Origin of the sequence: Imperialibacter sp. EC-SDR9 (assembly GCF_902498805.1) — a bacterium.
Taxonomy (GTDB): domain Bacteria; phylum Bacteroidota; class Bacteroidia; order Cytophagales; family Cyclobacteriaceae; genus Imperialibacter.
Genome location: NZ_LR701588.1, coordinates 1 through 57,671 on the forward strand (window position 1 = coordinate 1; position 57,671 = coordinate 57,671).

The 57,671-nt window shown below is 48.2% G+C and carries 49 protein-coding genes (1 of these 49 running past the window's edge); 24 read left to right on the forward strand and 25 right to left on the reverse strand.

The annotated features are described in order from the left end of the window. Positions 1-646: 646 nt before the first annotated feature. Entirely contained in the window at positions 647-1,912 is a 1,266-nt protein-coding gene (locus GC130_RS15725; RefSeq protein ID WP_151999293.1) for a type II toxin-antitoxin system HipA family toxin, read from the reverse strand. Between the two features lie 2 nt (positions 1,913-1,914). Continuing rightward, a complete protein-coding gene (locus GC130_RS15730) occupies positions 1,915-2,229 on the reverse strand; it encodes a helix-turn-helix domain-containing protein (protein WP_151999294.1) in 315 nt (104 codons plus the stop codon). Positions 2,230-2,295: 66 nt separating this feature from the next. Here GC130_RS15730 and GC130_RS29085 point away from each other — a divergent pair, with 66 nt between their 5' ends. The 3 genes from GC130_RS29085 to GC130_RS15740 all read left to right on the forward strand — a co-directional run bounded on the left by GC130_RS29085 (position 2,296) and on the right by GC130_RS15740 (position 6,994). Continuing rightward, positions 2,296-2,424: a hypothetical protein gene (locus GC130_RS29085; protein ID WP_255471522.1), complete on the forward strand. Its 129-nt coding sequence runs from the start codon at positions 2,296-2,298 to the stop codon at positions 2,422-2,424. Positions 2,425-2,765: 341 nt separating this feature from the next. After that, on the forward strand, positions 2,766-3,545 hold the full coding sequence (locus tag GC130_RS15735; RefSeq protein ID WP_151999295.1) for a hypothetical protein: 780 nt from the start codon (positions 2,766-2,768) through the stop codon (positions 3,543-3,545). Between the two features lie 281 nt (positions 3,546-3,826). Then, positions 3,827-6,994 carry a glycosyl hydrolase gene (locus GC130_RS15740; protein WP_151999296.1) on the forward strand — a complete coding sequence of 1,056 codons (3,168 nt, stop codon included), beginning with the start codon at positions 3,827-3,829 and terminating at the stop codon, positions 6,992-6,994. A gap of 353 nt (positions 6,995-7,347) precedes the next feature. Here the strand turns inward: GC130_RS15740 and GC130_RS15745 are convergent, their stop codons facing one another. Both GC130_RS15745 and GC130_RS15750 read right to left on the reverse strand, forming a co-directional pair. Continuing rightward, entirely contained in the window at positions 7,348-8,319 is a 972-nt protein-coding gene (locus tag GC130_RS15745) for a hypothetical protein (RefSeq protein WP_151999297.1), read from the reverse strand. Positions 8,320-8,817: 498 nt separating this feature from the next. Beyond that, positions 8,818-9,795, reverse strand: a complete 978-nt coding sequence (locus GC130_RS15750) for a hypothetical protein (RefSeq protein ID WP_193217879.1) — start codon at positions 9,793-9,795, stop codon at positions 8,818-8,820. 244 nt (positions 9,796-10,039) lie between these two features. On the opposite strand from GC130_RS15750, the gene GC130_RS15755 reads away from it, so the two are divergent. From GC130_RS15755 to GC130_RS15785, 7 genes are all read left to right on the forward strand, one after another. Then, positions 10,040-11,476: a GntP family permease gene (locus GC130_RS15755; protein ID WP_193217880.1), complete on the forward strand. Its 1,437-nt coding sequence runs from the start codon at positions 10,040-10,042 to the stop codon at positions 11,474-11,476. A 2-nt stretch (positions 11,477-11,478) separates the two neighbouring features. Continuing rightward, positions 11,479-13,008, forward strand: a complete 1,530-nt coding sequence (gene garD / locus GC130_RS15760) for a galactarate dehydratase (protein WP_151999299.1) — start codon at positions 11,479-11,481, stop codon at positions 13,006-13,008. Positions 13,009-13,268: 260 nt separating this feature from the next. Then, a complete protein-coding gene (locus GC130_RS15765; RefSeq protein ID WP_151999300.1) occupies positions 13,269-14,192 on the forward strand; it encodes a 5-dehydro-4-deoxyglucarate dehydratase in 924 nt (307 codons plus the stop codon). Between the two features lie 21 nt (positions 14,193-14,213). After that, complete coding sequence (locus GC130_RS15770; protein WP_151999301.1) at positions 14,214-15,065, forward strand: alpha/beta hydrolase; 852 nt, start codon at positions 14,214-14,216, stop codon at positions 15,063-15,065. Between the two features lie 137 nt (positions 15,066-15,202). Beyond that, positions 15,203-16,441: an endo-1,4-beta-xylanase gene (locus tag GC130_RS15775; RefSeq protein WP_151999302.1), complete on the forward strand. Its 1,239-nt coding sequence runs from the start codon at positions 15,203-15,205 to the stop codon at positions 16,439-16,441. An 85-nt stretch (positions 16,442-16,526) separates the two neighbouring features. Continuing rightward, positions 16,527-17,324, forward strand: coding sequence for a tRNA pseudouridine(38-40) synthase TruA (truA, locus tag GC130_RS15780; RefSeq protein ID WP_151999303.1), 798 nt, complete (start codon positions 16,527-16,529; stop codon positions 17,322-17,324). Between the two features lie 184 nt (positions 17,325-17,508). After that, complete coding sequence (locus GC130_RS15785) at positions 17,509-17,880, forward strand: hypothetical protein (protein WP_151999304.1); 372 nt, start codon at positions 17,509-17,511, stop codon at positions 17,878-17,880. On the opposite strand, the gene GC130_RS15790 is transcribed toward GC130_RS15785, so the two are convergent. Both GC130_RS15790 and cobA read right to left on the reverse strand, forming a co-directional pair. Beyond that, complete coding sequence (locus GC130_RS15790) at positions 17,877-18,476, reverse strand: DUF4202 domain-containing protein (protein ID WP_226940517.1); 600 nt, start codon at positions 18,474-18,476, stop codon at positions 17,877-17,879. The genes GC130_RS15785 and GC130_RS15790 overlap by 4 nt on opposite strands. After that, complete coding sequence (cobA, locus tag GC130_RS15795) at positions 18,473-19,246, reverse strand: uroporphyrinogen-III C-methyltransferase (protein WP_151999409.1); 774 nt, start codon at positions 19,244-19,246, stop codon at positions 18,473-18,475. Before cobA ends, GC130_RS15790 begins: the two co-directional genes overlap by 4 nt. 89 nt (positions 19,247-19,335) lie before the next feature. Between cobA and nirB the strand changes: the two genes are divergently transcribed. The 10 genes from nirB (at position 19,336) to GC130_RS15845 (ending at position 33,657) form a co-directional block, all read left to right on the forward strand. After that, on the forward strand, positions 19,336-21,825 hold the full coding sequence (gene nirB / locus GC130_RS15800) for a nitrite reductase large subunit NirB (RefSeq protein ID WP_151999305.1): 2,490 nt from the start codon (positions 19,336-19,338) through the stop codon (positions 21,823-21,825). A 41-nt stretch (positions 21,826-21,866) separates the two neighbouring features. Further along, complete coding sequence (gene nirD / locus GC130_RS15805; RefSeq protein WP_151999306.1) at positions 21,867-22,235, forward strand: nitrite reductase small subunit NirD; 369 nt, start codon at positions 21,867-21,869, stop codon at positions 22,233-22,235. Between the two features lie 24 nt (positions 22,236-22,259). Further along, positions 22,260-24,077 carry a type IV pili methyl-accepting chemotaxis transducer N-terminal domain-containing protein gene (locus GC130_RS15810; RefSeq protein ID WP_151999307.1) on the forward strand — a complete coding sequence of 606 codons (1,818 nt, stop codon included), beginning with the start codon at positions 22,260-22,262 and terminating at the stop codon, positions 24,075-24,077. Between the two features lie 3 nt (positions 24,078-24,080). Then, the gene (locus GC130_RS15815; RefSeq protein ID WP_151999308.1) at positions 24,081-24,767 is read left to right on the forward strand and encodes a response regulator transcription factor; all 687 of its coding nucleotides are present in this window, start codon (positions 24,081-24,083) and stop codon (positions 24,765-24,767) included. Between the two features lie 126 nt (positions 24,768-24,893). Then, on the forward strand, positions 24,894-25,154 hold the full coding sequence (locus GC130_RS15820; protein WP_151999309.1) for a UPF0175 family protein: 261 nt from the start codon (positions 24,894-24,896) through the stop codon (positions 25,152-25,154). Positions 25,155-25,156: 2 nt separating this feature from the next. Continuing rightward, entirely contained in the window at positions 25,157-25,654 is a 498-nt protein-coding gene (locus GC130_RS15825; protein WP_151999310.1) for a DUF3368 domain-containing protein, read from the forward strand. A 255-nt stretch (positions 25,655-25,909) separates the two neighbouring features. Further along, on the forward strand, positions 25,910-27,178 hold the full coding sequence (locus GC130_RS15830; protein ID WP_151999311.1) for an alginate export family protein: 1,269 nt from the start codon (positions 25,910-25,912) through the stop codon (positions 27,176-27,178). A gap of 51 nt (positions 27,179-27,229) precedes the next feature. Beyond that, positions 27,230-28,588 (forward strand): NarK family nitrate/nitrite MFS transporter, encoded by a 1,359-nt coding sequence (locus GC130_RS15835; protein WP_193217881.1) that lies wholly within the window; start codon positions 27,230-27,232, stop codon positions 28,586-28,588. Between the two features lie 110 nt (positions 28,589-28,698). Further along, positions 28,699-32,217, forward strand: coding sequence for a nitrate reductase (locus GC130_RS15840; protein ID WP_151999313.1), 3,519 nt, complete (start codon positions 28,699-28,701; stop codon positions 32,215-32,217). A gap of 18 nt (positions 32,218-32,235) precedes the next feature. Then, entirely contained in the window at positions 32,236-33,657 is a 1,422-nt protein-coding gene (locus GC130_RS15845; RefSeq protein WP_151999314.1) for a rubredoxin, read from the forward strand. Between the two features lie 186 nt (positions 33,658-33,843). On the opposite strand, the gene GC130_RS28890 is transcribed toward GC130_RS15845, so the two are convergent. From GC130_RS28890 to GC130_RS15935, 18 genes are all read right to left on the reverse strand, one after another. Then, complete coding sequence (locus GC130_RS28890; RefSeq protein ID WP_151999410.1) at positions 33,844-34,062, reverse strand: GDCCVxC domain-containing (seleno)protein; 219 nt, start codon at positions 34,060-34,062, stop codon at positions 33,844-33,846. 138 nt (positions 34,063-34,200) lie between these two features. Then, positions 34,201-34,401: a hypothetical protein gene (locus GC130_RS15855; RefSeq protein WP_151999315.1), complete on the reverse strand. Its 201-nt coding sequence runs from the start codon at positions 34,399-34,401 to the stop codon at positions 34,201-34,203. 8 nt (positions 34,402-34,409) lie between these two features. Continuing rightward, complete coding sequence (gene merTP, locus GC130_RS15860) at positions 34,410-35,033, reverse strand: mercuric transport protein MerTP (RefSeq protein WP_151999316.1); 624 nt, start codon at positions 35,031-35,033, stop codon at positions 34,410-34,412. Then, complete coding sequence (locus tag GC130_RS15865; protein WP_151999317.1) at positions 35,030-35,401, reverse strand: metalloregulator ArsR/SmtB family transcription factor; 372 nt, start codon at positions 35,399-35,401, stop codon at positions 35,030-35,032. The genes merTP and GC130_RS15865 overlap by 4 nt, the downstream gene beginning before the upstream one ends. 248 nt (positions 35,402-35,649) lie before the next feature. Then, on the reverse strand, positions 35,650-37,665 hold the full coding sequence (locus GC130_RS15870) for a copper-translocating P-type ATPase (protein ID WP_151999318.1): 2,016 nt from the start codon (positions 37,663-37,665) through the stop codon (positions 35,650-35,652). Positions 37,666-37,687: 22 nt separating this feature from the next. Further along, positions 37,688-38,269 (reverse strand): DUF2911 domain-containing protein, encoded by a 582-nt coding sequence (locus GC130_RS15875; protein ID WP_151999319.1) that lies wholly within the window; start codon positions 38,267-38,269, stop codon positions 37,688-37,690. Between the two features lie 124 nt (positions 38,270-38,393). Beyond that, complete coding sequence (locus tag GC130_RS15880; protein ID WP_151999320.1) at positions 38,394-39,827, reverse strand: multicopper oxidase family protein; 1,434 nt, start codon at positions 39,825-39,827, stop codon at positions 38,394-38,396. Positions 39,828-40,072: 245 nt separating this feature from the next. Then, entirely contained in the window at positions 40,073-40,576 is a 504-nt protein-coding gene (locus GC130_RS15885) for a DUF3347 domain-containing protein (RefSeq protein WP_226940519.1), read from the reverse strand. Between the two features lie 142 nt (positions 40,577-40,718). Beyond that, positions 40,719-41,078, reverse strand: coding sequence for a hypothetical protein (locus GC130_RS15890; RefSeq protein ID WP_151999321.1), 360 nt, complete (start codon positions 41,076-41,078; stop codon positions 40,719-40,721). A gap of 259 nt (positions 41,079-41,337) precedes the next feature. Then, positions 41,338-42,333 carry a zinc-binding dehydrogenase gene (locus tag GC130_RS15895; protein ID WP_151999322.1) on the reverse strand — a complete coding sequence of 332 codons (996 nt, stop codon included), beginning with the start codon at positions 42,331-42,333 and terminating at the stop codon, positions 41,338-41,340. 67 nt (positions 42,334-42,400) lie between these two features. After that, a complete protein-coding gene (locus GC130_RS15900; protein WP_151999323.1) occupies positions 42,401-43,822 on the reverse strand; it encodes a DUF5689 domain-containing protein in 1,422 nt (473 codons plus the stop codon). A gap of 216 nt (positions 43,823-44,038) precedes the next feature. After that, positions 44,039-46,165 (reverse strand): multicopper oxidase domain-containing protein, encoded by a 2,127-nt coding sequence (locus tag GC130_RS15905; protein ID WP_151999324.1) that lies wholly within the window; start codon positions 46,163-46,165, stop codon positions 44,039-44,041. 4 nt (positions 46,166-46,169) lie between these two features. Beyond that, positions 46,170-46,655 carry a DUF3347 domain-containing protein gene (locus tag GC130_RS15910; protein WP_151999325.1) on the reverse strand — a complete coding sequence of 162 codons (486 nt, stop codon included), beginning with the start codon at positions 46,653-46,655 and terminating at the stop codon, positions 46,170-46,172. 5 nt (positions 46,656-46,660) lie between these two features. Next, on the reverse strand, positions 46,661-46,873 hold the full coding sequence (locus GC130_RS15915) for a heavy-metal-associated domain-containing protein (RefSeq protein ID WP_151999326.1): 213 nt from the start codon (positions 46,871-46,873) through the stop codon (positions 46,661-46,663). A gap of 85 nt (positions 46,874-46,958) precedes the next feature. Then, a complete protein-coding gene (locus GC130_RS15920) occupies positions 46,959-48,014 on the reverse strand; it encodes a flavin reductase family protein (RefSeq protein WP_151999327.1) in 1,056 nt (351 codons plus the stop codon). Positions 48,015-48,108: 94 nt separating this feature from the next. Next, positions 48,109-50,367 carry a heavy metal translocating P-type ATPase gene (locus GC130_RS15925; RefSeq protein WP_151999328.1) on the reverse strand — a complete coding sequence of 753 codons (2,259 nt, stop codon included), beginning with the start codon at positions 50,365-50,367 and terminating at the stop codon, positions 48,109-48,111. A 73-nt stretch (positions 50,368-50,440) separates the two neighbouring features. Next, positions 50,441-51,025, reverse strand: a complete 585-nt coding sequence (locus GC130_RS15930) for an AraC family transcriptional regulator (protein ID WP_151999329.1) — start codon at positions 51,023-51,025, stop codon at positions 50,441-50,443. Between the two features lie 75 nt (positions 51,026-51,100). Then, positions 51,101-51,685: an AraC family transcriptional regulator gene (locus GC130_RS15935; RefSeq protein WP_151999330.1), complete on the reverse strand. Its 585-nt coding sequence runs from the start codon at positions 51,683-51,685 to the stop codon at positions 51,101-51,103. Positions 51,686-51,920: 235 nt separating this feature from the next. Between GC130_RS15935 and GC130_RS15940 the strand changes: the two genes are divergently transcribed. The 4 genes from GC130_RS15940 to GC130_RS15955 all read left to right on the forward strand — a co-directional run bounded on the left by GC130_RS15940 (position 51,921) and on the right by GC130_RS15955 (position 55,983). Continuing rightward, a complete protein-coding gene (locus GC130_RS15940; protein ID WP_151999331.1) occupies positions 51,921-52,595 on the forward strand; it encodes a metalloregulator ArsR/SmtB family transcription factor in 675 nt (224 codons plus the stop codon). Between the two features lie 5 nt (positions 52,596-52,600). Then, positions 52,601-53,710 (forward strand): MBL fold metallo-hydrolase, encoded by a 1,110-nt coding sequence (locus tag GC130_RS15945; protein ID WP_151999332.1) that lies wholly within the window; start codon positions 52,601-52,603, stop codon positions 53,708-53,710. Between the two features lie 9 nt (positions 53,711-53,719). Continuing rightward, complete coding sequence (locus GC130_RS15950; RefSeq protein ID WP_151999333.1) at positions 53,720-54,952, forward strand: MFS transporter; 1,233 nt, start codon at positions 53,720-53,722, stop codon at positions 54,950-54,952. 236 nt (positions 54,953-55,188) lie between these two features. Then, complete coding sequence (locus GC130_RS15955) at positions 55,189-55,983, forward strand: hypothetical protein (RefSeq protein WP_151999334.1); 795 nt, start codon at positions 55,189-55,191, stop codon at positions 55,981-55,983. Between the two features lie 101 nt (positions 55,984-56,084). On the opposite strand, the gene GC130_RS15960 is transcribed toward GC130_RS15955, so the two are convergent. Then, positions 56,085-57,671, reverse strand: the 3' portion of a protein-coding gene (locus GC130_RS15960) for a glycosyl hydrolase (protein WP_151999335.1). It continues 1,557 nt past the right edge of the window; only the last 1,587 of its 3,144 coding nucleotides appear in the window; its start codon lies off the right edge, out of view — the gene reads right to left on this strand; its stop codon occupies positions 56,085-56,087.

The following is a 57,671-nucleotide window of genomic DNA, read 5'->3' on the forward strand; positions in this document are numbered from 1 at the left end:
CTAAAGTGGCACTGGCTCTTATTGAAAGAACACCTCACAAAAAGTCTAAGAGACAGAGAAGGTTTAAAGCAGGATTTGATCCAGTGTTCAGAGAAAAAGTCCTCAATCTTTAAATGCGTTTGCCCTGGGGGATTCCGTTCCACGTCGGCTGCGCTGCGAAGTGATAGCTGCTATGGTGGCTTTGTGCGGGCAGCGGCTGTTTTATGCAAAGCAAAAGCACAGCTTACCTCCCCACTCCAACGTCATGCCGATGGCGAGGCACGAGGGAGCCGACGCCGGAACGGCATCCCCTTGGGAATGCCAATAAGCCCTTCCAAAAACACTGCCAGACCGAGAGCATTAAAGAGGTTACTATCTGCGCTTCATGCAGATAGTAACCTCCTTTCATCGTGTTGGCCCACCTTTGGAGGTGATGGTGGCTATGGAAGCTGGTTATCCGGCAGTTACCTAAGAGGAATCGGAACACCGGTGTTCTATCCTTCCCCTACCTAAAAAATTCCTTGCCGCACCCTTGCAACAGCTTATCCCCTACCAGCAATCAGCCTATGCAGAGCAGCGCACCTTTTCCCTCTTTTAGGGTTGGCTGCCGCATTGATGGCGGAAACATCCCCATTAATAATAAATTCGAACTACAGCCCTCTACCAATCACTCTACCACCTGGAACGCCGCAGCCTTCAATTCCTGGCTCGATTTTGAAATACCATACTTTGCTGCTACCTCCCTCCATTTGCCTACCACACTCCTTACGTGCTTCATGATTTCCAGTGCTCTTGGCGCATCTAGGCGAAAGTAGGTATGAACCTCCATGGCAAGACCGAGCTCCAGTGCATTGTCGTATTCGGAGATATTTAATTTCAACCCAGTTCCACTTTCGTTCGGGTTGATGTCATAGGCGGGTGATAAATGCCAACCATCATTCGACAGCAGGAAACCATGGTTTCTCAGGTGATCGTCGGTATTAGAAACACAAATACTGAAGACGATCCTTCGCCATAGCTGAGGCAGGTCTTCCTCTACATTGGCACCATTGCTCATCAGAAAGTCTACTAATTCAAGATAACTAACGTCACTGGCCGCATCGGCGCCGTCGGTGTAGCCAAGCTGCGTCATCGCCGATGTGAAATGTATTCGCCTGCCATCGTTGGTTCGATCAAATCTTTTTGTGATGAATGTGTGGCAATCGCTGGTAAATTTTCTAGCCTGGCACTCAGCCATATGGACACCGGCTGCAACAGCAAGTTCGTAGGTGACCATTTCCCAGGCCCCCATATCGCCTTTATCGTTCTTGCTGGGGAATTTAGCAATCCACAGGTTGCTGTCAGCGTCCAAAACACTTGCTTTGGGGCGTGCCCCGCCTAACGACGACCCAGGGTTTACCAGCATGTTTAACCACTGCCGGTAGTCGGGGTGGTCGATGGCTCCCTCCTCTTCAAGTCTTAAGCTAATTTGTTCAAGCTCCCGAATGGACGTCCAGGGCGGACTTGCCTGACGTTCATCATTATTTAAAAACGGCCCGTCTGGTTCGATTTTGAACCTCAGTGCCCCCATTCTATGACCATCATAAACACCCAGCAGATAATCTGTTTCAAAAAGTTTGATGGGTTTTCGTTCTTGCCATCTCGCCTCCGCTGCCTCCCTTCGCTGCATGAGCACTCGCCCCCAGCGGTCCGGTGAGGAGTCCAGAAACAACCCAAAATTGAATTTACTATCATCATTCAGGTACTGAGGGCCCGGATAAAGTTGCAGATCGGGGTCAAGTGTTTGTGCGAAGCCTGATGACAACCAGGTCTTATCATACTCAAAGGAGAAAATTTCTTTTCCTCTTAGCATTTCTGACGTCAACATGCCCATTAGAATTGGGCCATTCACCTCTTGCCAGTCTGCAAAAACATATATTTCTCTTTTTGCCATGGCTATTTCTTCTTCGGTGCCCGTTCTTTTGTGGTTAATTGAGCATCCTGCAATTTTCTTCCCAAAAGGTCATCTTTTGCAAGGGTTAAAAAATCGGCTTCCAGTCCCAGTACCTTCAATACATTCAGGTAGTGTCCGATACTCACGGAAGGCCTTCCTTGTTCTATAGAAATCAGTGTATTTCTTCCGATTCCTGCACGCTCTGCCACCATTTCTCCACTGAGCTTGCGTCTCAGTCTGGCCAGCTTTATTTGTTCACCGACGGTTTCAAGAATTCGACGTGTTTTAGGAAGTAAAATAGCGCTCTTCTTATCCATAATGTTTAATATAATGAACAAATATATCTATTTTAGTTTAATAAATTAAACATTAAAATCTGACGAGTGAATACGTGGGTTGACCAGTACTACAACCAGGGCACCGGCCCGAAAGGTAAAGCTCAACGTGGGGGCCAGCCTGCAGCTGTGGCGCAGTCGAACGGCAAGGTGCCGCATGAACAAGAAAGTGAATAATGCTTGTATACGGAAAAGAGGCACTGGGAACGGTGCCTTTTTTTGTGGGGAAAGGGGGTGGTTCCGGCGTGTGAGACACACTCCGGAAACGGGGGTGTGAGACACGCTCCGGAACGACCTGGGAGAAGCACTCCGGAACGGGACGTGAGGATGGCGGCAGAGAAGACTGCAAAAGTTTGCTCCAATAGCCCCATTCATTTTTGCAGAAATTGGAATTAAATTGGCGGATAATGGAGACGGGTATAAGTATACCCTACTATATTGAGACATCGACTCGTAGTGTTGGGCTGATACAATTTTTCAGGGTCGCTTAATTCAGTTACCAGGTAGCCTTTTTGTAAATGAAAATCACAAAAAACAACAGCAGAAGAGACCATCTCTTTTACCCGTCACTTGCCATACTCATAAGTGCAACTGGATTTGCCGGATTCTCTTTCACTTATTTCGGTCCTATTATTGGCGGATCGTACCCACCGTCCGGCATTGTCTTGCATCTGCATGGTTGGTGCTTTTTCCTCTGGTATCTGCTGTTTCCCGTTCAGGCGATATTGATTGCGAGAAGAAAAGGCGCTCTGCACATGAGATTGGGCCGGCTCAGTATTGTTTTAGCCATATTGATGGTACTAACGGGCGTTGTTGTACTTACCGTGCGTGTCGATGACGCCATGCGCAACGGAGCACCACAAATCTGGCTGCTTTATGGGCCACTGATACTTTCCAACCTGGTTCTTTTCGTAGGCTTCTATTCGGCAGGTATATACATGGCTATTAAGCACCGTTTTCAGTCCCACAAGCGGTTGATTATTGTTGCCAGCTCAATCGCCCTCGGCGCTGGTTTCTTTCGCCTTATCCTTTTCCTGAGCGGCTTCCATCCGCTGTCACTGCCGGTTGGTGTGCTGGCCTGTAGTTTGTTCATCATCATCGGGATCATCTATGACTGGGCCACACAAAAGTTTGTGCACCCTGTGTACTGGATAGGTCTCGTTGGGATGCTTGTGGTGGAAGTATCTCTGTTGCCTGAAGTGAATGGAGAGTTTGTTGCCTGGATAAACGAGGGGCTTGCCCCGATAGGCAAATACCTTAGCTTTTTTTATCCCGCTAACCCAACCGTTGGATCTTAAGCCTGGCAAAACCTGGCTACCGTCAGTAAAATGTGCGTTGCTTCGAGTGAGGGATGGTATCCCTTGCCACCAATCGTAGCTATTTCCTTCTACGTCGGCTGCCCTACGAAACGGATTAAAGGGGACACCATCTGCGCCCGAGATTAAAGAGGTTACCATCTGAGCTTCCGCAGAGAGTAACCTCTTTAATTCGAAACCTCTTTAATTCACCGATCACCTAAATCTCCTTTCCACATTCCCGCCAATTGAGTAGACTTATGCTTACAACCTAAGCCAAACAGATGAACTCAATTGTTTCCAAATGCCTGACCGGCGTAGCCGCCTGTCTGCTCCTCCCCCTCCTATCATTTAGCCAGGTCGATTCAAAGGTCTTCGACGACCTGTCGTACCGCTTCATTGGCCCTGAGGGCAACCGGGCCATTGCCATTGTGGGCGAGCCAGGCAATCCCATGGTCAACTACATCGGCGCTGCCTCGGGCGGTATTTGGAAAACGGAAGATGGCGGCGTGTCGTGGGATCCTATCTTCGACGACCAGAACGTTTCCTCCATCGGCTCTCTGGCCCTGGCTCCTTCTGAGCCCTCTACCGTGTGGGCCGGCACCGGCGAAACTTTCCTGATCCGTCCGGCGCACTCCATCGGCAACGGCATCTACAAATCGACCGACGCCGGCAAGTCGTGGACGAACATGGGGCTGGCAAAAACAGCCCGCATTGGCAGGGTGATCGTGCATCCTACCAATCCGGACATTGTATACGCAGCATCATTAGGCCATACCTACGGCCCGCAGCAGGAACGGGGCATTTACCGCACCAAAGACGGTGGCAAGACGTGGTCGAAAGTGCTGTTTGTAGATGAAAACACGGGAGCCGCAGACCTGAGCATGGATCCTACTAACCCCAACGTACTCTATGCAGCCATGTGGTCGATCCATATCAACACCTGGGGCCTCAACAGCGGAGGCGCTGGCGGCGGTATCTACAAATCCACCGACGGTGGAGATACCTGGAAGCCCATGACCGAGAAGGGTTTGCCTGGCGGGAAAAATCATCCGGTTGGCAAGGTAGCTGTTGCTGTAGCGCCCAGCAACCCCAACAAAGTATACGCCGTGTTCGAAGACAAAAGCCCTGCGCTGTACAGCACAGAAAATGCCGGTGAAAGCTGGACGCTGGTGAGCAACCACCACGACATGGCGGAGCGGGCACCCTACTACACCCGCATAGCGGTTTCTCCCGCTAATGAAAATGAAATCTACTTCCTGAGCGTTCGCTTCTCGCAGTCGCTGGATGGAGGCAAAACGCTGGAGAAGCGCCCTCCCCGTGGTGGTGGCGACAACCACGATATGTGGATTGACCCTACCAATGCCGACCGCATGATGGTGGCCCACGATGGTTGTGCCAGCATCAGCCTGAACCATGGCAAGACCTTCCAGCGGGTGGTGCTGCCCATTGCGCAGATGTACCACGTGGCTGTGGACAACAACGCTCCCTATTTCGTTTATGGCAACCGGCAGGACGGCTACTCCTACCGTGGCCCGAGCAACAGCTTGCAAGGCTATATTCCGCTCGGCTTGTGGCAGGGCGTGGGCGGCTGCGAAAGCGGGTTCGCCAAGCCTGATCCGCTCGACAATAATATCATTTGGTCGGGCTGTTACGATGGCGGGCTGCAGCGCTTCGACATGCGCACAGGCCATGCCAGGGAAGTGAGGGTGTGGCCGGAAGCTGGCTATGGCTGGAAGCCCGCCGACCTGAAGTACCGCTGGCACTGGAACTTCCCGCTGAGCTTCTCTCCGCATACGCCGCACCGGGTGTACGTAGGCAGCCAGTATGTGCACCAGTCCGACGACGGCGGCCAAAGCTGGCAGCTCATCAGCCCCGACCTTACGCTGAACGACAAAACCCACCAGCAAAACTCCGGCGGCATTGCCATCGACAACCTGATGACGTTTGATGGCGCTACGCTATTTGCCGTGGAAGAATCACCCCTTCAAAAAGGCCTGATTTGGACAGGCAGCAACGACGGACAAGTGCAGCTGACCCAGGACGGCGGCAAAACCTGGACAAACGTCAGCAAGAACATTCCGGTGGCGCCCTGGGGTACTATCTCGAACATCGAGCCTTCCCGCTACAACGCAGGAACGGCTTACATCACCATCGACCTGCACCAGATGGCCGACTTTGACCCGTACATTTTCAAAACGGCCGACTATGGCAAGACCTGGAAGAAGATCAGCGACGGCATTCCTAAGTCTATCCTGAGTTTTGCGCACGTGGTGAGGGAAGACCCGAAGAAGCAGGGGCTGCTGTTTGCCGGCACCGACAATGGCGTGTACTACTCACCGAACGATGGTGCCACCTGGCTGCCGTTGCAAAACAACCTACCTCCTGCGCCTGTGTACTGGCTGGCCATTCAGGAAAACTTCGACGACCTGGTGGTGGCCACCTACGGCCGTGGGTATTATATCATGGACGACATCTCCCCTATCCGGCAGTTTTCCGAAGAGGTGCAGGCGACAGCCGTGCATGCGTTTGACTTGCGCAATGCCTATCGCTTTCAGGAGAAAGAAGCCATCAAAACCGATGGGCCTAGCTTGAACTCAGGCCAAAACCCTGCCTATGGTGTGGGTGTGAACTACTACCTGAAGGACTCTGTGGAACAGCCAGTAGTGATCGCCATCCTCAACGAGCAGCAGGAGGTGATTCGCACCCTGAAAGGTAAGCAAGCAGCGGGCGTTAACCGTACCATGTGGGACCTGCGCTACGAGCCCACTTTTAAGCCCAAGCTCAGGACGAAGCCAGAAGGCCGCCCCTGGGTGGAAATGAACGGCGAAGGCTGGCGACCGCTGGTGACCTGGGATTTGGACCTCTGGGGTGGTCAGCTTGGCCCACGAGTGGCGCCAGGCCAATACTTTGTGAAGATAAAGGTAGGCGACACGGAAATTACCAAAACCGTCGATGTGCTGAAAGATCCCTCCACGGAAGGCACCCAGCAGGAAATAGAAGAGCAGGTGGCGTTTTCGCTGCAGCTGCGTGACGCTCTGAACACCGTGGTGGAAATGATTGACCGGGTGGAGTGGATCAGGAAGGAGCTGGAGGAGATGATCCCCACGATCAAAAATGCCAAGCTCCAGAAAGAGCTGATGGCGGTGCAGGGCCAGGCCACTGCCATTGCGGGTCAGCTCTACGACATCCACATGACAGGCGCTCGTGAGGACGCCTTCCGCACGCCGATGCAGCTCTACGGCAGACTGTCTGCGCTGGCCAGCGACATCACGGCCAAGGGAGTGGACTTTAAGCCCACCAACCAACAGGCCGAGGTAAAAGGCGTGCTGAACGATCGCATGGTGCGGGTACAAACAGAATTCCAAACCCTGCTAGACAAGCAAGTGACCCAACTCAACGACAAGCTGATGAATGAGAATGCGAAGATTGATATTGAGGGGAAGAAGTGAATTGGAGAATAAGATGGGGGCAGAAGGCCGCATTTGCCCTCGCAACAACCACGGCATAAGCAGATTCGCCCTCGCCAAACCAGCGTCATGCCGATTCCGAGGAACGAGGGAGCCGACGTGGAACGGCATCCCCATGATGATGGCAGTGAGCCGACTAAAAAACACTGCCAGGTCAGGGAGATCTCTCACTTCGTGTCGAGATGACGATGTCTTTGGTGGCTTTAGCTGTTAAGCAGCCTTTTAGAGCAGAAGTGCATGCACATCTGCCCTCTCCACACCAACGTCAAACCGATGGCGACGAAGGAGCGAATGACGGCATGTTATGCAGGCCTTATCTGTGCAGCGACTGCCGGTCAGCCATTAAATTTTGATCGGATCCCTTTCCAGACCTTCTCAATTTTATAGTTTCTGTAGTAACCAAAGTATCCAAAATAGAAAACATTGATCATCCACTGCGGCATGCCTGGCAGCGTGTAGTACCCGGCGGGGTAAGATTTTAATCCCAGCCTTGAGAGGTATTCTTCAATTTTCATTTTTCCGTGGTGCTTGATACGCCCGCTGGTGATGTGGCCAATCAGTCCTGTGTCATTCTCTGGATCGAGAATGACCTCATATTTATTGTTTGGTATTGGAAACACTGACATGTACCCCCGACTCCCCTGCTCCTCTCTCACCTGCTCATACGCCCGAAGGTATTTTTCCTTATCCGAAAAATTTCTCACCCAATGCTGCTTAATTGCCATCATTTGGCTCCAATGCTGAAGCGCTTTTCTGGAAAGAGTCCGATGAGCAATCATAAACCCGGTATGAATGTTTAGTTTTCTTTTGGGATGTTGCTCGTCAGGGAATCGGTTGACCCTGAACTTAACTCCCTCGGCGTCCCAGCCTGAAGCAGCAAAATGCAGCAAGTCAGCCAGCCCCTCCTCTCTCAGAAAGATAGCGTCTGCATCTATGTAGATAAGTATGTCTATTTCCGGCTCATCGATCAGATTGAATACCTCTGCCTTCAGCGACTTCGCCTTCGGTCGCTTCATGGGCGAAATAAACCTTGGCACCCAAACAGGCACTCCTGCTACACTTTGTTTTAAGAAGCCGACTGGAGAATCTATTTTCCTGGAGAAGCTCTCTACGGCTATCAACTCGATATTGTCCGAGCCTGCATTTTTCCTAATGCCATTGATATCGTGGCAGCCAGGCGAATCTGTAATCAAAAACGACGGCCCGGTGTATTTTGCTATTCTGTACAGCGACTCAAGACACGCTTCTGCCTTGCAGGTTCGGGAAAATGGGCCAGTGGCAATGGTTACAAAAGCTATATTATTCATTTGGAGGCCGACAGTGCAAAAAGGTTATGACTTCAAATATGTCAAAGATCGGTCACTTTACTTGGGTTAACCGATATAATATGCTTTAAAATGATCTGTATGGCGAATAAGCTCCTCATACCCCATTCACGAACTGAGAGAGGCACTGAAGGCGGTGCCGTTTTTTATGGAGTCGATTCCGGGTGTGAAGACGCACCCTGAAACTGGGTGTGAGGGCGGCGGTGAAGGAGATTACAAAAGTTTGCCCCAACAGCCAAAGCTGGTAACCGAATCGTAGCAAGCAACCGCAGCGTACCTGGACTGTCCAGCAAAACTTTTGTAGTCTGTGTAGATCAGACCACGTCGGCTTTGCTTCGAAACGCATTAAAGAGGTTACTATTTGTGGAGGCGCAGATAGTAACCTCTTTAATTGCTTCTGTAGATAGTGTTTCTTTAAGCACGTCAGCTCCTAAAGGAAATGACGGCGTGGTATGGAGGCATTAGCTGTAAGTAAGCTTATTACTTGTCGTCCAGCTTTCTCAGCGCTGCAATATTACTCGCCTCATGCAGCTTCAAAACCTCCTCATCAGTCAGCGCCCTATCAAACACTGCCAGGCCACCAAAGTAGCCAATGGTGGCTTCTCCTAGCATGGAGCCTACAGCGTACCGTGCTCCCACTGTGAAGTCGGAGCCACCGCCAGGTTTGGTCTCGGAATGGATTTCAGGGTCGTAGCAGAAAATGCCTCGCCCGTGGTAGTAGGGGTTCATCCCTCTGTTGCCGCCACCAGGACCTTCCTGCATGAAATAGGGATCATCTCTTTTATCATTAACAGGATCGGGCGCTCTCTCATCAAGCACCCCATCGATATAAGCTTTGATAAACTCACCGTCATAGGTAAAGGCCAGCGTACACCAGCGTTCTTCCGGCACTTCCTGTTTGGTAGCGGCATAGTCGGCACACCAGGGGAACTTTGTGCTGTCGGCACGCATGGTGACGCCGCCCTCGGCAGAAATATGCGGTACGAGTTGCCTGGGGCCCCCATAGGTAGGCATGTTCATGAGCATGGCATACTGGCGGGTGCCTGTGTCGTCGTCCTTTCCTTTGCCTTCACTCCACATGCCTGCGATGGTGCGGCTTTGCTTGAGGTCGTAAATCTTCACCACAGCGAACATCGATACCTGCGCATCGGGCCCGCAAATGTTCAGGTCGCCGGTTTCCTGGTAAGGAATGCTCATGTATTGCTTGCCGTTCAGGTAGGCAGAGTAGCCTGAGAATGGGCCAACATCAGCCCGGGCAATGGGCCCGCCTACTTCCGACAGCGAATGTTGCTGGCTTCCGCCCAGGGATTCCCTCTGCTGCCCGGCCTCTTCACCAAAAGTCCAGAACGCTACGAGGTCGGGAGTGTTGAGAAATGCAGAGGTGTCGCCAACGGGGCCGTTTGTGCAGCCAAAGAGTACCAAACTGAGGACAAAAGCGGCAGGTATTTTTGTGAGCATATTGTGATAGAGTTTTTTTAAAGGTTGTTTTTTCTGTAAAATAGCACGCACCGGATACAAATCCCAGAAAACCACCAAACATGGGCTCCTGAATCAATCCTATACCGCAAAGCGATATCACATTTTAAAGTTTGCAAGTCTTTTTATAGATTACCTTCCACTGCATTGGCCATCCCGGTAAACTATCATCCGGATGATCGATTCGGTGGCAAACTGCTTACCACACCCATACCTGCTCCACGGAATGAGCCCACTCGTAATAGTACTTATTGGCATCGCTATCGTCCTCTTCTGCATCATTGTCTTGCGTTTGCACGCCTTGCTCTCTCTCCTTCTGGCAGCCCTTGTCACCGGCATCCTCACTTCTCAGGACCAAATTTACGACTACGCCATTCATAGCAACATGAGCGATACCAGCGCACTGGCACTATCCGTGCAAACCATCGGCAGCCGCCTCTCCAATGCCTTTGGCAATACGGTAGGCAAAATCGGCATCCTTATTCTGCTGGCCTCCATTATCGGTGCCGCCCTCATGAAAAGCGGCGGCGCTGAGCGCATTATCCGCAGTCTTATGAATGTCATTGGACAGAAAAATGCTTCGATGGCTTTTCTTTCGGGAAGTTTTGTCCTGGGGATTCCTGTTTTTTTCGACACCGTCTTTTACCTGATGATTCCGCTTGTGAAGTCGATGGGCATTCGAAATCCGAAGCAGTTCAGCCTTTACCTGATGTGTGCCATTGCAGGTGGCGTAATGGCCCATTCGCTGGTGCCTCCCACGCCAGGGCCGCTGTATGTGGCAAAAGAACTGGGTGTGGACATTGGCGTGATGATGATCGCCGGTCTGACCATCGGCGCTATTACTGTCATCTGCGGCTACTTGTATGCTTTGTGGGCCAACAAAAAATGGGACTTGCCTATGAGGAGCACGGCAGATATGCCTGTGGAGGATTTGAAGGCGACGTCAGAAATTGAGGGCAAGAATCTACCAGGGTTGGCCATATCGTTGCTGCCTATCCTGCTACCTATTTTACTCATCACAGGCAATACCTTCCTCGGAATGACGATTGATCCGGACGCTGAAGGCACCAGCGAATTTCAGCTTTTCCTGCTACACACATTCAAAATCATCGGCGACAGCAACATCGCCCTGTTCATTTCTGCTACCATAGCGCTGTCTTTGATGTGGGTGAGGCTAAAAGATGCCAAGCTGTTTCAAAAAAATGTCTCAGAGTCTCTGATGAGTGCTGGCATGATCATTTTGATTACCAGCGCTGGCGGCACCTTTGGCCAGATGCTACAGCAAACAGGCATTGGCGTACAAATCGGTGAGCTGGCAGGAGGCTCTCAAGCTGCTATTTTGCCTCTGGCTTTTCTCATCGCCGTGGTGGTAAGAACTGCGCAAGGCTCGGCCACCGTTGCCATGGTAACTGCCGTGGGAGTTATGAATGGATTTGGCAGTGCACATGGGTTCGGGTTTCATCCGGTGTACCTGGCCATTGTGATTGGCTGCGGCTCAAAAATATTCCCATGGATGAACGATAGTGCCTTTTGGATCATTACTAAAATGGCAGGCATGCAAGAGAAAGAAACTATCCGGTTTTTCTCCTATTTGCTGACCGTCATGGGCTTGGCCGGTTTTGTGGCCGTCATGGTTCTGTCTTACTTTTTCCCATTCGCCTGACAATGAGTGTATCAGATAATATAGTCATCAAAACGAGCCCCACCGACAATGTGGGCATTGTGTCAAGCCCCTCTGGTTTGGAGAAGGGAACTCCTTTGCCCGAAGGAATCGTGACTACCCAAAGCATTCCCATGGGTCACAAAGTAGCCTTGGAGAATATCAGTACTGGCGATCCGGTGATCCGGTATGGGCAGGAGATCGGCTATGCAAAGTCGCTTCTACTGGCTGGAAGCTGGGTGAATGAGACGAATATTGAGATGCCAAAGCCACCAGACCTGGACGATATTCATTTCTCACCGCACCCGGTGCCAAAAGTGGAGCCATTGACAGGTTATACTTTTCAGGGATTCAAAAACGCAGACGGCACTGTGGGTACCAAAAATGTGCTGGGCATCACCATCAGTGTGCAGTGTGTGGCCGGTATGACCAACTACATCACCAGCAAAATCAAAAAAGAGTTGCTTCCTCTCTACCCCAACGTAGACGATGTAGTCACTTTCAATCACAACTACGGCTGCGGCATTGCCATCGACGCTCCGTCAGCTATGATTCCGATACGAACCATCAGGCATATTGCCCAAAACCCCAACTTTGGCGATGAGGTAATGGTGGTGGGGCTGGGCTGCGAAAAGCTGAGACCTGAGCGACTGCTACCCGACAATGATAACAATAGCTCTGTGCTCTACCTGCAGGACGAGGCATTCACCGGCTTTGAAGAAATGGTGGACGGCATCATGGACATGGCGGAAAAGCACCTGAAGAAACTAAACCAACGTAAGCGGGGAACATGCCCTGCTTCTGACCTCGTTGTTGGCATGCAGTGCGGCGGCAGCGACGCTTTCTCAGGCCTGACCGGCAATCCGGCGGCAGGCTTTGCCTCCGACCTCATTGTAAGGGCCGGGGGAACGGTGATGTTCTCGGAAGTCACAGAAGTACGTGACGCCATTCACCTGCTGGTGCCCAGGGCGGTGAACGAAGAGGTAGCCGCAGCGCTGAAGAAAGAAATGAAGTGGTACGACGACTACCTGCGGGCCGGGCAGGCAGATCGCAGCGCTAATACCTCGCCCGGCAACAAGCGAGGCGGGCTGAGCAATATCGTGGAAAAGGCACTCGGCTCTATTGCCAAATCTGGCACCAGCCCCATAGTGGACGTCGTGGCACCGGGAGAAAAGATCAGGACAAAAGGACTAAATTTTGTGGCCACACCCGCCAGCGACTTCGTTTGCGGCACTTTGCAACTGGCAGCAGGCATGAACATGCACGTATTTATTACCGGCCGGGGCACGCCTTACGGTTTGTCGATGGTGCCGGTAATCAAGGTGAGCTCCAACTCCAGGCTCAACGACCGATGGTTCGACCTGATCGATTTTAATGCTGGCCCAATTGCCTTCGGCGAAAAGAGTATTGAGGAAATGGGCTGGGAGCTTTTCCACCTGATCCTCGACGTGGCCAGTGGCACCAAAAAAGTATCGACAGACAAGCTGGGATTATACAATGATCTGGTACTCTTTAACCCCGGGCCTCTGACATAAACAATGCTGAAAGAAATTATTATAGTGATCCTGAATCTTAAAACTTAGAAGCGCCCATTATGGTGGGCGGGCGAAAAATGGCGGCAGGTTGCGGGATAAATGGCCTGTGCGTTAATTTTTCGTTGACTTTTGCTTACTTTTTGTCAAGAAAAAGTAAGAGCCTATCCGGCTTGAGGACAAAAAGGTGTATTAACTAAAATGTCTAATCTGATTCTATAAATCCAAAATCTAACAAATCTATTTCCATACACGTCATACCTATGTCACTAACCCTCACTCAAATAAAAGCCTCCCTTGAACACGGCCTCCTCTCCTTCCCTATCACCGATATGGATGAAAAAGGCCAGTTCAACCCCACCACCTACGCCTCCCGCCTCGACTGGTTTGTGACGCACAAGGTGTCGTCCATCTTCGTAGCCGGCGGCACGGGCGAGTTCTTCTCCCTGTCGGAGCAGGAGTATAAAAAAATCGTTGAAGTAACCGCCGAAACGGTGCAGGCAAGGGTGCCGATGATCTCCAGTGTTGGTCGCAGCATTCCGGAGGCAATCGCCTTCGCCAAAATAGCGGAAAAAGCAGGCATGAGTGCCTTGTTGCTGATGCCTCCCTACCTCACTGAGTGCCCCAAAGACGGTACTTATGAGTACGCCAAGGCCATTATGGACAACACCAGTCTCCCTGTCATCTATTACAACCGGGCCAACGGGGTGCTTTCCGCCGACTATATCCAAAAGCTGGCCGACAACTGCGATAACTTTATCGGGTTAAAAGATGGCACAGGCAACATGCAGGAGCTAAACGACACCATCAAATCAGTAGGCAGCCGCTTGTCGTATATTGGGGGCGTTCCCACAGCGGAGATCATTGCCGAGGCCTACCTATCGATTGGAGTCAATACCTACTCATCGGCTGTTTTCAACTTTGTACCTGAGCTGGCCAATCTCTTTTACAAAAGTCTGCGAGCGGGTGACAAAGAAACAGTTGCCAAAATCACGAGGGAATTCTACATTCCATTCGTAAGGCTCCGGTCGAAAAAGAACGGCTATGCAGTGAGCCTGATCAAAGCAGGTGCAAGGCTCATCGGCCGAAGTGCCGGAGAGGTGAGAGCACCGCTGGTCATGCCGAACGTTGACGAAGTAAAGACGCTTGAGAACATCATTAAAAGTTCGGCTCACCTTTCAGCATAACCCCTGAAAAGACACAAAAGAATGAACAAAAACATCGTCTTCGCTCTTAGCTTCGTATTCAGCTTCATCTGGTCGGTTAGTCAGGCGCAAACGGAAGTATTGTACAAGCAAGTCGATACCACCAGGCTATACCTGGAGCTACTCACTCCGCCTGGCTTCACCACCTCAAAAACTTACCCAGCCATGGTTTTCTTCTTTGGCGGCGGATGGAAAAGTGGCAACAGATACCATCTCGAAAATCAGGCGAAGTATTTGGCGAAAAGGGGCATGGTCTGTTTTTTGGCCGACTATAGAACAGAAAACAAAAATGGCACTACGCCATTTGAAGCACTAAAAGACGCCAAATCGGCCATGAGGTTTGTGAGGAAAAATGCCAGTCGATTTAGCATAGACCCGAACAAAATAGTCGCTGGCGGGGGCTCAGCCGGGGGGCATTTGGCAGCAGCAACTGCTTTGACCGATAAAGACAAATACAATGAAGATTCCGATGATTTGTCTGTCAGCTGTGTGCCGAATGCGCTGGTGCTTTACAATCCTGTGATTGACAGCGGGCCCGGTGCCTATGGCTATGTGAGAGTGAAGGAGCAATACAAAGATTTCTCCCCCTTGCACAACATCAAGGAAGGAGCGCCTCCTACTATTTTTCTATTGGGCACCAACGACAACCTTGTGCCAGTTGTAACTGCTGAGTACTTCAAAATGGCCATGGAAAAAATGGGGAACACCTGTGAGTTGATTTTGTACGAAGGTCAGGGACACGGCTTTTTCAACTACACGAATTTTGAATATTATAAAAAGACCCTGGAAGCAAGCGACGTTTTTTTGCAGTCGCTGGGATATCTAGATTCGGAACCAACTGTGGTCATCGAGTAGGCATCAACCGCCAATAGCAAATCGGCCATCCTTTGCAATAGGCGACGTCCATTGGAGATTGCCATTGACCGCCACCGTAAAAGCACGTGGATTTAGACGTTTAAAGAGCTACTTTCAACAAGTTTTCAACTACCTCTATGAAAAATATAAACGCAGCTATCGTAAAAGGATTCCTTACCCTCGTTGTCTTTTTGCTCATACAACTTACTTTCCCCACTCAGGCGAATGCCCAATATGCAGGCAATGAGAATGACATCGTCAAAAATCGTAAGGGCCAGCTAGTGATAAAGGCCAAGCCAGGCGACAAAGTCACCGTAGAGCAGCTAAGCCACGACTTCTGGTTTGGGGCAGCCATTGGCAACGGTATAGCAGGCGGGTGGTCGGAAGCTGACAAAAAAATCTACAAAGAGAAGTTTCTGGAAAACTTCAACTCGGCAGTCACCGAAAATGCTGTGAAGTGGCTCAGCATGGAGCGGGAGAAGGGCCAGGTTAACTATGCGACTATCGACACGATTCTAAGCTTCACCGAAGCAAACAACATCCCCTTGAGGGCACACAATCTTTTCTGGGGTATTGAGAAATTTGTGCAGCCATGGGTTAAAGAAATGGATGATGCCACGCTGAGGCAAACGCTTCAGACAAGAGCAGAAACCGTGACTGCTAAGTACAAAGGCCGTTTTGTGGAATACGACCTTAATAATGAAATGATCCACGGTAACTACTACGAAGACCGCCTGGGGCCTGAGATCACCAAACAGATGGCACAATGGGCCCGCAATGGCGACCCTGACATCAAGCTCTTTTTGAACGATTATGACATCCTTACCGGCAAGCGACTGGATGACTACATGGCACAAATTCGCTTCCTGTTGAAGCAGGGAGTGCCTCTTGCCGGCATTGGTGTGCAGGGGCATCTGCATACCGACACTTTTGACCGGGTGGAGCTGAAGCGGTGCCTGGATTCGCTTGCTGTTTTCAATTTACCCATCCGGGTCACTGAATTCAATATGCCGGGGCAACGGTCTCAGTATTTAAGCGACAACCCTCCGACAATGACGCCAGCCAAGGAACTGCAAAGAGCCAAAGAGATGGCCGACTACTACCGGATCTGTTTTGCTCACCCGGCAGTTGAGGCCATACTGATGTGGGGATTCTGGGAAGGTAATAACTGGATCAAAGCCTCCTCGCTTTACAAACGTGACTGGTCGCCTACCCCAGCGCTTGAAGCCTATCAAAACCTGATTTTTAAGGAGTGGTGGACAAAAGGGGCAGGAGTAGCCAACAAAAAAGGAGAATATGTCGTTTCTGCTTTCTATGGTAAATACAAAATAACCATCAACGGCGTACCAAAGGAGGTGAACTTTACTAGACAATAGGACCAATGGCTCCTTTTAAAAGAAAGCCCTGGCAATAGATCGATTGAAACTCGCTTACTTTGACGCATTCTAAGCGAACGACTGAATGATCTATTTCTTGCATATTGGTTTTGACGGCAGCAACTACCACGGCTGGCAATGGCAGCCCCGGGCCACCAGTGTACAGGAAACGATAGAAAAAGCCCTGCATAAGATTTTCAAAGCCCCTGTGACTGTGTATGGTTGCGGGCGCACCGACAGTGGCGTGCATGCCAGTCAGTACATGATGCATATCGACATTGAGCACGACGTTGACTTCGATCTGAAGTTTCGCCTCAACAAAAACCTGCCGGAAGACATTACAGTGTATGAGGTGCTGGAAATGGAAGAGGGTCAGCACTGTAGGTATGACGCAAACTCCAGAACCTACGATTACTTTATCCATTTGTACGAAGACCCGGTGCTGCACAAGTACAGCTCGTGCTACAACAGATTGCGTGATCTGGACTATGAGTCGATGAAAAAGGCTGCGGCCATACTGCCCCTTTACAGCGATTTCAAACCTGTTTGCAAACGGCCCGACGACTACAAGCACACACATTGCAAGGTAACCGAAGCTAAGCTGTACGTTAGTCATGATGGACAACGCATGCGATTCACCATCACTGCCGATCGATTTCTCAGGAGCATGGTACGGCTTTTGGTCGCCTATCTGCTGAAAATAGGCACCAGGAAGTTGAGCTTCGAAGAGTTTGAAAATATCCTGAAAAACACAATTGTTGTGCCTAACATGATTCTCGCAATGCCCAATGGCCTTTACTTGTCTAGGGTAGAGTACCCCTATTTGAAGATCGAGCCAAAAGAAGACTTTAGTAGTTTTTTGAAGGTGGGATTGAGTGATTGAGATTGGGTGCCAAGGGCCAATTTCATTGTCGTGGCGTTTTAGTTCGTATCGGTCTGGTTCCTAGCGAGAAGCTAAATGGCGACAAATGGACTTCCCGACCCAAAGTAAATGGCCTGCCTTGAATCAAGTTCTAAATAGAGAACGTCTAAGTATTTTTTCGTATTTTTGAGCAATAAGTCAGATTATGAAGTTAAGGCTAAGAGGTAACAGCATAAGGCTCCGTCTGGAGCAACATGAAATCGACGAATTGATTGACAAAGGTGAGGTATCCGAAAAGCTTCCCTTCTCCGATCACCAATCGTTTGGCTACACCCTGGCCACCAACAAAAACGGTGAATTCAAGGCGGTTTTTTCAGGCGCTATCATTAAGATTGAGGTGCCTCTTGGCCTGGCCAAAAGCTGGTCTGAGTCTGACGAAGAGGGCATTTATCAAACACTCAATGCCAATACCGCCTTCGAAATAAAGCTCGCTGTAGAAAAGGATTTTCAGTGCTTGCACAAGCGGCCCGAAGAAGATGAGACCGACCTTTTCCCTAATCCCAGGGCTAATGATTAGGCCTGTAAAGCCTTCTTGACCAACGCAGAGACACCGTCCGGCAATTCCATCGAAAGCGCCCACTGGTGGCATCTTTCAGACATTTTACCCCACGTCTTTTGTAGAATATCAATTACTTTGGCTTCCTCATGCTGGGCAGCAAAGTCTTCAGCATAGTACTTAAGAAACACCAGGCACACCACATCCTCCAGCGTAGCCACTTCCCCCTCCTGCTTCACACCTTTTTTAATAATCAGGTTCCTCACGATATCAATGTCGGTTTGTGGGAATCCTCTTTTTTCCATGATGCCCGACAACTGATCGGCATGGTACAGCTTAAGCTTGTTTCTCCACTTCAGGTAGCCGGGCCTGTCCATCGGAAAGCTGTTTCTCGGACTGTTCCAACGGCCAATGTGCTGGCCTCTTGCTGCTATTTGCAACTGCGCTCTAGCGTGAGGGGCAAACAAGTGCAGCATTTCAGTCATTCGTACACTGTAGAGTAACTCCGTAGGATATGGCTTGCCATCGACCTCTACAAGCCTTGGGTCTTCATTGTTTACGCTGTCGATGTCGGCCAGCGCAAGGTTCAGTCTTTCTTCTTCTGAAATCATGTTCATTGTATCTCGGCAGCGGCCAACTGAGATTTTATCAATTGCAAAGCACTCGCCACCACTTTACCTACAACAATGATAGCAGGAGTTTCAATTCCCTGCACCATCGATTCCTTATAAATAGAACTGGCGGGCGCAAAAAGCTTCCTTTCATCCTGCTGGCTACCCTTGCTTATCACTGCCATGACTTCAGAATGACCTCTGTGTGTAGAAACCAGCTGCGCTATTTCGTTCAGCTTGCTCACTCCCATTAGAATGATCACGGTGCCTTTGCCAGCCACAGCCCAGTCCAACTCTTCAGTCAGGCTTCCGTCGCTTGCTGTGGCAGTCACTATTGTAATCCCTGCATTCACGCCTCTTACAGACAACGGAATGCCTGCCAAAGGAGCAACGGCGAAAGCACTGCTGATACCTGGCACATAAGAAGTTTCTACACCGTGTTTCATAGCATAATCCATCTCTTCAAAGCCCCGGCCAAACACAAACGGGTCACCTCCTTTGAGCCGCACCACCGTTCCGTGCTTTCTGGCGTATCGCACAATCATCTTATTAATATAGTACTGCTGCACATGGTGGAGTCCCTTTCGCTTGCCCACAAAAACATGCTGTGCGTTTGGTGCATACTCCGTGAGCAATTCTTCATTGGCCAGGGCATCATACAATACAACATCAGCCGACTGGAGTGCCTTGGTTGCCTTTATGGTAATTAGCTCAATATCGCCTGGGCCAGCGCCTACCAGAATGAGCTTGGGAGTCTTTTTGTTGCCTGAAACCATGTTTTTCAAAGTTTTGATATTTTTTACGTAGTAAAACTAGCATTACTTAATTTAATTTAAGTATTTTTACGTAATTAATTTACGTAATTATGATAAACGTACTTGTAATTGGGAATGGCATGGTGGGCTACAAGTTTTGCGAAAAGCTTGTCAGCAAAGCCCCTGGAGCCTTCAAAATCACGGTTTTTGGCGAAGAGCCAAGTCCTGCCTACGACAGGGTTCATTTAAGTGAGTACTTCGCTCACAAGTCAGTAGAGCCTCTACTAATGGCACCAAGGCAGTGGTATGAGGAGAATGCGATAGAACTTATTACCAGTGAAATGGTGGTCGGCATCAACAGAGAAGCCAAAAGCATCACCACACACAAAGGGAGGACTTTCAACTACGACAAGCTCGTACTAGCCACTGGCTCCACTCCTTTCGTGCCACCTATTGAAGGTTCCAATAAATCGGGCGTTTTTGTCTACCGGACAGTAGAAGACCTGGATGCCATGGAAACCTACAGCAAAAACGCCAAGACTTCAGCTGTATTAGGCGGTGGGTTGCTTGGGCTTGAAGCTGCCAAAGCAGCCATGGACATGGGACTGGAGGCGCATGTGATAGAGTTTGCTCCCAGGTTGATGCCGAGGCAATTGGATGAGGCTGGATCCAATATGCTCCAATCCACACTGGAGTCAATGGGCCTTCATATCCATTTAAGCAAATCCACTGCAAGCATCGACGGCGATGAAGCGATGACATCCGTAACCTTCACTGACGGAACTCCGCTTGAGGCTGAAATGCTCATCATTTCCTGCGGTATACGGCCGAGAGACGAACTGGCCAACGAATCAGGGCTTGAAAAAGGAGAAAGAGGCGGTATCAAAATCAATGAGTCAGCGCTGACCAGTGACTCCGATATATATGCCATTGGCGAAGTGGCTTCCTACAAAGGCATGACCTACGGACTGGTGGCTCCTGGCTACGATATGGCAACGGTAGCTGTCGAGCACCTGACAGGCGCTGATACAAAAGGCTTTGCTGGTGCGGATATGTCAACCAAGTTAAAGTTGATCGGTGTGGACGTCGCCAGCTTTGGCGATGCCCTCGACGAGGGAAATCAATACAAGTCCATCGTGTTTGAAGACAAGAACGCAGGCATCTACAAGCGGGTCAACATTTCCAAAGATGGAAAGAAACTCATGGGAGGCATTCTGGTGGGCGACGCCAGCAACTACAACATGCTGTTTCAGATGATGTTGAACGGAATGGCCCTGCCACCACATCCCGAAGACCTGGTAATAGACACCAGTCGTCAGGGTTCATCTGCTGGAAACACTGTGGATATGCTACCTGAAGGCGCTCAGATCTGCTCTTGCGAAAATGTGACTAAGGGAGCGCTGGTTCAGGCGATTGAAGGCGACGGTGTAGAGCAATTTGCGGCATTAAAAACCTGTACGAAGGCGGGTACCGGATGCGGTGCTTGCAGCCCTATGGTCAACGATATATTGACCGCCACGCTTAAAAAAATGGGTAAAAAGGTGAGAAAGGTGCTTTGCGAGCACTTTGACTACACAAGGCAGGAGCTCTTCGATTTGGTGAAACTCAACAATATCCATTCCTTCGACCAGCTGATCAATGATTATGGCAAAGGACATGGCTGCGAAACCTGCAAACCTGCCGTTGCTTCTATACTGGCAAGCGCCTGGAATGGCCTCATCCTCAAGCAGGACACCATTCAGGATACCAACGACCGTTTTCTGGCCAACATCCAAAAGGGAGGTACTTACTCAGTCATTCCAAGAATACCTGGCGGAGAGATCACGCCAGAAAAGCTCATTATCATCGGTGAGGTGGCCAAAAAATATGACCTCTATGCCAAAATAACAGGAGGGCAACGCATCGACTTGCTTGGTGCAAGAATTGACCAGCTACCCGACATCTGGGAGGAGCTGGTCGACGCTGGCTTCGAAAGTGGCCACGCTTACGGCAAAGCCCTACGCACCGTGAAAAGCTGCGTAGGCAGTTCATGGTGCCGTTATGGCCTGCATGATTCTGTGAGCTTTGCCATCAGAATTGAAGAAAGGTACAAAGGCCTCAGAGCACCACACAAAATAAAAAGTGCCGTATCGGGCTGCCGGCGGGAATGCGCTGAAGCGTTGAGTAAAGACTTTGGCATCATTGCCACTGAAAAAGGCTGGAACCTGTATGTAGGCGGCAATGGTGGCGCCAATCCCCAGCATGCTGTGCTGCTCGCCGGAGACATTGATGAAGAAACATGTATTGCCTATATCGACAGATTCCTGATGTTTTACATCAAAACGGCCGAGCCGCTTAATCGCACAGCCACATGGATGAACAAGCTGGCAGGAGGCCTGGACTACCTGAAGCAAGTGGTGGTGGAAGACTCCCTGGGCATGGGCAAACAGCTGGAAGCCGAAATGCAATTGCTGGTGGAAGCCTATGCCTGTGAGTGGAAAGAAGTGGTAAACAATCCGGCTTTGAGAGCCCGGTTCAAACACTTTGTGAATAGCCCCGAAGCAGATCCGTCACTTAAATTTGACAAGCAAAGAGCTCAGAAAGTACCCGCAGGGTGGTAGCCACTTGTCCTGCAAGCCAACATCATAAAAACGACAAACAAATGACTGCAAACCAACATACTTCCCAAACACTGACCGACACTGTTAACTGGCACCTGGCCGCCAGGGTTGAGGACTTCCCTGAAAACGGAGGGGCCTGCGTATACGTTGAAGGCAAACAGATCGCCGTTTTCAATTTTTCCGCCAGAAATGAGTGGTACGCATGCCAGAATATGTGCCCACATAAGCAGCAAATGATCCTGAGCCGTGGAATGATCGGCTCGCAGGCAGAAGAGCCCAAAGTGGCCTGTCCCTTCCATAAAAAAACCTTCTCGCTGTTAACGGGCAAAAGCCTCAATGGCGATACCTGCGACATCGACACCTATCCAATCCGGGTGGAGGAAGGCGTTGTTTACATAGGTTTGTCCTAAATTAGGGCAGCAGTTGTCGATTCCATGAACCAAAAGCACGTAAGATCCAAATTTGAGAGGTTAGGTAGGTTCTACATTCTGGCGCTATCCGGTATAGCTGCGATCATTATCATTAGTCAGGTGCTTATTCAGAACTTCATCGCAAGCCAGCAGGATGATTCTCACGTGATCAACGTGGCAGGCAGGCAACGGATGCTGAGCCAGCGGATAGCAAAAGCGGCGCTGCTGATTTCCCAATCGGAGAGCCTGGAGGAGATGCAACAGTATGCCGGCGAATTGAAAAACGTGGTTGATCTTTGGGAAACCTCGCACAATGGTTTGTTGAAAGGCGATACCACAGCTGGTCTCAAGGGGGAAAACAGTCGGCAAATTGAAGCGATGTTTGAAACAATTACCCCTTACTACATCACTATTGTCGAAAATTCCAGAGCCCTGATAGCCAAAGTGGCTTCCCGCTCCACTTTTGATGAGCCACTCCAGGTTGCAATAAACGAACTCACCGGCACTATCCTCAGGAACGAAGGGCCATTCCTTGCCGCCATGGACGACATCGTGTTTCAGTATGACAAGGAAGCAGGGGCCAGGGTTGATAAACTAAGCGTTACCGAGCTCATATTGGTGGCCATCTCCCTCTCCATTATAATCCTTGAGTTCATTTTCATCTTTCAGCCCACTGCCAGAAACGTCAACCAAACCATTAAAAACCTCGCAGAGTCGGAGCTGTCCTCCAATCGGATGGCGCACGAAATCAACAGGCTTTATGTGGAGCTGGGCAAGTCATATCAAGACCTGGAAGCCATAAAGGTAGAGCCCAAAAGCTATGCAGTACTCTGCAAAACCAGAGACGACGGTGCCATTTACTGGACATCGGAGTTTATGCGGGAAAAGTTTGTTGACGAAACCACCAAATTACCCGAGTCGCTTTTCGATTTTTTCAGGCAGGACGGACACCAGAGAGATGCCATAGAAGGTGTAAAAAAACTTCTGAGTGAGGGAAAAACCTGGACGGGAGAAATGAAATTTACTGAAGTATCGGGAGACTTCCTCTGGCTTGACTTAACCATTACTCCTACCACCAACCGCACTGGCAGCAATGAACTAATGGTGGTTGGCAGAGACATCACCGATGTGAAGGAAGCGCAAATGATGGCCCGGGAGCTCAACCGTGAAAAAATTGAGAAGAGCGTGAACGAGCTTCGCTACAGGTCGGTGCTGATACTTGAAGGTCAGGAGGAAGAACGCAGCCGACTTGCCAAAGAGCTTCACGACGGTATCGGGCAAATGCTCACCGCCATGAAGATGAACCTGGATTCCGTTTCATTGACCGGAGCCAGCCACAACAGACAGCGGCTAGATGACATCAAGCATTTCCTCAACAGCGTGATGAAAGAGGTTCGCCGTGTGTCCTTCAATCTGGCACCCAGCAGCCTGAGCGACTTTGGCTTGGTGCCAGCCGTGCGAAAGTTTTGTACTGAGGTCAACAAGGTATCCGAAATTGAGGTTGAGTTCGTAGACAAAACGCAGTTCATCAATAGGTTAGAGAACAATATTGAGATGAACATCTACCGGATTGTACAAGAAGGTGTGAATAATGCCATTAAATATTCGGGAGCTAAAAAAATAACGATAACTTTCTCCCATAATCCGAGTCAGCTCACTATAAGTATAGTTGACGACGGCAAAGGGTTCGATTACAAACAACTGGAGGAAACCGGCCACTTTACGGAATCGGGGCATGGCATTTTCAACATGAAAGAAAGAGCCGCTTTTGTAGATGCTGATTTCCAGATTGAATCCGAAAAGGGAACGGGAACACATATCGCTATAACAGTACCTATATAAACTATGCCTGCTATCAGAGTAGTCCTTGCCGATGACCATGAAATTGTAAGGAACGGCATTAAAATATTATTGGAAAGTGAAGGAGATTTGGAGGTAGTGGGTGAAGCCTCCGACGGGCAGGAAGCGCTGGATAAATGCAAAAGCAAGCAGCCCGACATTTTGATTGTGGACATCAACATGCCAAAAATGAATGGAATCGAAACCATTCGCCAGCTCAAAGCCTACTCACCCTCCACCAAAGCCCTGGTACTTTCCATGCATGAAGATGAGGAGTATATCCTTCAATCCGTAGAAATGGGCGCCACTGGGTATTTACTTAAAGGCTCCAACAAGCAAGAGTTTCTCAAAGCCATTCATACGGTTCAAAAAGGAGAAAAATACTTCACTGGTGATATCTCCAATATTTTGGTGCAGCACTACCTCAACCTGAGAAACAAAACCGCTGCCACGCCTACGCCACAAGAAACCGGGGACAATGCCCTGACAAAGCGGGAAAAGGAAATTTTAAGCCTGATCTACAAAGGCGAAAGCAACAAAGACATAGCTGAAAAGCTCGACAAAAGCGTCCGAACCATTGAAACCCACCGTTTCAACATCATGAAAAAGCTCGATGCCAATAACCTGGCCGAACTTCTACGTAAAATTGACGGAGATACCTCTCTGAAACAGGCTTTGGAGTTGAACCAATAGTCTGGTGGCCTGGTTATTTTCTGGAGCCATGCAAGCTCAACCTTTTCTTGAATAGCTGACCCATACTGGTTTAGCTTTGAGGAAAGGTCAAAATTATTCGTATTTTTAATAAACTTCTGCAAGAATATGAGCACCAAGACAATATCTGTAGATTTCCCCTCTGATATCTTACTTGCACTCAACGAGAGTGAAAACGACCTTAAAAAAGATATAAAAATCTCTTTAGCTATCAGGTTATATTCATTGCAAAAACTGACTATAGGAAAAGCATCGCAGTTAGCAGGGGTATCAAGGCTGGCATTTGAAACCCTCCTTTCTGAAAACAATATCCCTATTTCAACTCTTACGATTGAAGATGTAATGGGTGACAGTCAAAAACTTCAATAGCAATGAAGAATGGCCTTGTAATTGCTGATTCCGGGCCGATTTTCTCCCTGGCACTTGCCAACAAGCTTCATGTACTAGACGCCTTATTCGACGATGTCAAAATACCCCAAGCCGTATGGGCTGAGATTTGTCTGGACAAAACCACATCTTTCTACAGTAGGATCTACGACTACTTTAAGGCTAGGGTGCAGAAGGTGAAAGGCTTCAATGAGCTAACCGTTGTAATGGATTTTGGTGAGTCGGAGGCTGTGATGCTGTACAAGGAACTAGAAGCTGACTTTCTACTGCTCGACGATAAAAAAGCCAGAAATATAGCTGAGAATTTTGGAATGAAATGCGTCGGAACCATTGGCATACTATCCTTAGCGAAGGACAAGGGGCTGATTGAAGAATTAAGACCAATATTCGAAACATTTCTACTCAATAAAAGATACTATTCTATTGAGCTTTTGAACACTGTCCTCATTCAAAAAGGTGAAAACAGCCTTGACGGGATTTAAGGCGGCTATTGTTAGCCAAAGCCACCCTCCCACGATAAACACATCCCTGTTCTATGAACTCCACAAGAGTATAACTGGTTAATCACTTGCATGGCTTCAATTTCTAAGCCTTTTAACGTTCTGAAATTGCCAAATATTCATTTGTCAAGCTCCAAACTATGGATATTATATTTTTACGTATAATTACGTAATTATTTATCTATAATCTACGTAATTTAAGTGTTAGTACGTACTTTTACATGAAAGACGTACAGCATGAGAAAAATCTACCTATTCCTATTCATTTCCTGCCTGGCTGCTATTGAGGTTAGTGCCCAATTCAGTATTGGCGGAGAGGTACGACCACGTACAGAGTATCGCCATGGTTTTAAGACCCTGGCCAGCGAGGATGCCAAAGCGGCATTCTTTACCGAGCAGCGCTCCAGACTCTATTTTGACTACAAGTCTGACAAGGTATCGGCCAAAATCACCCTCCAGGATGTCCGCCTTTGGGGCGGCGCCACTCAGGTGTACAAATCCGATGCAGCACTAACCAACGTGTATGAAGCCTGGGGGCAGTACAATTTCACGGATGCCCTTTCCATCAGGGTCGGTCGGCAGGCGCTGGATTACGACAACGCCCGCATTCTGGGCAACCTGGGCTGGGCTGCCCAGGGCAGGTCACACGATCTGGCACTCTTTCAATGGCAAAAAAATCAGTCGAAGTGGCACGTTGGTGCAGCCTTCAATCAAGAAGACGTGTTGTCTCCCTCCGAACCTGGCAGACTGAAAAACACCTACTACTTCCTGGGCGGAAACTACAAAACCATGCAGTTTTCCTGGTTTAATCAGGCTTTCGAATCCGGTAATGTGTCTTTTCTTGTGCTCAACAACGGGGTGCAATCTGCTGTTGATTCGGTAGTCTATTTCAGCCAAACAGCCGGAGCATATGCAGTTAAAAAACTTGGGAAGGTAAGCCTGAGTGGTGAAGCTTATTATCAGTTTGGCAAGAATCCGGCAGGCAAGTCCATAGGTGCCTTCCTACTGGCTGCCAACATTACCTACCCTGTGGGAAAGACACCAGTCACTTTGGGTGTCGACTACCTGAGCGGAGCATCCTCCACCAGAAGCAAAGACAATGCCTTTAACCCGCTTTATGGTACTCACCACAAGTTCTATGGGTACATGGACTACTTCTACGTGGGCAACGGGCACAGCAACGTGGGTATCAAAGACCTTTATCTAACAGCTAAATTCAAACTCTCTGAAAAAGGAGCACTTGAAACCGGCGTTCACCAGTTCATTAGCGGTTCTGAGATTCCATCAGCTGATAACAGTTCCTACAAAACCAACCTTGGTACTGAGCTTGATCTGGTTTTCAGCCAGGCCTTTAGTAAAGATGCGCTTTTGCATGTCGGCTATTCCCAAATGATGGCCTCCTCCAGCATGGAAATCATTAAGCCTGGGGGTAGCAGCAGTGCTTTTAACAACTGGGCATGGGTCATGCTGACCATCAAGCCTACTTTCTTCGAATCTGCCCCCTGACCTATTCATACAATCAATTCATCCATTCAAAAAGAAATGACCATGAGTATCATGACAAAATCAAATAAGGCAACCCGGATTGATATGTTCAATTTCAGTTCGGTTCAAATGCGCACATTTCATCTTACCTGGCTGGCCTTTTTCCTTTGCTTTTTCGGCTGGTTTGGTTTGGCCCCTATGCTGCAAATCGTTCGAGACGACCTTGGCATCACCACCGACCAAATTGTAACCACTAATATGGTGGCAGTAGCCTCCACCGTCTTCATGAGACTGTTTGTTGGCTGGCTTTGCGATAAAATTGGACCACGTATCACCTACACCTGGCTGCTGGTGTTGGGTTCTATCCCTGTGATGCTGGTAGGCCTTTCTCAGAGCTACGAGCAGTTCCTTATCGCCCGTATGTTCATCGGAGCTATTGGTGCCTCATTTGTCATTACCCAATTTCACACCTCGGTGATGTTCGCTCCTAACGTGGTGGGCACCGCCAATGCCACAACTGCTGGCTGGGGCAACCTGGGCGGCGGCGTAACACAACAGGTAATGCCCTTCGTTTTCGCAGGAGCGCTGGCTTACTTTGGTTCTGAGCACCTCGCCTGGCGCTACGCCATGATAGCCCCCGGCTTTCTATTGTTGGTAATGGGCTTTGTTTACTACAGATACACAAAAGACACACCTGAGGGCAACTACTCAGAAATAGAAGAGAAGGTAGCTCACTCAAAATCAGGCAACAGTGGTAAAGTTTTCAAAGAGGCATTGAAGGACTACAGAGTTTGGGCTTTGTTTCTCATCTACGGAGCTTGCTTCGGTGTGGAGTTGATCGTGAATTCAAAAGCAGCACTCTACTTTGCCGATTATTTCACCATGGATCTGAAGACTGCCGGATTGATTGCCGGCCTGTTCGGCCTGATGAATCTTTTCGCTCGCTCATTGGGAGGAATGCTAGGTGATAAGTTTGGCAAAAGCAACGGTCTCAAAGGCCGTGTAAAATGGCTCTTTGTTTCCCTTTTCTGCCAGGGAATTGCTCTTGTGATATTCTCACGGATGGGCACAATACCAACCATTATTGGCTCGCTGCTGGTTTTCAGCATCTTTGTCCAAATGAGCGAAGGAGCCACCTTTAGCGTGGTGCCATTTGTCAACAAAAAGGCTTTAGGCGCAGTATCTGGCATTGTTGGCGCTGGCGGTAACGCCGGTGCAGTAGCAGGCATGTTCCTTTTTAAGAAAGAGCTCACAGGTCTTGAGTGGCCTGAGTCGTTTATGATCCTGGGCTTCATTGTGGTGGCGGTATCGTTTACAGTTTTCGCCGTCAAATTCTCGCCCGTCATGGAAAAGGAAGCAGAAAAAGAAATGGAGGAATTACTTGCTTCTGTAAAGGAGACTCAGTTGAGTCCGAAACGTGTACCCGCATAACTTTTCATACTACTGAATTGGTTAAAAGGAACCCTGGGGCGGCGCAAATTGGAAATGGAAACCTGCCGCCCCACTGTTCCCTTTTTCTTTGACCCTTTAGATTGACTCTTATGAAAGAATCTACAGATAAAGTCTTTAAATCAACCTGCTCCTATTGTGGTACGGGGTGTGGCGTAGAAGTATCTGTTGACAAAAGAGGAAGGCTGAACTTAACTGGTGATGCTAGTCACCCGGTGAACAAGGGCATGCTCTGCTCTAAAGGAAGGAACCTCCATTATACTGTTTCCGATCACTCCGATCGCCTCCTCTACCCTCAAATGCGGTGGAGCAAATCGCACCCCATGCAAAGAACAGACTGGGACACCGCCATTGGCAGAGCGGCTGCGGTGTTCAAGTCTTTAATTGCTAAATACGGCCCTGACTCCGTAGGTTTTTATGTATCGGGCCAATGCCTGACCGAAGAATATTACCTTGTCAATAAGTTGACCAAAGGCTTTATTGGCACCAACAATATTGACACAAATAGCCGCTTGTGCATGAGCTCAGCCGTGGCAGCCTATACGCAAAGCCTTGGCGAAGACTCAGTGCCGATCTCCTATGAAGACATCGAACTGGCCGACTGCTTCCTAATCGCAGGCGCCAATCCGGCCTGGTGCCACCCCATCCTTTTCCGCCGACTTGAACAACACAAAGAACAACACCCTGACATTAAAGTAATCGTTATCGACCCAAGGGTCACCGATTCGTGTAGCCTGGCTGACCTGCATATACAACTCCGGCCAGGCACCGACACGGTCCTGCTTCACGCTATAGGCAGATGCCTGATTGAAAATGGCGATATCGATCTAGAATTTGTTCAGAACCATACCGACGGATACGAAGACTACAAACAAAAAGTACTTAGCACCTCTCTGGAAGAAGCTGCCAATATTTGCGACGTTCCGCTGGAGCAAATCAAGCAGGCCGCCAGCTATATTGGCAATGCTACTGGCTTTATTACCATGTGGGCCATGGGGCTCAACCAAAGCACCGAGGGGCTGAGTAAAAACCTGGCGCTGATCAACCTGAACCTCGTCACAGGCCATGTAGGTAAACCAGGTTCGGGGCCCTTCTCACTCACTGGTCAGCCCAATGCCATGGGAGGCCGGGAAGTGGGCGGCATGGCAACCCTTCTAGCCTCGCACAGGAACCTACTGAACCCTGAACACCGAAAAGAGGTGGCCGCCTACTGGGGCGTCGACCATATTTCGGACAAGCCGGGCAAAACCGCCACGCAGATGTTCGAAGCGTTGCGAAGCGGCGAAATGAAAGCCATCTGGATCATTTGCACCAACCCCGTGGTGAGCATGCCCGATGCCCGCCTCGTGGATGAAGCACTGAAGAACGCTCGCTTTGTGGTGGTGCAGGACATCTCCACTCAGTCGGACACCTTGCAGTATGCGGATCTTGTGTTGCCTGCTGCTGGCTGGCTGGAAAAAGAAGGCACGATGACCAATTCCGACCGGCGCATAAGCCACCTGAACAAAGTGGTGCCCCCACCTGGAGAAGCTTTGCCTGATAGTGAAATCCTGATCCGCTTTGCCAGGCAAATGGGCTACCATGGTTTCGACTACGAAAATCAGGCTGAAATATACGCCGAGCACTGTAGCATGACCCGTGGCACCAAAATCGACATTTCGGGACTCAGCTATGAAAGGCTGAAAAAAGAGGGCTCCTTTCAGTGGCCCGTTCCCGACTCGGTTCACCCGGGCACGCCCAGGCTTTTTACCGACAGACAGTTTTATACTGCATCGGGCAAAGCGCAGATCAAATCTGATGCACCCACCAATCTTACCGAGGAGCCAACGCCTGATTATTCCCTCATCCTCACCACAGGCCGCATCCGTGACCAGTGGCATACCATGACCCGCACCGGAAAAGTCAACAAGCTGAAGCAGCACATCGACAAGCCTTTTCTCGAAATTCACCCTCACGATGCAGCAGAAAGAGGCATCAAAGAAGGAATGGCCGTAGACATTGAAAACAGCAGGGGCAGCGTGCAAGTGGTGGCCAAACTGACAGATACTATCAAAAAAGGGGTCGTTTTCCTGCCTATGCACTGGGGCAAAACACTGCAAAAAGACCTCACAAGGGCCAACAACCTGACGTCATCTGCTTTTGACCCCACCTCCAAGCAACCCGGGTTCAAGTTTTCAGCGGTAGAGGTAAAACCGCATAAAAAACCAGCACAGAAAATTGTCATTGTCGGTGCTGGGGCTGCCGCCTACCGCTTCATCAACACACACCGGGAGCTCAACCTGGATGACGAAATCCATGTATTTTCAAAGGAAGAATTTCCGTTTTATAATCGTGTATTGCTGCCTGAATACATCAATGATCAAAAGCAGTGGGAAGACCTTCTCAAATTCAAAATCGGAGAATTTGAGCAACTCAACGTGCATTTGCATCAGTCAAACAGCATTGAAAGCATTGACCCGGCACTCAAGATGGTCGCTGACCAGTTTGGCGTGAGTCATAGCTACGACACCCTGGTGATGGCCACTGGTAGCAGGGCGTTTGTACCGCCCGACGTACCTATACACTTACCTGGCATCTTTACCATGCGAGACCGTCGCAATGCCGATGAGCTGAAAGCCACCGTGGGCGAAGGCAACCATGTAGTAGTAGTGGGCGGTGGATTGCTTGGCCTGGAGTTGGCGGCAGCTCTTGCTGAAGTAAAAATCAAGGTGAGCATTATCCAACTCTCATCCCGGCTGATGGAACGCCAGTTGGACAGCCTTGCCAGCAATTTATTGAGGCAGGAAATTGAAAACATGGGCATACAGGTATACACCAACGATCAGGTGCAGTCGGTAGAAAGAATAAATGAGCAGTGCCTGGAGGCCAAACTAAAAAGCGGTAAGAGCCTTATCAGCCACGCTATTGTGTATGCCATTGGAACCAGGCCCAATCTGGAGCTGGGCAAAGAAGCCGGCCTTGAGTGCGGCCGGGGTATCAAAGTCAACGATTACATGCAAACCAGCGACCCGAGCATTTACGCCCTGGGAGAAATAGCGGAGCATGAAGGGCAGCTCAATGGCATTACCGCCGCCGCCGAGAAACATGCAGACGTGCTGGCTCACTACCTCAATGGGGACCTTAACAGCCGGTTCACAGGCTGCACGCCGATGAACATCTTGAAAATGGCCGATGTCTCGCTGTGCTCCATAGGCATGGCGGAAGCACCTGAAAATGACCCCGCCTATGATGAAATACTGCTTGTAGACAAAGGCCTCTCCTACTACAAAAAGTGCATCATCCATCACGACAAGCTGGTGGGCGTGATCCTCATGGGCGACAAGGCTGAGTTTGCTGAGTTCAGAGAATTAATAGAAAATGGCACTGAGCTGTCGGACAAACGAAAAAGCTTGCTGCGGTCGGGCTCGCAAAAGGAAGCTGTGCTGGGCAAACTGGTGTGCAGCTGCAACAATGTTGGCGAAGGCAATATCAAAAAAGCGATTGCCGGTGGCTGCAGCGATTTAGCCTCCCTTTGCAAAGCAACCGGCGCAGGGCTCGGCTGCGGCAGCTGCAAACCTGAAGTAAAAAACATCCTGAATCTTGAGGCTATTCCTGCCGAAGTTCTAAATTGACCAAGAGTGCAAGAAACAATGGATAAACTCAATCTGGTAAGGGTATTTGTAAAGGGTGGCATTATTTCGCCTGGCGACTTTTTGAAGATCATTCAAACTGCCAGCCATTTGGGCTCTTCGTATATCCACTTTGGGTCGAGGCAGGACATTCTGTTTCCTGCGGACACATTCGATCAGGGCTATCTTGATAAAACGTTCGCTTCCATTCAAACAGACTACGAAATCAACGCCAATCAGTACCAGAACATAGTAACCTCCTACGTTTCTCTCGACGTAATGCCCCGAAGAAGCTGGCTAGCGCCGCATATTTACCACTACATACTCGACTCGTTTGACTACCGGCCAGGCTACAAAATCAACATTGTTGACCCCAGCCAAAGCATGGTGCCGCTGGTTTCCGGTCAATTCAATTTCATTGCATCAGGTATCGAAAACTACTGGTATTTGTACCTCAGGTCCGATGAAATGGGTAGCAGGCCCTGGGCGGCACCCAGCTCGATTTATGGCTATGACATAGCGAAGATGGCCAGAGCACTGGAAGAAGCCAGAAACGAAAAAGGAAACATATCCTTTGAAAGCCTGTACCACACTGCCATAGAACGAGTAAAAATTAACACACAACCTGTAAAAGAATCCCTGGTTTATCCTGATGTCAACTTCCCTTACTACGAAGGGTTCAACCGTATACCCGATGGAAAATACTGGCTGGGGCTTTATTGGCGAAACAATCAATTTGACATCAAGTTTTTGAAAGCGCTTTGCCAGCGATGTATCGAAACAGACATAGGAAAGATCAGCCTGTCGCCATGGAAATCCTTCATTCTTAAGGGCATTGAAGACAAACATCGGATTGGCTGGGAGAAACTGCTGGGCAGGTATGGCATCAACATGCGGCACTCATCGCTGGAGTTGAACTGGCATATTCCCGTGCTGGATAAAGAAGCCATGGAACTGAAAAGTTTTCTGGTTCGGGAAATGGACAAGATGGACATCAGCACTTATGGCCTCACGTTCTCCATCGTATCCTCCAAAAACGTGACGCTATTTACCTCTGTGGTCATCGAAAGAAATGAAGCAGTGGGCGAAGTGCCAACATACAATATCCAGTTCTCCAAAGACTTCAACCCCAACCTGATGGAGTACCAGTACTTTGTGAAAGACATCACAAAGGAAATCATCCCTCCGCTGCTGCTGGAGCTTAGCTACATGTACTACGAGCAATTGGATGAAAAGAGCAATGAAAGAAAAAAAGAGATCAAAGTAGAGCTTTCAGATGCAAAGTCGCACTACCAATGCGAAGAGTGTTTTACTATTTATGATGAAGTGCTTGGAGATGTGGAGCAGGGGATTCCTGCTGGCACATCATTCAAGGCACTCTCTGATGATTATTCATGTCCCACCTGTGGTGCCTCGAAGAAGAAGTTCAGGCTATCTTCTTGAGAAAGTGAGCCGTAGTTGCATTTTAAAGCCTTGGTCGACAGTCTTTTTTGGTCGCTTCCGCCAAAAGCACCTTTGCACCCATATGAACAAGTCGCTGTGTGAGTTATAAGTCTACTTTTTTACCCCCTTGCCAAAGAAAGTCGGGGAAGACTTTCTCGTATCAACAGCCGCAACATCATTATTTCATTAGCAACAATTGCTTTTACCACCCTCCTGAATTGAAGGACATGCATTAGTACCATAACTGCAATACACACAGCAATCGCCGGCTTTGGGCTTTAGCACTTCGTGACAGCTTTCACATTCATAGAAGAATTGACAAGCGTCAGTGGGCATCGTCTCTTCCTTTTGGTGCCCGCAGACAGGGCAGGTTAGTATAGATTGTAGTTCGATTTCTTTTTCCATGATTTCAATTATCTTTTTCCCTTGGCTCAATGTATAACGTTGCTTTATAAGAAGTTTTCTTCTCAATAGCTGCTATCAGTTCTGAAGGTTTGGTCTTTTTATCGTCGTATTTAATAATAGCAATATCCCCTGGGTACTCTACATGGTTGTCGAGTACACCTTTCGTTTCCTGCAATCTTTGAAAACGTGGGTTGCACAGCCTGCACATGTCAAGCCAGTAATCTTCAGCTTCACCTCTGCTTCGTTCTTTGAAGTCGGGCTCTCGTCGGGAGTAGTTTGTCCGTAAACGGAAAGTCCTATCATTCCCATCACGACAACAGCTAGTACTATCTTTTTCATTTTCAGCATTATTCGTTTATAACTTGTTTATTGGTCACTATATAGCCCGTTTCAACTTCCACAGCCTTAGCTAGTTCTTCTAAATTCACTTTTGATTGATCGAATTTCACCGTAGCTATTCCTGTTTCATACGATGACGTGGCCTCCAATACCCCTGGGCTTTGTGTAAGTGCATGATTTACGCTGTGCTCACATCCCGTGCAGGTCATTCCCTTTACAATCAGATGAGCTTCTTTTATGTCATTTTCCTTCACAACAACGATCTGACTGGTTGGTTGATCAGAAAAGAAGATGCCAGAGTAAGATGGAAAGGCCATCACAACAATGGCAAAAAGGGTCACGATTCCCAGAAATTTTTTCGATTGCCAGAAAGAGGGCTTTTCCTCTTCCTCACAGGCGCAGCCTATTTGTTCCTGCACTCTGGGTTTGAGCTTTTGATACCAGGCGAAAGCAAGTACAGCCACTGTAAGACCTATCAGGTAGGGCCGCAAAGGCTCCATCCATGAAAAAGTAGAGGCAATACCGCCAATTCCCGCAAGCACAGAAAAGACGGGGGTGATACAACACAACGAGGTAGTAATGGCCGCCAGCAGGCCAATACCCGCAGTTTTGGATGATTTTGCAGCGCTCATGATTCAACTGTTCTTTTAGAAGTAGAAAGAATATCAAAAACAGGCAATAATAATTCAGTGGACTGGGCAACCAGCGAATAAAAGACCGTTTGACCAACTTTCTTGTCCACTACAAGGCCTCCGTCTTTGAGCTTTCGCAAGTGCTGCGAAACTCCGCCGACTGAGATTTCTAAAATGTCACTCAAATCACAAGGGCACATCTCGCCTTCCCGCTTTAGTAAATAAAGAATTTTGAGACGAGCAGCGTTGCCGGATAAATTAAAAAGCCTGGTCAAATTTTTAAGGGTACCTTCCAGCTCATTTAGTTCATCCTTGCATTCTTGAATTTGGACGTGATCCGCTAATACCCTGATACACGTGTTGCTCATACGTTTTAATGTTTTAGTATATACTTAAACACTAAGATAGAAAGAGGGTTTCAATATTTTAGTAAAAACTAAAATACTATTATCCGCTGGTCATATTCTTACCAAAGATTAAAGCACAGTTAGGGGTAGCAGGAGGTCGGCTGCTATGCAAGTTCACTAGCATGAACTCACGCCATTTTTGCGCATTCAAATAAATACTCAAATATGAAATGGATTACCTCTACATCTATGCTGGCGGCAGACTGAAGTTATTTCATACTCCGCCTCAACAACTGCGCATTGATAGCGACTATCACAGTGCTCAGACTCATGAACACGGCACCGATGGCCGGACTTATTACAAACCCAGGAATAAAGCCTGTCGCCAAAGGCAAAGCGATAACATTGTAGCCTGTGGCCCATGCCAGGTTTTGCATCATCTTCTTATAAGTAGCCCGCCCAAAAATTACCAGGTTGGCAATGTCCTTTGGATTACTGTTTACCAAAATGATATCAGCTGTCTCTGCTGCCACATCCGTTCCTGAGCCCACTGCGATACCAACGTTGGCTTGAGCAAGCGCTGGGGCGTCGTTCACTCCATCGCCGGTCATTGCCACAAAGTGCCCTTCCTTCTGCAGCTTCTTAATGATGTCGACCTTTTGGTCAGGCAGCACCTCGCTGTAATAGCCATCGAGGCCCAACTTATCACTGACCGCCTTCGCCGTCTTTTCATTGTCACCTGTGGCCATGAACAGCTTCATTCCGTTCGCTCTAAGCGTTTTGATGGCCTCAGCACTTTCCTCCCTTATTTTATCCGACAAAGCTATAAACCCAACCAGTTTGTCTTCCCTGATCACGAATACGATCGTTTCAGCAGCGTCAGAGCCAGCCTCTTTCGGAATATCAATATTCTTTTCTCTTAAATAACCCGGGCTTACTACTTTCCAGTTTTTGCCGTCAACACTTCCCTGAATGCCTTTCGATGTCAGCGACTCAAAACTCTTTACATCCTTCAGTTTCAGCTTTGCTTCTTTGGCTGCCTTCACGATGCCCTGCGCAATAGGGTGCTCGGAACTTTGCTCCAACGACGCTACGGCGGTCATCAAATCTTCTTTCTTCAGGTCACTGCTCAAGCTTTCGAACCTTGAAACACCGAATTCACCTTCGGTAAGAGTGCCTGTTTTATCAAAAACAAAGGCAGTAATCTTTCTTGCATTTTCAAAGGCAGTTCTATTTCTGATCAGCAAGCCCTTGCCTGCCGAAACAGCCGTGGAAATGGCGACTACGAGAGGAATGGCCAATCCCAATGCGTGTGGACAGGATATTACCATCACGGTCACCATGCGCTCCAGGGCATAGTCCATTGGCTTGCCCATGGCCAACCATACGATGAGCGTAATCGCACCGGCGCTTATGGCCACATATGCCAGCCACTTGGCGGCCGTATTGGCCAGGTTCTGCGTTTTAGACTTCGCCTTTTGTGCGTCCTGCACAAGTTTAATCACCTTATTGAGGTAGCTCTCCTCCCCCGTCTTTTCTACCTTTACTTTGAAGGACTGATTGCCATTCACAGATCCCCCAATGACCTGATCGCCTTTTGCCTTCTTAGCTGGCTTGCTTTCGCCAGTCAGCATGCTTTCGTCCAGGTAGCTCTCGCCCTCCACTATGATACCATCAGCGGGAAGCTTTTCGTTGGCCTTAATGAGTATAATGTCATTCTTCTTTAGTTCAGACACTTTCACGTCCATCACATGATCGTCGTGAACAAGGTGCGCCTCCGCTGGCATCATTTGCACCAGAAGCTCCAGCGCACGGGAAGCGCCCATCACTGACTTCATCTCTATCCAGTGGCCCAACAACATGATCACAATCAGCGTTGCCAGCTCCCAGAAAAAGTCCTTTCCCTCCAAACCGAATACGACGGCCGAGCTATACCCATAGGCCACTGTAATGGCCACTGCAATCAGTAGCATCATACCAGGAGCCTTTTCCTTTACCTCATCAACAAGCCCTTTCAGGAAAGGCCAACCCCCGTAGAAGAAAATGAGCGATGACAGTCCAAATAAAACATATTGATCTCCTGCAAAACCGAATTCAAATCCCAACCACTCCTGAATCATTTTGGATAGTGCCAAAATAGGAACGGTAAGGACAATCGACACCCAGAACCTCTTCTTGAAGTCCTCTATCATGTGGGTGTGGTGACCGTGGTGGTCCGAACCGCTGTGTTTAGAATGTTCGTGAGCATGATGCTCTTGATTGCTAGTATGATGATGATGTTCCATTGTGCTGATTTTAAGTCTGTTACTATTTGTCGCTGAACTCCAGAGTCACACCCAGTTTTTCCCACGTCATGGTAATAGCTCCCTTGCCATCGCCTTTGTCCTCAATATTATAGTTAAGCCTTTCCTGGAGCGGAAGATCAGTTTGAGGTACCACTTCAACACGTACCACGTCTTCGGCTGCGGAATAATCATCTGCTAAATGCTGTTCCCAATTTCTATTGATAATTATCTGCCAAGAGTCCTTACCAGGAATGGTGAATAAGGCATATTTTCCTTCGGGCACAATTTCGCCACCTATTTTCACCGCCTTCGAAAAAGTGACGCTGGTAGCACTGTGAGCACCCGTCACCCACACTTCATTGAAAGGCACAAGGCCTCCCCATATCACCCGTCCTCTGGCTCCGGGAGCGTGGTATGACATAGAAACGTGCACGCCTCCCACCTGTCCATGGGCTTCCTTGGGGATGCTTTTTTTCAGGGTATCCACCGAAGCAACTACAGGTTCGGTGGCGTGGTGCTGGTGCTCATCCGTGGAAGATTTCTTTGACTCGCAGGCGGCTGTTAGCAGCACCAGCGCTAATAAAAGATAACTTAGGTTTTTCATGATGGTTTGTTTATTTTATAAGTTAAATCAATGATTAATTACTAAGTGAAAACTTTATAAGTCTGTCTGAGCATTGCTACCCGGCTGTAGCTGCTACGAGCAGCGCACCAGGCACTTCGCACAACTATACAATTTCAAAGTTGAGCATCATGCCATCATCCTCATGCTCCAGATTATGGCAATGAAATACAAATTCACCAGGCGTATCTGGGAAAGTCATAATAAGTCTGACCTTTTCCTTCGGTAAGATCAAAACGGTGTCCTTCCATCCTTTCTCCGAGGGGATAATACCATTCCTCCCCCCGGTTCTTGACAATATTTGAAACTGAACTGCGTGTATGTGGATCGGGTGTATTTCATCGCCTGCATTGTCAAACTCCCAAATTTCCGTGGCCCCGGCTTTCACTGTCTCGTCAACTCTGCCTCTCTTATAAGACTTTCCATTGAAAGTATGCATAGCTCCACTGCCCATCATCCCCATCCTGTTAATCTCAAAGTTCCTGACTTTAGTTACTTGATTTTCAGGAATCTTGTCGATGACCGAAAGAGAGCCGGGTGGCTGAAAGGTGTCACCGCTTGATGCCCCGATAATAAATTTCATGATTTTGAAGCTCTCGGCTCCTTGCGACGATCCCCCATTGAACTTTTTGCTTTCCAAATAGACTTCAGAGCCTACTGGTTCTGCCGAAAAATCTACCAAAACGTCCAGTCGCTCGCCAGTGCCAAGCAAGACTTCATTGACATCTTCAGGCGCACCAAGCAGACCACCATCGCTCCCAATTATTTTCATGCCCAAATTGGGGCTCAGAGCAAGGTTATAAACCCTTGCAGTAGATCCATTCAATATCCTGAACCGGTACCACCTCCCCTGAACTTCGTGAAAAGGTGATACTACGCCGTTTACAGTGATCGTCTGACCAAAGTACCCGGCCATCGTCTCCATTATAGACGGGTCATAGACCAATTTACCTGCCTTCAGCCTTTTGTCCTGAATGATTAGTGGAACCTCAAAATAGCCAGCGGGAAGCCCGAGCGCCAGCTCCTCGTCATCATTGATAATAAGCATTCCGGCCAGGCCATTATGCACTTGCCTTGCAGTGGCGCCATGCGGATGCGGATGATACCAGTGGGTTCCGGCTCTTTGATCAATTGGAAAACTGTATTGAAATGATTCTCCAGCTTTTACAATGTCGACAGGATTGCCATCCATGTTAGCTGGCACCTTCAATCCATGCCAGTGTACGTTTGTTGGCTCGGATAGAGCGTTTTGCACGCTGGCAGTAAGCATCTCGCCCCTAAAAGCCCGAATGGTTGGGCCGAGAATATTGTTCCTATAGGCGAACGTGCTGGTTGTTTTGCCTTCTAAAATGCTGGTTCTTTGGCTACCTGGGCTCAAATCAAGAGACGCTCCAGCTTCTTCCGGCAATGGCAATGGCATATCAAACCCAGTGTCTACGATGCCTGCATTTCCATCCCTGTCATGGAACATGCAGTTCTGAAGAACCATGGGTAGAACCACAGAACCAGCGGAAAGCTTTACAAAATGTCTTCTCTTCATACCACGTGATAATTTAAAAGTTTCTTTTCGGCCCTTTTAAGCTTTTTACTTTTTCGCACATACGTATCCGCAGAGTCACGACAATGGCATCCTATTTAAGTTCGCTGCCTTTGATGCTTGTTTCAATGGCCGAAATACTCAAAAGAATTCAAGTACTTCAGCCTTTAAAAACAACCTAACCAGTGGCGATTGAGCATTTGAATGATCAGTTCTATGTATGATCATTATTAGTTTTGGCCTGTCCCTTATTCAATCGTCTCCTTCACGCTGCCGCAGGAAAGCATCTTGCTCCCGTAGTAAGGATTCTTTATTTCCTTGTCGTTAGAAAGCCAAGAACCCTTGGCCATAGGACAATAATCCAAATAGATAGTGCCCATTGAAAGCTTAGCTCCCTTCACCAGGGCAGTCATCTCATTGCTTAAGCCCACAAAAGCTTTGCGCCGGTCATCCAGCGTAGCAGCCTTGGCTACTTTGGCTGCTTCGGCAAGCGCAGACTTACTATTGTCTACCGCTGCCAGTGACTTTTGAAGTCCAGCTGCCGCAGTGGCTGCGCTTTTTGATTCGGAAGCCACCAATGCCTCTTTCAATTGAATATATGCGCCATAGGCAAGACCCATATTCTGATCTTCAAACATTGGTGCCATTTGTTTACTTGTTGCCTTTTCAGCGGTGCCACTGGCGTGGTCGTGTTGTGCACTTGCACAAAGGCTTAACAAAGCCATGCTGAGTATTAGAATTGACTTTTTCATATTAATAGATTGTTGATGTAGCCATCTGCCACATGTATGTGTGACAGTTGATAAATAAATTTTGTGGAAATAATATGGAGGGGAGCACGTATACCCGAGAGTATTTTGGCGCTAACTTAAAACTCCCAAATTGATCAGGGGCCTAAATAAGAAATGACTGAACGAGCACTTGAATATCTCGATCTATCAATGGGGGAACGTATTCATTGGTGGAACGCTGACTGCTTCTTTCCGCCGCCAAAATAAGTGAGGTAAAAACTACCTGTGTGGCATAGCTGGAGGCAGGAATATCAACAGACATGGTGCTTTTCATATCCGTTTGAGCCTCTACTAGCTGGCTGAAATCAGAGCAGCAATCGCTCCTTTTCAGGTTTCCGCCAGGGTTGTGATTGTCGGAAGCACACCCCGGGTTTTCATTCATTGAGCAAGCCGAAGCGTCAACAAAAAAAGCTACACTTTCAACTCTTCCACCACATAAATGTGTGTTGATGGTGAAACTCATTGAGCTCAAGAGCACAATGCAGGAAAAGAGTATTGCAAATATTTTTCGGAACGGTTGCATGCGTCGAAAAAACGCACACAAGCTAAAAAAAGTTTTCCAGTAGGTAAGAATAAACTTTGCAGTGCAATGAACGGCTCATTCAAACCGTTCCGAAATATGACTTTACCGGCCAACATGCCCAGTCGGCGTCAAAGCGTGACGCAGAAGTAGTTGTACCAGGCATATTGTACAAAAAACTATCTCCCTGGTAGGTCATTGATCACAAAGTTATGATCATTTTCCCCAATTGTTGGCCTAACGCCATTCTTTCGAAAGCCTTATTAATGTCTTCGAGGCCAAATAGGCTGTCAACTACTGGGTGTAGCTTGTGGACGCCAAAGAAATCTATCATTGCCCGGAACTCCTCATCGTTTCCTATAGACGATCCATGAATAGATAGCTGCTTCCAAAAAATGGTGCTTGGATTCAACTGGGTGATTTTTCCAGCCGTTCTACCAAAAAGGACAATTCTGGCACCTGGATTGGCTAATTCTATGAGGGCTGCAAAGCCTGTTCCGGCCGCACTATCGATGATAATATCAAATCCTCCGGCCAATGCCAGCAGCTTTTTGTCCCAACCAGATTCCTTGTAGTTGACACCAGCTTTGGCCCCAAGACTGACCGCCATTTGAATTTTCTCTTCGCTGCCTGAGGTAACATAGGCGTTGGCACCAGCTGCAATGGCGAATTGCAAGGCAAACAGAGCGGCCCCTCCGCCTACTCCCGTGACCAACACGTTACTTCCTGTTTCGGGTTCCCCTCTTGTAAAAAGGGCCCGGTAAGCAGTAAGCCCTGCCAGCGGTATGGCTGACGCCTCGTCGAAGTCCAGATGCGAAGGTTTTTCATAAACGTACTCAACGGGTATACTGATATACTTGGCGAATGTTCCATTTCGAGGAAAACCGAGAATTTGATAATCGGGCCCCTGTACTCTTGGATTGCTCCCCCAGTTCAACGAGGGATTGATCATTACCGCTTTACCGATCCATGCACTCGCCACACCAGCCCCAACTTCTGCCACTTCACCAGCCCCATCCGACCCCATAATGACTGGGGACAGGCTAACGATGCTCCTCTCCCGCATCGACCAAAGTTCATGATGATTGATTGATGCCGTTTTTAGTTTAACCAGCACTTCGCCTTTGGCGGGTGCAGGGGTTTCCATTTCGGCCACCTCCAGCTGATATGATGCCTGATTAAGTACAGCTGCTTTCATGCGTTTTGAGTTTTATTATTGAATTCCAGAAAAAAAAACACCCTTTTTTGAGAGTGGTTTTCGAAAGTTACCTAAGAATGTCCTGAGCGCCTTGCGGCAAAATACGTCCCCAATCTCCAACAATGCCTGTCACCGACACCGTCCCCCGTGGAAGCAGATGGCTGCTGAAATACGCATGACTGTAAGTGGTAACAATAGCCCCTGATGTCTCAGAAATCAGCCCCCAGCTACCCTCAAACGTTCTTACTCCGTCAGCTTCCCGAAATGTAGCACCTGTAACGGTCACTCTCATGCCTGCATAGTTGCCCGTGTGCAACTGCTCAAAAGTAATGACCTTCGGAGCCATCGTTTGGTTATGCTGCAGTACCTGGCCAAGCATGTCGTGCACATCGATCATTCCTTTTTGGCCATTGTAAATATTACCGGTGGCATTTTTCAGATTGATTCGGACCCTGTCGCCTGTTTTCAGGAAGTTTCTCACAGAAAAGCGAAGCATTATGCCGCCCGTTTCGTCCTGAATATAGACAGTTCTATTGTCCAGCACATTTTCACCTGATGTAATCACACCTTCAATAAAATAATCGGTCGACATCCAAAATTGACCATCAAACTCATCGAAGTAGTTTCTTAACTCAGCAATGCTGTGTACTTCACTGATTGGCTCCTTATCATTTTCTTCGATCCTTACCGCCAATTGCAAAATCTCTCCTTTTTCAAGTCTGCCCGTGGTTGCATCAATGCTGAAGGTCATGTCAAAGGTACCTAATACCAACGCATCATCGGCTGGGAAGATGGTGAACTGAACAGCGCTTGCACCGGGCAAAACCTCTATTTCAATCTTATTTTGAACAGCTACTGGCACAGTAGTGAAATGAGTCCCGTAATTGCGACCGTCGGGTGCGTCAATCACAAGCGTTACCGTTTCCTTTTCAGTCAAAGGATTGGTCAGCTTGAGATTAACAGCATAGCCATTCTCTTCGTACTCTGAAAGGTGAAGGAATACGTCCTCGAAATTGATTCTGGCTCCCGCTGGCTCTTCGGGCAATTCCAAAAGCTTTACATTTGACGTTGCCTTACTGCCAATCAAATAGCCTTGCGACACGTTGGCCACGGTGAGAGTGATTGTCGATTCGTCCCTCTTGTTGTCATTTTTCAGCCTGTGCACTGTGAAAATGTTTGTGCGCATTACCTCCTGAAAGTCGATTCTCACCACGCCGTTCACTGCCGCTGGCTTGGTAAAGAAGTCCTCACCATATACCGCATCGCCAAACAATTTGATAAAAACAGTGCCGTCAGATGACGCATCAGCGCTTAAAGCCACTACCACCTGAACAGAATCGCCTACCTCAGCAATGTTGTGGGTAGTGTTTAAAAATTCGACCGACACGGCTACCGGACCTGGTTCCTGATCGTCGTCTTTGGAACAGCCAAACAGCGTTGCACCAATGGCAACAGCATAAAAAAATGATTTTAAAAAATGAGTCTTCATTGAATTTTGAGTTTTACCTTTAAATGATGTGTTGTTGAAAAAAGCGTATAATTATCCTGCAAATCCGACTAAGGAAAAAATCAACTACCAAAGGATAACGAGCTCACGGCCAGCCGAATCGCCGGAAAAAAGCACTCCTATCCCTGCCATCATCTTCAAATGATGGTTTTTTAAATTCGTACGTGTTGGTTAATACAATAACTGGAAAGCCCGTACTTAGTAGGTCAGCGACAATCCACCGCCCCACTTCATGTCGCTGTCGTAGTGTGTGGAAAGTGACCAGTACTTGGTAATAATATATTTGGCCCCAACGCTGTATTCCATGTCAGTGTTCCATACGCCCCAAAGTCTGACTCGGGAAGAAACAGGTATGTCTTCACGAGCGAACTGGATGCGAACGTTCCCTGTGTGGTCGACCCTAAGGTCTGTTTTTACAAACCAGGGCAGCGTGTATTCCAGGCCAAAGCATATTACGCTTCTGTTATCCTTTGTGTTGCGAATTCCAAAAATATTTTTTTCATCGCCGTCCACCGATCTGCTGCGGACATCCCAACCGGCATAGGGCATAAAGAATTGGTTTCTACCAATATACCTCCCAATATGACTCTCAGATTCTTGCCCTGTGGTTTGATTGAACCCAAGCCGCCACTCCGTTTGTAGCGACCAGCGGGTATTGGCCACCCAAACCTCACCATCGCTCCCATTACTTTCAAGACTAATTTCTGCGCCGGAATAGAAGCGCCGGTCATCTTGATACACCTTTCGAAGGGCCTTCTTTGGGTTGCCCAGGTCAGGGTTTACTGGACTGCCTTCGTAGGAAAATATCCTGCCCATGCCCGACATCATATGGTAAAGAATATGGCAATGAAAGTACCAGTCTCCATACTCTTCAGACGCATGGAACTCGATGGTATCGGTTTCCATAGGCAAAATATCCAGTACCGTTTTCATTGGCGAGTAGGCACCTTGCCCGTTCAGGGTTCTGAAAAAATGGCCATGCAGGTGCATTGGATGCCGCATCATTGAGTTATTGTAGATCACAATGCGCACATTTTCACCTTTCCGGATCAGGATTTTGTCTGTTTCGGAAACAGTCTTGTTATCAATTGACCACACATACCTATTCATGTTGCCAGTAAGCTCAAATTTTAGCTCACGGGTGGGCACATCGGGCAAAGTAGTTTCCACAGGTGACTTCAACATGCTGTAGTTGAGGGTAACGGTAGGCTCGCTGCTGTCCACAATCTCGGGGTACATCACAGTGTTCATGTCCATTTGCTGCAAGCTCATGTTCATGCCCATGTCTTCCATTTTGCCACCTACGGTCATCATGTCGTTCATCATTTTCATCCCTTCAAAGTACTTGAGCCGTGGCATCGCTCCAGCAGGTACTTCGTTGCCCTCACCCAGCCAAAGAGAGGCGCTTTTGGTGCGGTCTTCCGAGGTGGCAAGGAATTCATATTTTCCAGAGTCTGGAATGGTGACGACTACATCGTAGGTTTCTGATACGCCCACAATCAATCGGTCTACCTCCACCGGCACTACGTCGGCCCCGTCGTTGGCAACTACCGACATCTTGCCGCCAGAAAATTTCAGCCAGAAGTAGGTTGAAGAACTGCCGTTGATAATCCTGAGCCTCACCTGTTCACCTGCGGCAAAAGAGGCCTCCTGCGCTGGAAGCCCATTAAGTAACACTCTTTCATAATACACGTCGCTTACGTCCATGGCCATCATCCGCTTGAATTCGTTGCCGAATTTCGTGCCCAGGTGATGGGCTTTGCCAGCCTCCCAATAACTCTGGGCAGCACCCTTTTTTATAGCATACCAATCGGTCGCATTGTGCAGGGATCTCTCAATCTGATGGGGGTTTTCATCGCTCCAGTCGCTGAGCAGCATGGTATATTCCCGCATCGGGTCAGCCTCTCTCTTGCTGACAATGAAAGCCCCATACATGCCGAGTTGCTCCTGCAGCATGGTGTGCGAATGGTACCAATAAGTGCCGCTCTGCACAATAGGGAAACGAAAAATATGGGTACTCATGCCCTTGATCGGCGTGGTGGTGAGGTACGGAACTCCGTCCTGCTCGTTTGGCAGTATCAAACCATGCCAGTGGATGGATGTTTCATGGTGCATTTTGTTGTGCACATGAATTTCAGCTGTATCGCCTTCGGTAAAATGCAGTGTCGGTGCTGGTAGCTGACCGTTGATGGCTATGGCCATTTTTGCCTTGCCGGTGTAATTTACCACCGTATCGGTGACGGTCAGGTCATATCTCACCAGCTGTTGCGTAAATGCCGACCCAAACCCCGCCAAACATGCTAAAAATAACAGCAGTTTCTTCATCAGTCTATTCGTTGATCTTGTCGTCCACTTTGCCACAGCCAAGCATCTGACTTCCATAAAATGGATTCCGAATAGCCGCCTCTGCGCTTAGCCAATAGCTCTGTTTCATGGGACAGTAGTCATAGAAAACCGTTCTGCCTATTGCGTCAGATCCTTTGACCAATGGCCACAGTTGCTGCGAAAGTGCAGCAAGGCCAGCTCTTTGCTTTTCAACCTCCTTTGCACCTGCAATGACCTGTGCCTGCTTTAGTAGCTCAGCGCTCACTACTGAAAACGCTTTCTTATCGGTCTCACTCAGCGTCGCTAAGTCGACTGTCGTAATTGTTGCCACTAGCTGACCAGCGCCAGTCGACGCTTGCTTAACGTCACCTTTTACAAGGGCTTGCTTCACCACCAGATAGTCATTAAGCATCTGGTTCATTGATCCGCTTTGAGCTGAAAGGCTGCCCACAGAAAGGGCAGCCCCCAGCAAGAATAGCATCGCTTTCATCGTGATTAGCTGATTACTTCTGCTACGTAGCCTGCTTTTTGAATAGCCTGGCTAATCTGCTCAGACGTAACTCCTTCAGCATGAACCGTAAGAATTTTCTCAGGATTCTTAAGATCAACTTCCCATTTTTCAGCGCCAGCTGCTTCATTAAGGAAAGGGGTCACCTTTTCGATACACCCAGTACACTTGATGTTTGATTTGAACTTTAATGTTTCCATTTTATTTTGAATTTAAATTGTATTGTAAAATTAACTTGTTTGTGATTCGGGATCGTTACACAATTCCCGGCTTGTATTTCATAATTCAGGTGTAGGAAAGCGTGATAGCCTCTGAGCCTGGTTTTCCGGAGCAAAGAAGCACATATCCCTCCTTGAGTTGACTGTCTGTAAGGGCATAGTTTTCAACCATATTGACTTTGCCTGAGAGCAGCTTTACTTTGCACGCTCCGCACATGGCCTCCTTGCATGAATGTGGAAGCTGTAGTCCTTTATTGAGCCCTGTTTGCAGAATGAACTCATCGCTTGATAGCTCCAGAGAAAACGATTCAGCCCCCTTCAAAAAAGTAACCTCAGACCTTCCCGCATTTGGTTCTGCTTCAAATTGGCTCAAAGCAACTGTGGGCTGATACGACTCACTGTACACTTTACTCAGGTCAAAATTCAGCGCTTCAAGGTCCTTCAATATGGCTTGCATCATCGCCTCAGGGCCACATAAATAGATTTCAGTTGCGTCACTATATCCGCTGTCTAAAAAGGCAGCCAGCCTGGCTTTATTAATATAGCCCTGATGCACATTGTCCACCTGGCGATTGGCTTCCCACTTTTGCAAAAAATGAATCACGCTGAACCTGCCGGGGTTTTGCGCCTCCAGCTCATCAAGCTGATCCCCAAATATGACGGTATCAGGCTCCTTGTTAGAATAAAGCAGGGTGACCAGCGGCGGCGCTTGCTGCTGAGATTTGGAATTAAGAATCGTCTTGATCATGGAAAAAAGGGGGGTAATTCCGCTTCCTCCTGCGATGAAGATCATGTGCTTGACAGGACTACCTTCATTTCTCAGCCCAAACCTGCCTGCTGGCTCACTTACGGTGAGCGAATCACCTTGCCCCACCGTTTCAACCAGCTGCCTGCTCAGGCGTCCACCGGCCATCTTTTTGATGGTTACTGAGGGCCGTTCACCAGCCAGGGGTGATGAAGAAAAAGAGTATGACCTACTGATCGTTTCATTGTCTACTTCACCATAAATGTTAATGAACTGACCTGGTGAATAATTGCGTAATGAAGGATGGTTTTCAAATTGTAAAGTGATGGCATCCCTGGTCTCACGAATAACTTTGTGGATTTTGACGCTGTTTTCCATGATAAAAAATGTTTGTTGGAGCAGACTCTTCCAAGCCCGGCATCATTTGATGCCGGCAACTTGAAAGAGTTGCAATTTTTGGGTTTTTGACTTATTAAATCTTAGCCACCTTCAGCCTTAAACTGTTGGCGACAACTGATACTGAACTAAAGGCCATGGCTGCACCTGCGATCATTGGATCCAAAAGGAAACCATTGATGGGGTACAAAACTCCGGCAGCCAACGGAATGCCTATCAGGTTGTAGATAAATGCCCAGAACAAGTTCTGACGTATGCCCATGACGGTCTTTTTCGACAGCATCAGCGCTTTGGGAATCACGTTAAGGTCACTGGTGATGAGGGTCATCTTGGCTACGTCCATCGCTATGTCGGAACCTTTGCCCATGGCAATGCTGACATCGGCCTGCGCCAGCGCATGCGAGTCGTTGATGCCGTCTCCTACCATTGCGACTACTTTTCCTTCAGCCTGCAGGGCCTTGACAAACTCCGCTTTTTCGGAAGGCAATACTTCAGCCTTAAAATGCTTCAGCCCCACCTGCCTGGCCACAGCTGCCGCTGTCTCCTTGTTGTCACCAGTTAACATATATACTTCAATGCCCCGCCCTTGCAGCGTCTGGATCGCTTCCTTAGAAGTTGCCTTGATCTTATCGGCAATAGCCAATACAGCAATCACTCGCTTGCTATCTGTGAAATAGACTACGGTGTTCGCCTTGCTTTGCCATTTAGATGCTTCAGCCGAAAGGCTATCATCTATGACGATGTTCTTCTCCAGCACTAATTTCCGGTTGCCCACGTAGTAGGCCTCTTCTGCACTCACCGCTGTTACACCACGGCCCGTCAAACTTTCAAATCCTGTTATGGCTGATGCCGCTACCTGCTCTTCCTTCAGCTGATTGACAACCGCTTCCGCCAGCGGGTGCTCACTTTGGGATTCCATGCTAAGCAATATCCCCTTGTGGTTATCCAGATTTTCATCGCTCAGCCATATCGCCTCAGTCACTGCTGGTTTGCCTTCTGTAATCGTGCCGGTTTTATCCAGAATAATGGCATTCACCTTGTGCCCCAGCTCCAGGCTCTCGGCATCTTTGATGAGGATATTGTTCTCAGCACCCTTGCCCACGCCCACCATAATGGCGGTTGGGGTAGCCAAACCAAGCGCACATGGGCACGCAATAACCAGCACCGTAATAGAGGCAAGCAGCGCCATGGTAAAAGCATTGTCGCCACCAAAAATCATCCAGACAATAAAGGTGAGGATGGAAATACCCAGCACTACTGGCACAAATATGCCGGCAATTTTATCTACCAGCTTTTGTACTGGCGCTTTGCTTCCCTGCGCTTCCTGCACCATTTTGATGATGCTGGCAAGTACCGTTTGACCACCTACTTTTTGCGCCACCATTCGGAAGCTGCCCTTTTGGTTGACCGTACCAGCAAAAACTTTGGCTCCGGCAGTTTTTTCCACTGCCACAGGCTCACCAGTGATCATACTTTCATCCACATACGATTTGCCCTCGGCTACTTCGCCATCAACAGGGATTTTCTCCCCGGGTCTTACAATCAAAATATAGCCTTCCTGTACTGACGAGATGGGAATTTCTACTTCCTCACCATCTACAATGGCCTTTACCGTTTTGGGCTGAAGGCCCATCAGCTTTTTGATAGCAGAAGAGGTGTTTGACTTTGCCTTTTCTTCCAGAAGCTTGCCCAGCGAAATGAAGGTGATAATAACCACGGCCGCCTCGAAGTAGACGTGTGCATGGATCCCTCTGCTGTGCCAGAACTCTGGAAATACTGTATTAAACACACTAAATATAAAAGCAATACCGGTGCTGAGAGCCACCAGAGTGTCCATATTCGCTTTGCCATGCTTGGCTTGCTTCCAGGCGACGACAAAGAAGTTCTTGCCAAAGTAAAACAGGATGATAGCTGAGAGCGCCATGGATATCCACTTGCCAGCTTCCCAGTCCATAAAAAACATGCCGATCACCACCACTGGCAGTGTAAGTATCGCCGACCAGGTCAATCTCTTTTTGATTGACTGATAATGCTCCAGCTGCAGCTGGGCCTGCGCCTCCGACGGGTCTTCCACATCCACAATGAGGTCGTATCCAATCGACTGCACCGCCTGCCGTAAATCTTCCACTGATGCGACAGTGTTGTCGAATTGCGCCCAGGCAGTTTGGGTAGCGAAGTTAACGCCTGCCCCCACTACTCCTTTGGTATTGGCGAGCATCGACTCCACACTTACTGCGCATGCAGCACAAGTCATTCCCGTAACCGGAAAACTTTCTTTTGTGAGTTTGCCAGATAAATTATCTGTATCCACTTTGTTTGCTTCTAATGTTGTCATTCTATTTTGAGTTTTTTCTATGCAAAGGTACGTTCGGTGTCGGCAATCAGCTTTACATCATTTTGGGATTGCATTACATAGTTTCCATAGCTTCCCTTGCCTTGAGTTTGACTGACCGCAGTGGTTTATAGGCTGATGTATTTAAACCCGTTGTCTTCTTAAATTGAAAAGAAAGATGATGCGCACTGCTGAACCCGGTTTTAAAAGCTATTTCCGACAAACTAAGGTCAGTATAAACAAGCAACTCTTTTACCTTTTCAATTCTTAGGGCTATGACATATCTTTCTATTGTGTTTCCTTCATGGGTCACAAAGAACTCACTTAAAGAATCATAGTTTTTTCCAAGTTGGCCCGACAAATAAGATGAAAGTTTTGCGGTTCTGGCTCCATCTCCATTCTTACTGAGCCATTCCTCGATAGACTGTTTTATTTGAGAAAGCAATTTCTCGTTTTTATCCGTTATCAGTGCAAACCCCAGCAGACTCAGCAGGTCTTTTACGCTGCCCTTTTCTGTGTTATCGACGGGTTTTGCAAAAATTACCTTCCCAAGGGCAACATGCTCTACAGGATAGCCGTGGGATTGTAGCAGCTCTTTGATGGTGAATATGCACCTGTTGCACACCATCCCTTTGATATTGATCTCGGTAAACTGTTCCATGCTATTTTGCTTTGTACAAAGTTGGGCACAATAGCTACAGAAGGCGTTACATAATCACCAGATTTGGTTATATGATTATATGATATTGTCGAGCGGAGTTCTAATATCAGTTTGTCGGGATTCTTTGAATTCGGTTGGTGTGAGCCCTGTTATTTTCTTGAACTGCGAGGAAAGGTGGGCCACGCTACTGTAGCCTAGTTTGTAGGCAATTTCTTTGACCGAGAGCTCGTCGTAAAACAGGAACTCCTTTACTTTTTCTACCTTTTGTCTGATAATATATTGCTCAAGTGTGATGCCGGATACCGAAGAGAAGAGGCTGCTAAGGTAGTTGTAGTCATAGTGAAGTTTGTCCGCCAGGTAGTGCGACCAGTTAATATTGACTTCAAAATTATCGTGGTGATGTATGGCATCAATCACTGCGGATTTGATTTGCTCAAGTAGTTGACTCTTACGGTCGTCGATACGTTCAAAGCCATGCTTGAGTAGTAAAGTGTCCAGCGCAGAGAGCTGACTGGTGGAAACGTAATCATTTACCAGCCTTACCTCTCCAAGGTTCACGGATGCAACCGGAAGCTTTGCTTCCTGAAAGATTTGCTCTACCACCATAATACAGCGGTTGCAAACCATGTTCTTAATGTGAATTGTTTTTTGGTCTTTCATTTTTGAAAATGGGCAAAGTACATTTTCTATAATTTCATAATGGTCACCTATGATGCCCTAACAGACCGTAACCGTGCAAGCAAAGACTAAATTAGTATGATTAACTCAAATAAGCAGCAAAGGTTATTGCGGTTATTGTCTAAAAGATCAATTGCTGTTATTATTATTCAATAAATCTATTGAATACTTGAACTATTGAATTGCCATCATCGTTAACACAGCAAAACAGCTTTAAATGGATAAGAGAAAATTTAAGAATGATGTTTATGGGGAACTGGCTAAAGTCACGAAAGCTTTGGCCAACCCGCACCGGATGGAAATAATTGACCTATTAGCGCAAGGTCCATATCCAGTTGAGGCCATTGCCTCACACACAGGAATGACCATTGCAAATACCTCCCAGCACCTGCAATCGATGAAAAGCGCCAGACTAGTTCAGGATACCCGCCACGGAAATTTCATTCACTATCACCTAACAAGCGAAAAGGTGTTTAATGCATGGCGATCAATAAGAGAGCTGGGAATTCACAGCAATGCTGAAGTGGAAAGACTAATGCAGGATTACCGGAGAGGGCATCATTCTATGGAGCCAATCTCGACCGACCAGCTCCTGAAGAAACTGGCATCGAATGAGGTGGTCGTACTGGATGTCCGGCCGGAAGAAGAGTACCAACGAGGACACATTCACAAAGCATTGTCTATTCCAATTGATCAACTCAATATGCGCATTCACGATTTATCAGAGACCAAGGAAATCATTGCCTACTGCCGGGGGCCCCTTTGTGTTTTTGCCGACGAGGCTGTAGAGCTACTCCGGGGCAAGGGCTTTAACGCAAACCGCATGGAAGAGGGCTTCCCGGACTGGGCTGCCATGGGCCTGCCTGTTGACACAATACACTCTAAAATTTAACAACTATGGATGGAAATACTATTTCAGCTAAGGATTTGCAAAAGATACTGAGCAGCCACGAGCCGGTCTTTGTTTTGGACGTAAGGCCACAGTCCCAAAGAGATGAATGGCATATTCCAGGAAGTACGCACAGGGATGCTTATTCACAATTGAATGGGGGGGATTACACGGTATTGGACGATGTAGTGGTGCCACCACACACGCCGGTGGTGACTTTATGCGCTGCCGGTAAAACAAGCCTAATAGCTGCGGATGTATTAAGGAAAAAGGGAATCAGGGCGTATTCTCTTGAAGGGGGTATGAAAGCTTGGAATTTTGCATGGAACACCGCAGAAATCAATCTTTCGAAAACTGACCTCCAAATTATTCAGGTACGAAGAGCGGCCAAGGGCTGCCTGTCATATGTGATCGGTTCAGGAGGCGAAGCGGCTGTAGTGGATGCTTCTCTCGACCCTGAGGTGTATCTTAATTTGGCAAAAGCGAATGATTGGCAGATTCGTTACGTAATGGATACGCATGTCCATGCAGACTATTTGTCTCGGACCAGAGAATTGGCAGCTGCTAGCGGCGCAAAACATCTGTTTATTAAAGATGCAGAGGTTGACTACACTTTTACTCCCGTAATGGATGGCGATAAAATCAACCTTGGACAAACCAATATCGAAATCATTCATACGCCAGGGCATACGCAGGAAAGCACCTCTTATCTCTTAGAAGGAAGGGCTCTGCTTACAGGTGACACCCTGTTTACTGACGGGGTCGGGCGTCCCGACCTAAAAGCCAACCGGGCGGAAGCAATGCAGAAAGCTGGCCAATTGTACGACTCATTGCAACGCTTATTAAAGCTCTCCGGTGACACAATCATTCTGCCCGCTCACATTTCCAAACCAGTTTCCTTTGATGAGAAGGCAATAAAAGGAGTTCTGGCAGACCTTCATGGAAGCCTGGATTTGCTCCAATTCTCAAAAGAGCAATTCGTCGAAGCCTCACTGCAAAGAATCCCAGCTACTCCATCCAATTACTTAACAATAGCAGAGCTGAATAAGAAAGGGATTTTTGCAGCCCATCAGCCTTCAGAGTTGGAGGCAGGTGCCAATCGGTGTGGTATTGCCTAAAGAACTCACATGCAACTAGGATTAAAAGAAAACTGGAGACAGTTCTCCCTGCTGGTTTTGGTAAACACCTTCGTGGGTGGAATGGTGGGCCTGGAGAGAACGGTGGTCCCACTAGTCGGCACTGAGGAGTTTGGTATTGACTCCGAGCTTGTTATTTTCTCTTTCATTATTGCTTTCGGAGTAGTAAAGGCCTTTACCAACCTATTTTCTGGTGTTCTGGCGGATCGCTTCACCAGAAAAAAAGTGCTGATCCTGGGCTGGTTGGTAGGAATTCCTGTCCCATTCCTATTGGGCTGGGGCCCAACATGGAACTGGATTATTTTAGCAAATGTGCTTTTGGGTATCAGCCAGGGCCTGGCCTGGTCAATGACGGTCAACATGAAGATCGATCTGGTTGGCCCTGCAAGAAGAGGACTGGCTATGGGCTTGAACGAAGCCGCCGGATATGGTGCCATAGGGATAACAGCACTGCTCACGGGATACATTGCATCGTCGTATGGTCTGCGACCGGAACCCTTCTATATTGGCGTCTTTTACACAGCAGCTGGTCTGATTATTTCTGTGTTTCTGATTAAGGACACCAGAGGCCATGCACAAATGGAAGCTGCACAATTGAAAAACACCAGTGTCGGCGAAAGTGAGAACAAACCCAATCTGATAAGGGCATTTGGTGAAACTAGCTGGCGCAATAAAACCTTGTTTTCAGTTTCCCAAGCAGGCTTGATCAATAATTTAAACGATGGCATGTCATGGGGTGTGTTTCCGTTGCTCTTTGCATCAGTGGGTGTGGGAATAGAGGGCATAGGCTGGATCAAGGCGGTTTACCCCGTCGTTTGGGGTCTCGGTCAGGTGATCACCGGCCCGTTGGCTGACAGGATTGGAAGGAAACCATTGATAGTTTGGGGCATGATGGTTCAGGCTATTGGCCACGCCGTTATTGGCTTTGGCACCTCATTTCCACTTTTTACTGGCCTGGTGGGTTCTGTATTGCTGGGCATTGGCACGGCAATGGTTTATCCAGCCCTATTGGCAGCAGTGAGTGATGCAGCGCACCCCTCATGGAGGGCTTCCTCTGTAGGGGTCTACCGTTTTTGGAGAGACATGGGCTATGCCGCTGGAGCTTTAATGGCAGGCATCGTTGCCTCTTTCTTAGGGCTAACATGGGCTGTACATGTGGCCGGACTGCTTACTTTTTGCTCAGGACTTCTGGTTTGGAGAAAAATGAAAGAAACATGGAATTGATACTATTGCCACGGATTTGAAATTGTAAGTCACGAGCCACTCCTTATGCCCACTCCAAATCAAGATGACTAACAAATACTTAAATTTCAGATTGACGTGAAGTTGCCTCTGCAAATCGAATCACTTTTTTGTTTTCGCTGGCCTTTGTTGTTGATACAGCGTGCCAATATCATGCAGGCCCTGAACTTTTCATTTCACACTGCAACCTTTGCGCTACAAAGGCTGTCTTATGCTGCATGAAAAACTCAAAATTAGCTTCGAGTCTGTTACTGGTAGTGGCGGCCTTGACACTACAATCATGCTATGAATATGAGCCTGCACCATCACCGGTAACGCTCCGTGCCGAAAAGTTGACCTATTCCTTTGGCTCCAGCAAAAGCTACCGGATCCTGACTTATGATACGGGCGGCAGGCTAACGACCATTGTTTCGGGGTTAACTAACCCAGAAGACGGAACCTATGAAACTACGCATAAGCTTTCCTATAGTCGCAATTTGCTAAGGTCAGCGAAGTCAGATGACCAAACCGTCATTTCATATGAATATTCCTACAGCTCCTCCGACATTCTTACTGAAACCAATGCCTACATGGGTAATGATCTTTACGAGTCTCACAAGTATTCGTACGATGGACTGGGCCGACTAACAAAAGATATCACGTGGACGAGAAATGTTACAACAGGCACACTTCAGAAGAACTATCAAATTGAATACAAATACGACAGTCACGACAACCTCATTGAGGAGCGGCGTTCTGGCTACAATGGCTCAGCCTTTGTTCCCGCATCCACTATTGCTTATCTAAATTTCGATACAAAGAAAAACTCCGAGCACTTCTTCATGAGCAGCCTTCATCATCCATTTGTGATATTTTTTCAGAATAATCCTCAAACACAAAAATTAACCAATGCCAACGGTACTTCTGCCGAACAAAAATTCACCTATGGGTATAATGACATGGGATTGGCGATTAAAAAAATTATTGCAGGTAGCGATGCAAGTTTTGAATACAAATTTGAGCTGGTGAATTGAGGTTCAGATGGCTCTTAATTCGGAATGGAAGGGGCAAAAAAACAAAAAGCTGATCAACGTCGATCAGCTTTTTGTTCAGGCACCTGATATTTCATGCGTGCTTAGTCTTTGGTAACCCTCACGGCTCCAATACCCGCCTCCCAAAGGCGCTTGTTAAAGGCAGGAGCATCGGTATTTATCAATTCATCGGCCCGACTCTTCAGCTGATCCCATTCTGTCATCAGCACTTTGAGCTGATCTCTGTTGGGTTGATTAACCCTCGGTATATCGCTTTCTGTTGCATTGATGAGGAAAAGGAAATTGGCAGTGAACTTGTTAGGGAAGTTCTCCACATCGTCGTATGCCTTCGATTTGCGCTGCACCATGTCTTCATCCCAGGCCTTCATTTTGGCTACCAGGGCCTCGCCGTCCTTCTTTAAAGTTGTGAATGATTCACCTGCGGGTAAGTCTTTTAGCACGTCTTCGATCTGACTTCTTACGTCAAGCACCGTATTGACTTTCTTATGCATCTCATTCAAACTGCTCTCCATGCCCGTCATGAACGTGTGGTACTCAGCATAAGTGGCAGGCGTTGTCTCATAGAGCGGGTTGGGGAGAATTTTGCACTCGCTTTTCGCCTCCTTGCCTGGATATTTTAGTGTCAGACTATAGGTGCCCGGCGAAGCCTTATGGCCTCTGTAACCTCCTTCTACATAGGCACTTGGTGCGCCTACCATTGTTGTATAACGCATATCCCACACAAATCTGTTGATCCCCTTTGACTTGGAAATAGTCGGTTCAGGAGAGGGGCCACCGGGGTATGACTGAAACTTTGGATCCTTTTCGGAACTAAGCGTACGCACAAGGTTGCCCTGAGCATCTCTGATTTCAAGCGTTACTGCGACAGAATCGGCCAGCGTCGGCAGTTCGTAATAGATAATGACGCCATTGGCAGGATTCACACCTTCCAGCAAGTTAGTACCATCAAATTCAGCCGAGGTACGGTTCAAAGGGCTGCCCCAGTTACCAATCACAGCGTCGTCCGGTTTGTAGAGCTTGAGCGAATTGGTCAGGCCAGCATACTGGCCAAGCACACCAAGGTCATCCAATATCCAGAAAGATCTTCCAGACGTTGCCACTACCAGGTCGCCTTCTTTCACTCTCAGGTCCATAATTGGCGTGATGGGTAGATTGAGCTGAAATGGCTGCCAGGAAGCACCATCATTCCATGATATATAGAGGCCCTTTTCGGTACCGGCATAGAGCAGGCCTTTTTTGGCCTCGTCTTCCCGAACTACCCTGGTAAACGAACCATAAGGAATTCCCTTGCTTATATTCGTCCAGGTTTTGCCATAGTCCGTGGTTTTGTAAATAGCGGGCGTGTAGTCGTTGAACTTGTATCTGGTTGTTGCGATATACGCTGTAGCCTTATCGTGCAGAGATACTTCAATAGCATTGATCAGGCATTCCGCCAAACCCTTAGGCGTGACGTTTGTCCAGCTGGCACCATTGTCTCTGGTTACGTGCACAAAACCATCGTTGCTGCCCGTCCAGATCACGCCTTTTTCATGTGGCGATTCGATGACGTAACTAAGCGCTCCGTAGTTCTCTGCACCTACGGCTTCAACGGTATAAGGGCCGCCACCTTTGCCTTGCTTTTCGTCAATATTCCTTGTCAAATCAGGAGAAACTTCTTCCCAGGTGACACC

Excerpts from the sequence above, each read along its gene's own strand:
- GC130_RS15725 (WP_151999293.1), bottom strand. The coding sequence starts at position 1,912 with ATGGCAAAAAGAGAAATATATGTTTTTGCAGACTGGCAAGAGGTGAAT.
- GC130_RS15730 (WP_151999294.1), bottom strand. The coding sequence starts at position 2,229 with ATGGATAAGAAGAGCGCTATTTTACTTCCTAAAACACGTCGAATTCTT.
- GC130_RS15735 (WP_151999295.1), top strand. The coding sequence starts at position 2,766 with ATGAAAATCACAAAAAACAACAGCAGAAGAGACCATCTCTTTTACCCG.
- GC130_RS15740 (WP_151999296.1), top strand. The coding sequence starts at position 3,827 with ATGAACTCAATTGTTTCCAAATGCCTGACCGGCGTAGCCGCCTGTCTG.
- GC130_RS15745 (WP_151999297.1), bottom strand. The coding sequence starts at position 8,319 with ATGAATAATATAGCTTTTGTAACCATTGCCACTGGCCCATTTTCCCGA.
- GC130_RS15750 (WP_193217879.1), bottom strand. The coding sequence starts at position 9,795 with ATGCTCACAAAAATACCTGCCGCTTTTGTCCTCAGTTTGGTACTCTTT.
- GC130_RS15755 (WP_193217880.1), top strand. The coding sequence starts at position 10,040 with ATGAGCCCACTCGTAATAGTACTTATTGGCATCGCTATCGTCCTCTTC.
- garD (WP_151999299.1), top strand. The coding sequence starts at position 11,479 with ATGAGTGTATCAGATAATATAGTCATCAAAACGAGCCCCACCGACAAT.
- GC130_RS15765 (WP_151999300.1), top strand. The coding sequence starts at position 13,269 with ATGTCACTAACCCTCACTCAAATAAAAGCCTCCCTTGAACACGGCCTC.
- GC130_RS15770 (WP_151999301.1), top strand. The coding sequence starts at position 14,214 with ATGAACAAAAACATCGTCTTCGCTCTTAGCTTCGTATTCAGCTTCATC.
- GC130_RS15775 (WP_151999302.1), top strand. The coding sequence starts at position 15,203 with ATGAAAAATATAAACGCAGCTATCGTAAAAGGATTCCTTACCCTCGTT.
- truA (WP_151999303.1), top strand. The coding sequence starts at position 16,527 with ATGATCTATTTCTTGCATATTGGTTTTGACGGCAGCAACTACCACGGC.
- GC130_RS15785 (WP_151999304.1), top strand. The coding sequence starts at position 17,509 with ATGAAGTTAAGGCTAAGAGGTAACAGCATAAGGCTCCGTCTGGAGCAA.
- GC130_RS15790 (WP_226940517.1), bottom strand. The coding sequence starts at position 18,476 with ATGAACATGATTTCAGAAGAAGAAAGACTGAACCTTGCGCTGGCCGAC.
- cobA (WP_151999409.1), bottom strand. The coding sequence starts at position 19,246 with ATGGTTTCAGGCAACAAAAAGACTCCCAAGCTCATTCTGGTAGGCGCT.
- nirB (WP_151999305.1), top strand. The coding sequence starts at position 19,336 with ATGATAAACGTACTTGTAATTGGGAATGGCATGGTGGGCTACAAGTTT.
- nirD (WP_151999306.1), top strand. The coding sequence starts at position 21,867 with ATGACTGCAAACCAACATACTTCCCAAACACTGACCGACACTGTTAAC.
- GC130_RS15810 (WP_151999307.1), top strand. The coding sequence starts at position 22,260 with ATGAACCAAAAGCACGTAAGATCCAAATTTGAGAGGTTAGGTAGGTTC.
- GC130_RS15815 (WP_151999308.1), top strand. The coding sequence starts at position 24,081 with ATGCCTGCTATCAGAGTAGTCCTTGCCGATGACCATGAAATTGTAAGG.
- GC130_RS15820 (WP_151999309.1), top strand. The coding sequence starts at position 24,894 with ATGAGCACCAAGACAATATCTGTAGATTTCCCCTCTGATATCTTACTT.
- GC130_RS15825 (WP_151999310.1), top strand. The coding sequence starts at position 25,157 with ATGAAGAATGGCCTTGTAATTGCTGATTCCGGGCCGATTTTCTCCCTG.
- GC130_RS15830 (WP_151999311.1), top strand. The coding sequence starts at position 25,910 with ATGAGAAAAATCTACCTATTCCTATTCATTTCCTGCCTGGCTGCTATT.
- GC130_RS15835 (WP_193217881.1), top strand. The coding sequence starts at position 27,230 with ATGACAAAATCAAATAAGGCAACCCGGATTGATATGTTCAATTTCAGT.
- GC130_RS15840 (WP_151999313.1), top strand. The coding sequence starts at position 28,699 with ATGAAAGAATCTACAGATAAAGTCTTTAAATCAACCTGCTCCTATTGT.
- GC130_RS15845 (WP_151999314.1), top strand. The coding sequence starts at position 32,236 with ATGGATAAACTCAATCTGGTAAGGGTATTTGTAAAGGGTGGCATTATT.
- GC130_RS28890 (WP_151999410.1), bottom strand. The coding sequence starts at position 34,062 with ATGGAAAAAGAAATCGAACTACAATCTATACTAACCTGCCCTGTCTGC.
- GC130_RS15855 (WP_151999315.1), bottom strand. The coding sequence starts at position 34,401 with ATGAAAAAGATAGTACTAGCTGTTGTCGTGATGGGAATGATAGGACTT.
- merTP (WP_151999316.1), bottom strand. The coding sequence starts at position 35,033 with ATGAGCGCTGCAAAATCATCCAAAACTGCGGGTATTGGCCTGCTGGCG.
- GC130_RS15865 (WP_151999317.1), bottom strand. The coding sequence starts at position 35,401 with ATGAGCAACACGTGTATCAGGGTATTAGCGGATCACGTCCAAATTCAA.
- GC130_RS15870 (WP_151999318.1), bottom strand. The coding sequence starts at position 37,665 with ATGGAACATCATCATCATACTAGCAATCAAGAGCATCATGCTCACGAA.
- GC130_RS15875 (WP_151999319.1), bottom strand. The coding sequence starts at position 38,269 with ATGAAAAACCTAAGTTATCTTTTATTAGCGCTGGTGCTGCTAACAGCC.
- GC130_RS15880 (WP_151999320.1), bottom strand. The coding sequence starts at position 39,827 with ATGAAGAGAAGACATTTTGTAAAGCTTTCCGCTGGTTCTGTGGTTCTA.
- GC130_RS15885 (WP_226940519.1), bottom strand. The coding sequence starts at position 40,576 with ATGAAAAAGTCAATTCTAATACTCAGCATGGCTTTGTTAAGCCTTTGT.
- GC130_RS15890 (WP_151999321.1), bottom strand. The coding sequence starts at position 41,078 with ATGAGTTTCACCATCAACACACATTTATGTGGTGGAAGAGTTGAAAGT.
- GC130_RS15895 (WP_151999322.1), bottom strand. The coding sequence starts at position 42,333 with ATGAAAGCAGCTGTACTTAATCAGGCATCATATCAGCTGGAGGTGGCC.
- GC130_RS15900 (WP_151999323.1), bottom strand. The coding sequence starts at position 43,822 with ATGAAGACTCATTTTTTAAAATCATTTTTTTATGCTGTTGCCATTGGT.
- GC130_RS15905 (WP_151999324.1), bottom strand. The coding sequence starts at position 46,165 with ATGAAGAAACTGCTGTTATTTTTAGCATGTTTGGCGGGGTTTGGGTCG.
- GC130_RS15910 (WP_151999325.1), bottom strand. The coding sequence starts at position 46,655 with ATGAAAGCGATGCTATTCTTGCTGGGGGCTGCCCTTTCTGTGGGCAGC.
- GC130_RS15915 (WP_151999326.1), bottom strand. The coding sequence starts at position 46,873 with ATGGAAACATTAAAGTTCAAATCAAACATCAAGTGTACTGGGTGTATC.
- GC130_RS15920 (WP_151999327.1), bottom strand. The coding sequence starts at position 48,014 with ATGGAAAACAGCGTCAAAATCCACAAAGTTATTCGTGAGACCAGGGAT.
- GC130_RS15925 (WP_151999328.1), bottom strand. The coding sequence starts at position 50,367 with ATGACAACATTAGAAGCAAACAAAGTGGATACAGATAATTTATCTGGC.
- GC130_RS15930 (WP_151999329.1), bottom strand. The coding sequence starts at position 51,025 with ATGGAACAGTTTACCGAGATCAATATCAAAGGGATGGTGTGCAACAGG.
- GC130_RS15935 (WP_151999330.1), bottom strand. The coding sequence starts at position 51,685 with ATGAAAGACCAAAAAACAATTCACATTAAGAACATGGTTTGCAACCGC.
- GC130_RS15940 (WP_151999331.1), top strand. The coding sequence starts at position 51,921 with ATGGATAAGAGAAAATTTAAGAATGATGTTTATGGGGAACTGGCTAAA.
- GC130_RS15945 (WP_151999332.1), top strand. The coding sequence starts at position 52,601 with ATGGATGGAAATACTATTTCAGCTAAGGATTTGCAAAAGATACTGAGC.
- GC130_RS15950 (WP_151999333.1), top strand. The coding sequence starts at position 53,720 with ATGCAACTAGGATTAAAAGAAAACTGGAGACAGTTCTCCCTGCTGGTT.
- GC130_RS15955 (WP_151999334.1), top strand. The coding sequence starts at position 55,189 with ATGAAAAACTCAAAATTAGCTTCGAGTCTGTTACTGGTAGTGGCGGCC.